This is a genomic window from Nocardia sp. NPDC058176 (assembly GCF_042883805.1).
Lineage (GTDB): Bacteria > Actinomycetota > Actinomycetes > Mycobacteriales > Mycobacteriaceae > Nocardia.
Genome location: NZ_JBHVVA010000007.1, coordinates 230,686 through 288,356, shown reverse-complemented (window position 1 = coordinate 288,356; position 57,671 = coordinate 230,686). Strand labels below are relative to the sequence as shown.

Sequence of the window (57,671 nt, the reverse complement as noted above, 5' to 3'; positions counted from 1 at the left end):
GGCGGAGTCGAAGACAGCATGGTGGAGACCCCCCGATCGACGCGGCCGCCGACGATGGCCGTGATCATCAGGGTATCCGGGCGGCATTGCCATCCACGGCGCGGTCGGCGGACACTGGAGGAATGGTTGACAGAGAGCAGCGCACACCCTTCTACGGGGTGGTGATGATTCTCGCGGCGCTCGGTGCGTCGATGGCGGTCAGTTTCTACGGGCCGACCTGGCTCCGCGTCACGGTCTACATCCTCACGGCCATGGTCATCGTGGTGGGTGGCGTCATGACGTTCCGGGACTACTCGCACTGACCTGGGGAATGCCCGTCGCCCCGGTCCGCCGGGGCGACGAACACAGGCGTGGGGTCAGCTCGAGCTCGTGACCTGGGTCGCTGCCGTCGACAGTTGAGACCTGCATCACCGCTGTGCTTTAGTATCCCAATAGTTAGACGCTGGTGTCTTACTTTTGGTGTGAACGGAGTGGAGCGTTGGCCTCCTCGAAACGGATCTCCCGCGGCCTGGCCGGACTGGCGGCGGGCATCACGGCAGTGACCCTGTGCGCGACCCTCCCGGCCGCCGCGGCACCGGTCGCGGACCCGGTGGTCGTGCAACCGGCCCCGGCGATTCCGCTGCCGCCGGAACTCGACCCGGACTTCTACCGCCCGCCCGCCGAGGCGGTCACCGGAAAGGCGCCGGGCGAGATCATCGCGGCCCGCCAGGTGAACGTGGCCAACCTCGGCCTGATCCCGATCAATGTCGACGCCTGGCAGCTGTCGTACCGGTCGAACAACAGCCGCGACGAGCCGATCGCCGCGGTCGCGACCGTGCTGAAGCCGCGAGGCTCCGCGCCGGACAAGGTGCTGTCGCTGCAGGCCGCCTCGGACTCGCTGGCCGGGTACTGCGCGCCGTCCTATGTCGTGCAGCAGTGGTCGGTGGCCAGCCTGGCGGGCCAGGTCGTCACCCCCGCGGAGCTGATCGTCGCGCAGGGCGCGGTGGCGCAGGGCTGGGGCGTCGTGATTCCCGATCATCAGGGCCCGAACGAGGCCTTCGCGGCGGGTCCGCTCGCGGGCCGGATCACCCTCGACGGGATCCGCGCGGCGCAGCGGTTCGACCCCATGCGGGTGTCGCCGACGGCACGGATCGCGCTGTTCGGTTACTCCGGCGGTGCGATCGCGACCGGTCACGCGGCGGAACTGAAGCAGAGCTACGCCCCCGAGCTGAACATCGTCGGCGCCGCGGAAGGTGGTGTGCCCGCCGATCTCGGTGCCGTCCTCGCCGTCGGCAACGGCCAGCTGTGGTCGGGCATGATCATGGCCGCGGTCCTCGGTCTGACCAGGGAATACCCGGAATTCGCCGACCTGCTGAACCGGGACCTCGATCCGCTCGGCCAAGGACTCTCGGCGGTGAAGGGCCTGCTCTGCGTGGCACCCAACACCGCGCTGTTCCCGTTCCTGAACATCAAGGGCCTGCTGCGGGTCCCCGGTGACCCGCTGCAACATCCCGTCGTCCTCGATGTCGTCGACCGGACGCGCATGGGCAAATCCGTGCCGGACATGCCCATGTTCATCTGGCAGGCCAATCCCGACGAACTCATCCCGGTCGGCCCCGTCAACACCCTGGTCGACACCTACTGCCAGAGCCCCGATGCCCAGGTCCGGTACACGCGAGAGCATCTCGGTGAGCACATCACCACCCAGCTCTCCGGTGTCGCCACGGCGATGCTGTGGATTCGCGACCGCTTCGACGGCGTGCCCGCCGAACCCGGCTGCCGAACCGACGACGCGGCACTGATGCTGCTGAACCCCGAGGGACTCGGCCTGCTCGCCGCGACCCTCGGTGAGACCACCGCGGGCCTGTTCGGCAAGGCACTCGGCGCGAGCTGACCACCGACCGGCGACGCGCTCGATGGCGCCTCATCCATTTCGGATGAGGCGCCATCGCCCGTTCGTGGCCGATGCTGGTATCGACGCCGCGCTCCGGAAAGGTCGGTTCCCCGATGGCTTCGCTCGCCCTGTCGCTGCTCCCGGTCGCGCTCGGCATCATCATGAGCCCGCTGGCGGTGATCGCCGTGGTGGCCGTGCTGTTCTCGCGGCGGGCCCGCGTCAACAGCGTCGCCTACCTGGTGGGGTGGGTCGCCGGGATCGTCGTTTCGCTCGGCGCCGCCTACGCCGTTCTGGTGGCGCTCGACGTGCACGACCGGCTCGACCCGCCGCTGTGGCTGTCGATCCTGCACCTGACGCTCGCCGCGGTGCTGCTCGTCGGCGCCTGGTACGTCTTCACCAGGGAACGCCAGCGCCTGCGGGCGTTGGCGCGCGCCCGCAATCCCAGCGAGATCATCGATGCCGCACCGCAATTGCCGTCGATTCTGCAATCGATCGAACACTTCAATCCGGCCCGATCGGCGCTGCTCGGTTTCGCGCTGTTCGTGCTGAATCCGATCGATGTCTCGTGCGCCATCGTCGCGGCGTTGACCTTGCGATTGAGCGATACCTCGACCACGGCGCACTTCGTGGCCGCCGTGGTGTTCGTCCTGATCTCCGCGAGTTCGGTGGCCGTTCCGGTCGGGATGCTGCTGGTGCTGCGGGAGCGGGCCGAAGCGCCGTTGCGGGCGATGCGGCGGTTCATCGCGGGCAACGCGAAGCTGCTCAATGTCGGTCTGCTGGTCCTCATCGCCGTCATGCAGATCAACAAGGGTCTCCAGGGCCTGTGAGATCGCCGGCGGCTAACCGTTCAGCCGCGCGGTCAGCTCGGGAAGGCCGGGGCCGCTCAGCTCGGACATCGCGATGGTGCGTCCGCTGACGCCGAGCAGGAGCGACAGTGCGGGCCCGGTGATCTCGGCGCCGTCGCCGAGGACGATGTCGGCATCATCGGCCACCAAACGCAGCCCGGCGACGTGTTCCTTGGCACCGCCCATCGACTTTCCGGTGCGAACCTGGAGCCGCAGCGCGCGGTCGATCGCGTCGATCGGGTAGGTGCCGACGGTGCCGAGCGGGCGGCGGATGTCCTCACCGTGCACCACGGATTCGACGAGCCGGGTGTCCACCGGCGCGGGCGGGCCGGAGGTGCGGTCGGCGACCGCGCGGAACCGGGCGAGCATCTGCGATGCCGTGCCGAGTTCGCGGTCGATGCCGTTGCGGTTGTCCCGGTCGAAATCGAAGCGGGCGGAGATCATTCCGCGCACGAAGCCGAGCTTGGTGGTGACGGCGGTGGAGATCTGATGGGCCACCACATCACGCACCGTCCACCCCGGGCACAGCGACGGGGTCTCCCAGCGCGCGTCGTCGACGCCTTCGAGGTATTCGATGAGCGCGTACCGCTCGGCATGCACCAGTGGCCAGACGTCGGACATGGCATTCCTTTTCGTCGATCAGCGGAAGTAGGGATAATCCTGGACCCAGTGGAACCCGCGGTTACGCAAGGTGAAGCTGTTCGGGTCGACGCGATGCAGGGTGATCGTCACCGGGCGGTCGTTCAGCGTCCCGCGCAGGCGCAGCTCGTCGGGTGTGGGGCGCTCGGTCGACAGTGTCGCGAAAGGTGGCGGGCTCTCGGCGGTCGGGTCCGTCATCGTGGCGAGTTCCAGCCCGCCGTCGGAACGGAACAGGGCACGCGCCGGGACGAGTTCACCGTTCATCCGCTGATAGGTCGCCTCCTCCGGATCGTCGAAAACCAGCCGCTGCCAACGAGTCTCGTCGGTGGTCAGCGGCGGTGTCGACTGCCCGTCGAGGGTGAACTCACCCACCTCCCAGATGCCGTACAGCTCGGACTTGGGGCTGGCGGCACCGTACTGCTCCTGCCAGACCACCCAGCGGTCGTATCCGCTACCCAGCGCGACCCACAGGCCGAGCGCCGCCACCACCCAGGTCGCGATGCGGTTGCGCCGATCGTCGGTGAACAGCGCGGGTGGCGTCAGCGGCGCGCACGCGCGTTGCCGCACGAAGACATCGGCCAGCCGAGGCAGATACGGCGCGAGCAGGAACAGGCTGATCAGCAGCAGGTGCCCGGCGAGCAACTTCTCCGGAATGTCGAAGGTCATGTTCAGCAGGAGGATCTGCGCCGTGCTCACCAGACTCACCGCGGCCCCGAGCCCCGCGGTCCGCGACACGAACAGCAGCAGCCCGGCCACGACCTCCACCGCGCCGAGCGTCATCTCGTACGGATAGGAACTGCCGACCTGCAACCACAGCACCGAGGCCGGACTCAGATCGCCGTACGGCTGCAACAGCTGCGCCAGTCCGGGGGCAGGCATCTGGGTGGGGATCAGCTTGGCGAACCCGAACTCCACCATCTGCCCACCGAGGCACAGCCTCAGGAACAGCGTGAACCAGGCCAGCAGCCGGGGGGAGGAGGTGCGACGGTCGAGCACCGTCCACACCGCGGTGGCCACCACCGCGACGATCAGCAGACAGAACACCAGCACCCACACGGCAGCCTGGTCGCCCGCACCGGAATCATGGCGCTGCACTGCGTCGACCCCGAAGATCGCCCGACCCACCGGACCGGTGATGGGGTCGGTGATCGCCATGTTCCACGGTCCCCAGTACTGGCGGACCCACCGGCCGAGGAGCCCGAGCAGCGCGAACGGGATGTAGGTGAGGAGCAGGCAGAACAGGCCGAAGTAGACGACGCAGAACCGGAGTGCGAGCTGGGTCAGCGGAAAGCCGGCCCGACCTGTCCGGATGGCGGCGGTGATCACTGCGGCATGCGCGGGTCGTGGGAGGCATCGGCGTACAGCGCCGGGCAGCCGTACTCGTCGGCGCCGGGCCGGAGTTCGAAGTGCCAGGGTTCGTTGCGGTAGATCTGGCACAGCCCGTACTCGGCGCCGTGTGCCGACAGCCAGGTCGCGGCCTCGGTCGGCCCGATGTCGACCGCCTCGCCCGTCACGTGCGCGGAGGTCTGGGGCGAGGCCACCCACCGGGCCGCTTCTCTCTCCGAACCGTATTTCGCGACCGCTTCGCGCAGCAGCTGTTCCTGGTACTCCGCGGACCGCCGGCCACTGGTGACGACGAGTTCGACCCCGTCGTCCGCGGCGGCGGTGGCGGCCTGGCGCAGGGCATCGAGGAGATCGGGGTCGAGATTGCCGAGCGACGGATTCTCCTCGTCGAAGACCGTCGCACCGGGCGGACCGTGCTGGTCGATGTTGTCGAGCAACCGCAGGACCGCGGACAGGGACGGCAGCGACTGATAGGCGAATACGCCGATCCACACCGCGCCGACGAGGGCGAGAGCGGCGACAACGGTCGATCGGAGACGGCGCGTCGCCGGTACGTGAGGGTTCATGCCTTTCAGTCAAGGCAGCATGGTGTTGCCGGCGCGTATGCCGTTTCGGATACGCCGGCGATATCCCCCGGCTGGGAGAATCGAGCGACCATGCGCGTACTGATCGTCGAGGACGAGCCCTATCTGGCCGACGCCATTCGCGACGGCCTGCGCCTCGACGCGATCGCCGCCGACATCGCCGGGGACGGCGACACCGCCCTGGAACTGCTGAGCGTGAACACCTACGACATCGCCGTCCTCGACCGCGACATCCCCGGTCCCTCCGGCGACGAGATCGCCCAGCGCATCGTCGCCTCCGGTAGCGGCATGCCCATCCTGATGCTCACCGCCGCCGACCGGCTCGACGACAAGGCCACCGGGTTCGGGCTCGGCGCCGACGACTACCTCACCAAACCGTTCGAACTCCGCGAACTCGTGCTCCGGCTCCGCGCACTCGACCGCAGGCGCGCCCACAACCGGCCGCCCGTGCGCGAGATCGCGGGCCTGCGCGTCGACCCGTTCCGTCGCGAGGTCTATCGCGACGGTCGCTATGTCGCGTTGACCCGCAAGCAGTTCGCGGTGCTCGAAGTGCTCGTCGCAGCTGAAGGCGGGGTGGTCAGCGCCGAGGAACTGCTGGAACGCGCCTGGGACGAGAACGCGGACCCGTTCACCAATGCCGTGCGCATCACCGTGTCGGCGCTGCGCAAACGCCTCGGCGAGCCCTGGATCATCGCGACCGTGCCCGGCGTCGGGTACCGCGTCACCACGGGACCCGCGGCGTGAACAGGCCGCCGGGTCTGAGCGTTCGGCTCAAACTCACCCTCAGCTACGCCGGGTTCCTCATGCTCGCGGGGACTTTGCTGCTCGCGGCCGTGCTGGTCTTCTACCTCTACTTCCTGCCCGCCGGTTGGATCGACACCACCGGCAACTTCTGGATCGACCGCTCGGTCCTCTTGCGCGCCTTCGCTCCGTTCATGGCCCTGGTGCTGGCCGCCCTGCTGGTCTTCGGGATCGTGGGCGGCTGGCTGCTCGCAGGCCGCATGCTCGCCCCGCTGACCCGCATCACCGCCGCCACCCGCCTGGCCGCGAACGGCTCACTCTCCCACCGCATCCGGCTACCCGGCCGCGACGACGAGTTCCGCGAACTGGCCGACACCTTCGACGCCATGCTCACCCGCCTGGAATCCCACGTCGCCGAGCAACAACGCTTCGCCGCCAACGCCTCCCACGAACTGCGCACCCCCCTCGCGATCACCCAGACCCTCCTCGAAGTGGCCCGCGACGATCCCGCCCGCGACCCCGACGAACTTATCGACCGCCTGTCCGCCGTCAACACCCGGGCGATCGACCTCACCGAAGCACTACTCCTGCTCAGCCGCGCCGACCGCCGCTCCTTCACCCGCGAACCCGTCGACCTGTCCCTGCTCGCCGAAGAAGCCACCGAAACCCTGCTCGCCCTCGCCGAACACCACGGCGTCACCCTCGAGACCACCGGCGAGGTGGCCCCCACCATCGGCTCCCACGCCCTCCTCCTGCAACTCACGACGAACCTCGTCCACAACGCGATCGTCCACAACCTCCCCGACGACGGCACCGTCTGGGTAACGACCCGCGTTGTTCCCGGAGCTGTGCTCCTCACCGTCGAAAACACCGGCGACCACCTCCCCCCAAACCTGGTCGCCACCCTCACCGAGCCCTTCCAACGCGGCACCGAACGCATCCGCCACCCCGACCACGCAGGCGTCGGCCTCGGCCTCGGCCTGGCCATCGTCGACACCATCACCCGAGCCCACACGGGCACCCTCACCCTCACCCCCCGCCCCACCGGCGGCCTCCGCGTCACGGTGCAACTACCGGGCTAGGGCTCCGGTAGTATGCATTTCGTTGGGTAATAGCCAACTATATGCATACTCTTCGAGAGGTGGTGCTGATGGCAGAGCATCGCAGCACCACGCTGCCCAGTGAGCTCTGGCGAGCCCCACTCCGAACCCTGCGCCCGCAGGACTTGGCCGAGTTCTATGCCCAACCGCGGCCCGAGATCGCGCGGCTCGTCGATCGAGGCGTGCTGCACCGCGTTGCGTACGGCTACTACATCATCGTCGCGCCGGAATACGTCGGCCGGACCTGGCTGCCCGGCCTCGAGGCAGTCGCCGCGGGCATCGCCGCATCGATCTACGGGCCGGACAAGGCCATTGTCATGGGAATCAGCGCGGCCCGCGTGCTGGGCGCCGTGCCCCGTGCGCTGGCGACTGCGGTTGTCGCCGTTCCGCGCCAGCACCGGCCGATCGCACTGACCGACCGCGCGGCCCAGATCCGGTTTGTCCGCCGCGACACCGACGCGCTCGACGCGGAGCGAATCGAAACGCCGCTCGGCCCGGCGCTGGTCACGACGCCGGAGCAGACCGTGCTCGATCTCGCCCGGCGCCCGGAACTGGGCAACGCCGAGGCGGAGGTTCGTCCGGCGATCGAGACGCTCTACCGTCGCGCTGATCGGGCGAGACTTGCACAGCTCGCCAAGGAGCAGCGCCTGGGTGTGGCGCTTCGACGTGTGGAAAGTTGGGTGGGGGGATGAGGGCCGACGAACGTGACAGTGTCGCAATTCAATTCGGAGTTTCTCCGGAGCAGGTCGAGCGCGACCACCTGATCTCCCACCTGCTATCGGCGATCAGCCGCGGATTCGGCGACCGCTTACACTTCATCGGCGGAACTGCCCTTGCCCGTACACATCTGGTGAGCGGCAGGCTCAGCGAGGACATCGACCTGGTCGCGCTGGGCAACCGAACGGTGCTGGCAGCCGAACTCGACACCGCATTGCCGCGATCGGTCGCACGGAGCTACGGTCGGCTGGAGTGGGAGCCGTCGTTGAGCGATGTCCCGGATACCGGGGCCGCCCATCTTCGCTCCGCATCCGGTGTGTCCGTCAAGATCCAGTTGCTGGCGGCCCGCGGCAGACCGGTCTGGCCGACTGAACTCCGCCATATCGAGCAGCGCTACAGCGACGTGCCGTCTGCCGAACTCCTCGTGCCCACACTGCCTGCTTTTGTTGCAGGAAAGACGGCAACATGGCACGACCGGCGCGCACCACGCGATCTGTGGGACCTCTGGGCGCTGAACAACATCGGTGCGATCGACGGGGCCGCGGGAGCGCTGTACCGGCGGTACGGCCCAACCAACCGGCTCCCCACCCCACAATTGTTCGATCGCGCACCGGACTCGGACGACTGGAATGCCCAATTGGCCGGGCAGACTCGACTGGCGATCACCGCCGAGATCGCGCTGTCGGCAGTGCGCGATGCCTGGGCACGCGTCACGGAGTGATATAGCTGCGCGTGGCCGCTCTGCGCTGATACCTCGTTGATCGGGTCGAGGGCGAAATCCTTGACAGGTCTTCGCGGTTCACACCGTGTGCACGGGGCTGCAGATGTTCACTTGCTCATCGAAGTCGAAATCCATTGCCTCATAAAGGTTTGAGTGTTTCCGCTGTTGTGGTTCATCGACAACGGGCGGCACGACGCCGATGCAGAACACAGTCCGGTAGGGGCGCGGGGGCATCGATGCCAAGAAGTCGTCGCCGTCCGCGAGCAGCGGATGGTTGCCCACGAACGGTACGGGCACGTCGAATTCCTCCGTGACAGTCTGGCCCGGCCCCACCCGCAGCGTGTCCGGCCGAGGTGGCGGCGCGTACAGCAGCACCGGACATTCCGGCGCCGTGTACTTGCGGCGGCTGATCTCGACGACGCCGTCACTTCGCGGAACCAGGTTGGCCGATCCGATCGTCGAGTTCGCGCCATTCGCGAAGTAGATGTCGGTGTCGCGATGGTTGGTGACCTGGAAGCGGACGCTCAGCCGGTCAGCGCCGGTGACGAACTCGGTATCCATCTCGATGTCGTCGTCCTGGGTGACGACAATGCTTTCCTCGCACTCGGCCGGGTCGGGATTCGGGACCGTGGTGACTACCGGTCGACCCATCGATTCTGTCGGGCCACCACAACCCATGCAGAGGCCAACGACGAGCAGTATGAGCATCGTGGAACGAGTCGATAGGTGCCGGATCATCGTGCTCGCTGGGAGTCGTAGTGTTCGCGCAGGGGCAATCCGAGTTCGGCGCGCATCGCGTTCTCCGTCAGCGCTGCGGGGCCTGTCTACGAGCGGAACGCATCGCGCCGGTGGCGAACCGAGTGGATTTCGACCGCGTGCTTGTCCTCGTTGATGCGGTAGACGATTCGATAAGTGCCGCGCCTGGCTGAATAGAATCCATCGAACGGCTCATCCAGGGGCTTGCCGACTCGGTGCGGATTGGTGGAGATCGGTCCGGTAATGGTCTCCATGGCGGCGAACGCGACATCAGCGGGCAGGTTCTCGTGGATGTTGCGACGAGCCTGGGCGGACATGATCACGGAGTAGGGCTCGGGTGCTGCGGTCACGCCGCACCGCGACGGCGCTTCTCCAACTCAGCGCGGACCTCATCGACATCGAAGGTGTCGCCGGAGGCGAAGTCTTCCTTGGACTGGCGGAGGTCGGACATGGTGTCGCTGTCGCTGAGGATCTCCAGTGTCTCCTGCATCGACTCGTACTCGGCGACGGAAATCAGCATCACGTCGGCACGGCCGTTGCGAGTGATGGTGAAGTGATCATGCTCGCGCGCCACTCGGTCGGCGAGCTCGGCAATGCGCGCCTTGGCCTCGGTGATGGGGATGATCTCCATGTGGACATGGTACCAGTCGGTCATAATTGCGACCAGTACTCTGACCTGTATGGCGACAAGGATGACCTGTCATCGCCGACCGCCCTCGCCGCGGACCGATTTCAACGACGAAGAGTTTCGCGGAGGAGGGCAGGGCAACCCCTCGTCGAACTAGGACGGAAGCTGTCCTACATCCGTGACACCCTCGAATCATGAGCGAAACCGACTCGACTGTGGGACAACCGGATCAGACCGGCATCACCGACTACAACGATCCGAACGCGCCGTGGAACCAGACTTGGGACCAGGACAGTATCGTCAGCTGGAACGACGATGTGATCAAGGAGTTCCGGGAGAACTCGGGCAAGGTGGGCGGTGCCTACGCGGGCGGGGACCTGATCCTGCTCACCACCACGGGAGCCAAGAGCGGCAAGCGGCACACGACTCCGCTGGGGCCCCTGTACCGGGACGGCATCATGTACGTGAGCTCGTTCATCGAAGACAACTACCCGGCCTGGTGGTACAACATCAAAGCCAACCCGCAGGTCACTGTCGAGCTCCGGGACAAGACCTACGCGGCGACCGGCAAGGTGCTCGAAGGCCCGGACTATGACGAGTTCGCCACCTGGGTGCTGGCCAACAACCCCGTGCTGGCCGACTACCAGTCAAAGGTTGACCGGCCCGTGCCGCTGGTCGTGCTGACCCTCGACGGCGAGGGTTGAGTATGTGTGCCCACGTACGGGCGCAAACCCACCGCAGCTGATCCACGATAGGGCTGTCGTCGGGGTCAGCGGGTTCACGCGGCTACTGTCGCCCTCGTGGAAATGCGGCCCGTCATCGATTCGGCTGAGCGGCTGACCCGTCGTGGTCAGTGGTTTGTTTCGACGCAGTGTGTTCGCGTCGAAACGCCTACCTTCCAGGGATTGGCGGACCAGTGGCTCGAGTTCGGCATTCCCGCAACGCAGGTCGATCGTCTCGTGGACTTTCAGCAGCGCTGGGGTGGACTGGTCGTGCCTCCGTCCGTGGACTACGACGGCGGACCGAAGATGCTGTGGGCGGACCTACCCGCAGGTGAGCCAGAGCGTGATGGGTACTTCGACGCCGGTGTGCAGCGTGTGTCGATGGCCTACTCGTTCATGATCGGTCCCGCAGGGGAATTCGGCATCGACGCGGACCGGTGGACGCCCTTGCACGCGAGCATCGAAGGGTGGATCGAATCGTTGGCGTTGGCACATCACGCCTCGACTCGGGCACATCTGGTCACCACGATTCGCGGTGACCAGATCGACGACCTGCCGCTGCACGAGTTCGAGCCCATGCCCGAGGTTCGCGGCCTGGCCGACACGTGGTGGCGGGGACCGGATTCGGTGATCGCGATCAACACCGGAGAGGCTCGAGGCTTCGACCAGCCGAGGCTGCGTGTCGCCCGTGTCTACCGAGGGCTCGACGAGTAGGGACTTCGACTTGCGGTCGAGCGGTGTGTTCCGCAGCCTCGGTCAAGATCCAGTTGCTGTCGGCGCGGGGAAGACCGTGACATGGCATGGCTGGCGTGCACCACGCGACCCGTGGGACCTCTGGGCCCTGAATCGCATCGGCGCGATCGACGACACCGCGGGTGCGCTCTACCGGTGTTGCGGCCCAACCAACCGCCTGCCCGCCCCGCAGCTGTTCGATCGAGCGCCGACCGAGAACGACTGGAATGCCCAACTGGCCGGTCGGACTCGGTTGACGATCAGTGCCGAACTCGCGCTGTCCGGGGTCGGCGCCGCCTGGGCGCGAATCCCGAACACCGGCTGAGCGGTGGCAGCATCGGCATTCGCTGTCCGCTCGATCGATGACGAAACCGCGGCGGAAACACTCGACATCGAAGCCGGTGTCCACCGATCGGTGGACACCGAATTCGACCGGTCGAGGCTGTTCTGGGGAGGAGCTCGGACAGCAGTATTCGAGTATGCGAAATCGACTGGTGGCCACGGCCGGCTGGAGTGCACGTCGCCCGTGGCGGGCCATAATCGGATGGTTCGTCTTCGTTGCCCTGTGTATCGGGGTGGGGGTGGGGATCGGTGGGAAACATGCTGCTACAGAGGATTTCCGGATCGGAGAAGCCGGGCGGGGCGAGGCGATCGCGGCCTCGGGTGGTCTGCAACCGCGAGCGGTGGAGCGGGTGCTCATCACCGCGGGCGGGGCCCGGCTGGACGGCGTGGCCGATGATGTCGCGCGGGAAGTCACCGATCGGATGCTGCGGCTGCGGGAGGTCGAATCCGTGGCAGTGCCGGTGTATTCACCCGGTGATACGGCGCTGCGGGTCGATGTGACCTTGACGGGGGCGGAGCTCGACGGGAAAAAGCATGTCGGTGCGTTGCGGGCGCAGACCGAGGAGGTGCAGCGGGCTCATCCCGAGCTGCTGATCGAGCAGACCGGTGGGCCTTCGATCAGCAGCGGTGTCGACGAGTTGCGCGGGCGGGACCTGGCCCGCACGGAGTTGATCGCATTGCCGGTCACCTTCATCACCCTGATGTTCGTCTTTCGTTCAGTGGCGATGGCGCTGGTGCCGGTGCTGCTGGCGGTGTCGTCGATCATCGCCGCCATCGGGTTGTCGATGCCCGCCTCGCACCTGTTTCCCGATAACGGTGTTGGCACCAACATCATCTTGCTACTCGGTCTGGCTGTCGGCGTCGACTACACGCTGTTCTATTTGAAGCGTGCCAGGGAGGAGCGCGCCCGCTCCGGTGGAGTGCTGGGTGCGCAGGCTTTGGTGGAGCTGGCCGCGGCGACCTCGGGCCGGGCCGTGGTGGTGTCCGGGCTTGCCGTCGCGGCCTCCACCGCGACCCTGTACTTCGCCGATGACGTGATCTTCTCCTCGATCGCCACCGCCGCGATCCTGGTGACGCTGGTCGCGGTGATCAGCTCGCTCACCGCGCTACCGGCACTGCTCGCGGTGCTCACCCGCCGGGCCGCACGCAAGTCCGCGGTTACCGCACCGAACCACCGTGACCCGGCGAACGGCGGGCGATTCACCAGGTTCCTGCTCGGTAGGATTGCGATGAAACCTGTTGCCGGACTGGCGATAGCGGTGACGGCGATGCTGGCGCTCACCGCGCCGGTGCTCGGTCTGGAACTCACCGATATGGGGCGGGAGACGCATCCGCGCACCATCCCCGCCATGCAGACCTTCGATCGTCTGAACGCCGCCTTCCCAGAACTGAAAGCCATGCACCAGGTGGTCGTCGCGGCGGAACCGGATCGGGCGAACGAGGTCACGGACGCGCTGCATGCCCTGGCGCGACGGGCGGCGGCGGACCCGGCGCTCACGGGCACCTCGGACCTGCGTACCTCGGCCGACGGCCGCGTCAGTCTGCTGGAACTACCTGCGCCGCACCACGTCAGCGACAGGGCGGCCGTGGAGTCGCTCGAGCGGATCCGAGCGGACTACGTGCCGGCCACGATCGGCGCCCTGTCCGATATCGACTTCGCGGTGACCGGTGAAGTCGCCCGCTACGCGGACTACCCGGCACATCAGAAACAGAAACTACCCGTGATCATCGCGGCATTGTTGCTCGCGACCTTCGTTCTGACGGCCGCGGCATTCCGGTCTCTCGTGCTCGGTGCGATCGGTGTGGTGCTGAACCTGCTCTCCGCGGGTGCGTCTCTGGGACTGGTGACCCTGGTCTTTCAGCACACCTGGGCCGAGGACCTGCTCGACTTCGACTCGACCGGCACGATCGGTTCCCGGGTGCCGTTGCTGCTGCTGGTGATCCTGTTCGGCTTGTCGATGGACTATCAGATCTTCGTGCTGAGCCGGATCGAAGAAGCCGTCGGCAAGGGGCTGAACACCAGGCAAGCCGTGCTCGAAGGTGTCGGCGGTTCGGCCGCGGTGGTGACCAGCGCCGCGTTCATCATGGTCACCGTGTTCGCCAGCTTCGTTCCGCTGCACATCATGGAAATGAAGCAGATGGGCTTCGCGCTCGCTGCCGCCGTACTCCTCGACGCGTTTGTCATCAGGATCGTGATCCTGCCCGCGCTACTGCTCATACTGGGGGACCGAACCTGGTGGCCCGTCCGGCCGGTCGGCACCACCGAACGCTTCGTCCCGGTGAAAGTAGGCTGATCGAAATGGACCAGCAGCCGCGTACCGACGATCGATTCCGGGTGCGGATATTGCGACGGTGGTACCACGGCTGCTGGGTCCTGTTCGGTCTGTGCCCGCCGGTGATCGCTGTGCACGACAGGATCGACGCCACGAAGTACGCGACGTGGGCGCTGGTGGCAGTACTCGCCGTGACCTACTTCGTCCTGAGGTGCTTTCCCGGCAATCCCCTGGTGCGGCCCAGCGGTTTCCTCTGGGTGCTCGTGCTGGTACTCGGCGGAACCGCGATCCTGCTCGACGGCGGCGCGGCGTTCTTCATCGTGTCGCTGCCCATGTTCTGGATCTATTCCACCACCCAGCGCCAGGCGATCGGCTTCATCGGTGCGGCCGCGGCGGTCACGTTGATCGGTACTTTCACCGGGACGCCGTTTTCCCCGGGGAACGTGGTTTTCACCTTGATCGGCCTCGCCGGCGGTGTCCTGCTGGGGTTGTGGATGGACCGGGTGCTCGAACAGGGGGAAGAACGTGCCCGGATGCTCGGCGCCGAACTGGAACGCACCCAATCGGAACTGGCCGCGGCGCACCAGCGACAGGGCGCGGCCGAGGAACGCGAACGGCTCGCCCGCGAGATCCACGACACCCTGGCCCAGGGCTTCGCCTCCATCGTCGTGCTGGCCGAGGCGGCGCGCGCGGGCCTGGAAACCGACCCGGTGGCAAGCGCCGGACAACTCTTGTCCATCGAACGCACCGCCCGCGAAAACCTGACGGAAGCACGTGTCCTCGTCGGGCCGGCGCCGACGGGCGGTGTCGTGTCCGGCGGTATCGCACCGGCGCTGCGACGCATTCTCGACAGGTTCGTCGAGGACACCGGGCTGGTCGTGGACGCGGAGCTGCACGATGTCGGCTGTGATCAGCGCACCAGGATCGCACTGGTGCGCTGCGCCCAGGAATCGCTGGCCAATATCCGAAAGCACGCCGGGGCGAGCACGGTGAGCATCGTGCTGGCAGAAGGAGCGTCCGGACCGGAACTCGAAATCACCGATGACGGAACAGGTTTCAGTCCCATCGCGGCCAGGGGCTTCGGCCTGAACGGCATGCGCGCCCGGCTCGCCGAACTCGGCGGTGAGCTCACCGTCACCAGCGCGCCCGGCGAAGGTACCCGCATCTTCGCCGTACTACCCGCCGACGATCGGACGTGATGTGGCAGGACCTCTACGCCTGATCCTCGCTGACGACCACATCGTCATGCGTGCCGGTCTCACGGCACTGCTCGCCGCCGAAGCGAGTATCGACATCGTCGGTGAAGCCGAGGACGGCCGCGCCGCCCTCGAGCTCGCGCAGCGACTGAAACCCGATGTGGCCCTGCTCGATCTGCGCATGCCGGTCATGGACGGCGTAGCCGCCACCCGGGAGATCACCGGCCGCACCACCACGCGCGTCCTCATCCTGACCACCTACGACACCGACTCCGATATCGAACGAGCCATCGAAGCCGGCGCGATGGGCTATCTCCTCAAGGACACCACCCGCGACCACCTCGTCGAGGCCATCCACTCCGCCGCCCGCGGCCGCACGGTCCTGGCTCCTCGGGTCGCGGATCTCCTCGTCGCCCGGTTGCGCCGCCCGGAACCGATCCCCTTGACCGCTCGTGAAACCGATGTCCTGCAAGCCGTAGCCGGTGGCCTCTCCAACCCTGAGATCGGCAGGTTCCTGAACATCGCCGAAGCCACCGTCAAGACCCATCTGCTGCGCATTTTCGCCAAACTCGACGTCAGCGACCGCACCCACGCCGTGGTTGTCGCCCTGGACCGCGGGCTCCTACCCCGGTCGAGGCCGGAGGGTCCGAGCTCGCCGTTGTGATCAGATCGCAGCCGCTTCGTTTGGCCGATATGTGCCCTCGGCAGGACACGCAAAACATTGGCAACCGGAAAACGCCTGGTCATCGTGGGTGACTACGCGTTGTAGGTCTGGACCAAATATACCCGGCACCCGTCTCGTGAGGGAGCCGGTGCGGGTTGTGGCGAGACGGACCGGCCGGATCGACCGGGTTGCTAGCCGACGCCGACTGTGGTGCGGAAGGGCCGTTGTTCGGTGTGGATTGCCCATAGTTGTTCGGGGAGTGCGTCGGGTGCGTACTGGGGGTCGCCGCCGCCGATGATCAGTTGCCCGACTCGGATATTGCGTGGCTCGAGTGCTTCGTGCAGCATCGCGCCGTAGGCGGACTCGCCTGCGAAGGCGATCGAGGTGCCCGCGACGCTGGTGTTGGGTTGAGCGGCGCTGGAGCCGTTGACGAACAAAGATCGTGCCTCTGCCGAGTTCGGTCATTCCGTCGAGTACCTGTTCGACGGCGGTGACGGGGCCGAGGATGGAGAATTCGGTCGCGGCGGAGAGGTCCTCGGCGGTGGTGTCGAGGACGGGTCGCAGGAATTTCTGGCGGGGACGGGGCTGTACTGGAGAACTTCGATCGGGCCGAGTTCGCTGGAGTCTTTGTCGAGCGCGGCGGCCAGGGTGGTCCGGTTTTGCACATCGGCGGGGTACCCGGCGGCTGTGGTGGCGTCGGCGGCGAGTTCGTCGACGAGACGGTCGAGTTTGTTCTGGGAGCGGGAGATCAGCGCGACCGAGAACCATTCGCGTCCGAAGCGGCGTGCTGTGGCCAGGCCGAGCCCGGGGCCCGCGCCGATGATCGCGATCGTTGTCATGGTCACCCTTTCGGGGTGGCGCCTCAGCGCAGGTTGGTCTGGAAGAACGTGGTCAGCTTGTCGAAGGGGATGACCCCGGTGCGGTCGTAGAGGTCGACGTGTCCGGCGCCGGAGACGACGACCAGTTCCTTGCGGTCGCCGGCGAGGCGGAAGGCTTCCTCGCTGAATTCGCGGGAGTGGGCGTTCTCGCCGGTGACGAACAGCATCGGGCGCGGGGAGACGGTCTCGATGTCGTTGAAGGGGTGGAAGTTCAGGAACTTGACGTTGCTGGACAGGGTCGGGTGGGTGGTGGTTTCCGGTGTGGCGCCTTCGGGGGTGACCGCGCTGCGCTGGGTGCGGTAGAAGCCGTAGAACTCGCGCTCGATCGGGGTGGATTCGGTGGTGAGTTCGTGGACGGTGCCGCTGGTGTATTCGGCGGGGCCACCGGTGAATTCGACGTCGCGCTGGGCGACTGCGGTATCGATCATGGCTTTGCGCTGGTCGAGGGTGACCGAGTGGTTGAGCCCGTTGCGGGCTGCCGCGCCCATGTCGTAGCGACTACCGCGCGGGTCAACTCGGCTACTGGTCGCGACGGTGTTTTCGCAGGATTCGCCATGTCGACGGCGCGGAAGGAGAGCGCCTCGCCGCGATGCAGACCAAGGCGATTGCCGCGCTGTTGGTTGGTCTGTCTCCGCGATCATGGGGACGGTGACGGTGGGAGCTGAATACAGGCGGTGCTGGTCGGGACAGGCGATACGGTTGATCGGCGTGTCGTGGCAGTTTGACGGTGTGTCGGTGACCTGACCCTGAGCCACGCGTTCGCGTTATTGCGACAGAAGCGGGCGCACGGTTTGTTTAGAAGCCCCGTTACGCGTGGCCTGCGGCAGGATCGTCCCCGGTGCTGCTAGACATGCATCCGTGCACCCAGCGCTCTCGCCATCGCAGATTCAGGTTCTGCATCATCTCGTGACCGCCGAGATTCCGGCTCCTGATGCTATAGCGGCCACAGTCCGGGGGCTTGACCAGGAGAGCATCACAGCCGACGTGCAAACTCTCAGTTGGATGGGCCTACTGGAAGTCACCGGTGAGAGTCTGGTTATTACGCCGCGAGGCAAGGCAGTGTACTTCGAAGCCGAGTGCGCCACGCTTGGCGAACGCCTGGCTGAGGTGAGCGTATTCGCCGATGAGATGCAGCGACGTACACCCTCACTCAGTCCGGAAATGCACGCGCTCCGTGAACTCGCAGAAGGTGCATGGACCGGAACAGAGGCGGTAGCGTATGTCGAGCGTTGTGCGAAGACGCGCTGAGCTGACGCTACGGTTTCTCGTCGGCGTTCAGATGAAGCTCGTCGTGACTGGTCTTGAGTTGACGACGGGGCCTGCGAGCCTTGTCGGACACCGGCAGAATAGCGGCCTGCTCGAGGTCTGCCACCGTAACCTTGGGTCCGGCGAGGATCCGGTCCAACAGTTCCTGTTGCACGGGAGCGAGGTCGGTGAGTCGGCGCAGCACGGAGAGCAGTTCCATGAGTTCGCGCGACCAGCTGGATGGCCACGAGTCGACATGCAAGTCGTCCAGTGGGCTCGTCTTGCGGCTGTTGGGGTTCGCCTTGCGGTATCCGAACCACTTCTTGACGATCTGCATGCCGCCGACGTCATAATTCCACACCTCTGTGGGGACCGGGCTCACGAATCCGGCACCCAAGTACAGGGCTCGGTTCATCTCGGCGTAGTGGATTTCGCTCGGAACCTCCGTCCCGATGTGCTGGTCGTAGCGGAGCCGACGCGGATCGCCTGGAGGGAAGAGGACATCTCCTGCTCGTCGACCGTCTTTCGGATCGACGTACAGTTCTCCGTACGTCGAGGCCCACAGCAGACGCTCGCCAAGCTTCACGGCCTCGTGCCACAGATCGGGATCGCGAGTGAGCGGCAGCCGTACGCCAGGAGTGCGTAGTTCCTCGGCGAACCGCTCGGTGAACCCACTGTGCCCGGCGACAGCCGCCACATATGCGGCCAGGTCGTGCACCGTGATGCGGTCGAGGCCGAGCTCGGTCGCCAAGTGGGCGAGCAGGCGTGGATGCACATTGGGCGTGCCGTCCGGGTGGAGGATCGGCATGATCTTGCCGCCGCGGCCGTTGAAGTGGTGGGTGTCGGGGAGCAGCGCGGTGGCGACGACGGCCGGCCCGGTCTCGATCTCATGGGAGGACTGCTGGTTGAGGAAGAGCTGTCCCGGCTGAAGCGCTTCCCACAGCGTGGGTCGGGCGAAGTCGATGACGCGACTGTCGGAGATCAGCCATTGCCGGTCGAAGCTACGCATGGCTATGCGGATCAGGTCCGGCATGAGGTCAGTTTCGTCTGCAAGCTGGTGGGCGTGCTCAGGTTGTCCGGGCAGTGGGGGTCGGCAGACGTGTAGTGAACGATCTCGCGTCTCCTTGAACAGCTTCGCCTGCTTGTCTGGGTCGGCCTCGTGAATCAGACGCGCCCAGCGCCGTTGGAGCAACTGCTCGCTGGGGGCGTTGACCCACGAGCGGTTGGCCTTAATTCCCGGACTTCCCCAGGGGAAAAGATCATCGAGAGCGGGATAGTCTTCCCACGCAGTCTCGGTGACTGGGCGGAACGGCCGGATGTCGGCAGAGTGCGTGTCCTGCCAGCCGTCGTCGTCCAGTTGGATCTCTTTGAGCTGGCGGTACTTATCTGCTCGCCTGCCGTGTACGGCTCGGTAGTGGATGCGGGCGGGTCGATCGGGATCGGCGTCTTTGCTGCGGACGAAGATGCAGATGGCCAGCGGCTGGGCAACACCAGGGAAAATCCGGGTGGCCACATCTGGGCGATGCCCTTCCGGAGAGAGGTCTATGATCCAACCCTCGTCGCAGGTGCGCCTCAGGTAGTTACGCATGCCACGCCCGCCGGGTCCAGTGGTGAAGCCGGCGGGGGTGATGAAACAGACGACTCCCTGCTGGTCCTGTTGATCGGCGTCGAAGACCTTCCAGGTTGCCCAGCGCCAGAAGTAGATGTAAAGGTTCTTGAGCACGTGCTCATAGCGGCCGTTTCCGGGCCACTTGAACGCTTCGATCGGGGTGCTGCCCTGCGCCGGGCTTCCCTTCTCTATCCAGCCTCCGCGGCCCATGGCCTTGTCGTCGTAGGGTGGGTTGCCGATTGCGACGGTGACCGGTGTGTTTGCCTTCACCTGGTTCGCTCGTCGACGCGATTCCGAGATCACGCCGTATGTTGAGGCGAGGGTTTCCTCGGCCAGATACGGGTTGTCCAATGTGTCGGTGACGAACAGCTTCATACCGTCGGGCGGTGCGACTGCTTGATGCCGCTTGAGCAAGTCCGAAGCCCTTAGCTCGGCGACGGCGAAGGGGCCCATCTGCAGCTCGAAACCGATGAGGCGCTTTGCCAGACTGCCTATCGCATCCGGAATCGCCCCAGGGCCATCGTTATCCGCCGTCCAAGCGGCGACGTGCTCGATGACCGCGTGTAGGTATGTGCCCGTCCCCATCGCCGGATCGACGATGCGCACGCCGTCGTCCGCGTATCCGGCCTGGCGACCCAAGCGGGTACGGAGCACATCCTCGGTGAGGCGCACCATCTCCTCGACAATTTCCCGAGGGGTGTAATACGAGCCGCTCTTCTGGCGCAGCTTCTCGTCGTATACCTCCAGGAACGATTCGTACAGGTGTAGGTACGCATCCCGTCGGCCCTTGCGGATCACTGCCCATTCGACAGCGTCGATTACCTGGATAAGCAGGTCGAGGCTGACCTCGAAGGTTACCGTGATGTTGTCGGTCAGGAGCTGAAGGGCTTTGCCCATCAAGGCGTGTCCGTCGTCCAGGCGTCGGCCGATCTCGTGTAGCCCCACTCCTTTGACAGAGATGTCCTCTGTACGCGCCAGCAGAAGCGCGAAGGTCACCGTCTGGGCATATCCGTCAGCAAAGGTAGCGTCGTCAGCTGACGGGAAAAGCAGCCTCCGCCAGTCGTTTTTCAGCCCAGTGAACCGCAGTTCCTCGGGACGCGCGCCCTCAGCTGCATACTGTCCCTCCCATTCCAGCTGCTCCAGGACGGCCGCACGTAGCAGGCGGCACAGCGGCGCGGTGCGCCGGACCAGTGTGTTGATGTGGCGGATCGGCTCAGGAACCCAGTGGAGGAAGGTCCTCAGAAGGGCATGGAACGCTGCAGGCTCCCGGACGGACAACGAGCGTCCTACGCTTCCGAGATCGCCGTCGAAGAAGACTGGCGCACCGATCAGCTCGCCGGAGCGAAAGAGGCGCCATTCAGTGCCGTTGGTGTAGAGGACGTTCGGCAAGTCGCGGAGCCGTTCCCACTGCTTCTTGTTACGCCCGGTGAACTTTTCTGGATCGACCGTCTGACCGGGGCGCTTGACCTCGACATAACCTACGATTTCACCGTGCACCTCGACCGCATAGTCAGGGCGCACGCCAACATCACGCAGGGGCGTTTCGGAATGCCACAGGACGCCGTCCATGGCGTCGTGGCTGCCCACAGCTTCCAGGAGATTCTGCAGCGGTGGTCGAATTGACGCCTCGGGGTCGCCAGGTCCGTTCACCATGGCCTTGCATGACGCACCGAAGATCGAGATAGCTTCTGCGAGCCAGTCGAACTCCTGACCCTGCGTCACTGCCACACCCCCGCCCTATCGATCGCGACGCGAGGAGTATGTCACATCCTAGCCCTAGAGGATGACGTGAAAGCACTTGGGACCAAACACGTTTCGGTGCGATGATCGGCGACGGTGCGACTATCCGGCCAGAGATCGTACCCAGCTCGCCACCCTTCATCGGCACGCACGCTCGGCCTGGCCGAAGATGTCGCATGCCGTTGATATCCGTCAATGGGCTGGTATCGGACAGGTCAGCCGTGATCGAGGATTCACAGCCGCTTCAAGACAAGTTTCGAGCTGCCCCGGTGGGCGAACACGCACCGGCATGGGTGTCAGCAATCCGAGAAGACGCTGGTCAGATACGGTACGCCTCCTCCAAGGCCAACCGCTCTGCGGTTGGCCATGTTTTGAGTGCCCTCGGCAGGATTCGAACCTGCGACACCCGCTTTAGGAGAGCGGTGCTCTATCCCCTGAGCTACGAAGGCGGGGGACCAGCTGTTCGTTGGGCTCGGCTGGCCGAGGTGAGTATAGCGTGGGGTGGGGGATGGGGGCACGAACCGGGTTGGGGGCGACACGGAATGTGAAATGGGGGTGGGTGTTCGTGGTGGGGGATCGGTGTTCTAGCGTTCGGTTGGTTTCCGCCCCCGTGGGTGCTCGTGCGAATGATGACGGTTCTGCCTTCTTGTGAGGAGTGCGTGGTCATGGTTGTGCGTCGATGGTGAGAGTGCTGGTGCTGGCGTTGGCGCTGGGTTTCGGCCTGGTGGGATGCGCGGCCGACGGCGGGTTGGTCGAGGATTCGGCGCTGTCGCAGCGGGCCGATCAGGATGCTGTGGCGCGTACCGCCGCGCTCGACGGCGCCGACGCGGGCACCCAGACCGACATGCTCACCTTCTATCGATCGGTCTGCGCCTTGCAGACCCGCTACCGCGCGGACCTCAAAACCGCCGAACACGAGACCGGTGCGCTCACCCCGGACCGCTACCGCGACTCGGCCGTCGCGATCCTGGCCACCCGCGCCGCCGCGGCCGACACCGCGCGCACCACGGCCGACGGCCTGCCGATCCCGAACGTCCTGTCCGACGAATGGCGTTCCGCCCAGGACGAATTGGTGACCCTGTTCGACGGCCTCCACCAGGCCGACCAAGCCCGCTCGGCCGACATGTCCCGCACCGCCCTGACCGACACCGAACGCCTCCGCGCCGTCGCCCGAGAACTCCTCTCGGCCTCCGCCCGCCAGATCGAAACCGAAAACCCCCGCATCCGCACCATCGCCGAATCCCTCCCCGCCTCCCAACAGGTCCGCCGCGAGATCGCCGAACTCCCCGAATGCCGCTCGCCCAGCTGAACCCAAAGCTGCCGACTCTGGCCGATAGCATCACATAGCGTCGGGCGCTATCATGGTGGAGTGACCAGGATGATTACCCAAGCCGAGCTGCGAAATGGCAGCGCAGGCGTCATGGACGCGCTGGAAGCGGGTGACGACTTCATCATCACTCGCAATGGGCGACCGGTCGGCGAGCTGCGCCCGATTCAGCCACAGCGTGATGTTGTGACGTCAGACCTCAAGGCGCGGTTCGCCAGGTTCGCAGGGGCAGCCACCGCTGCTGAGGAACGCGCGGAGATCGACGCGGCTTTCGGGGCCGAGCGTCTCGATGACTGAGGAGCCCGGGTACCGGAATCCGGTCGGGCTGCTCGATACCTGTGTCCTCATCGACCTCGCCCGTATCGATGATGCCTACCTGCCGGTGCGTTCCCGGATCAGCACCGTCACCCTCGCGGAATTGGGCATCGGCATCGCCCTCGCCGTAACCCCGACGGAGTTGGCGTTGCGCTCCGAGAGGATGTCGGAGGTCGAGCATGCTTTCGACGCGCTACCGCTGTGTAGCGCCGCTGCCCGGCGCTTCACATCGATGGCGAAGCTGGTGGTGGCCGCGGGGCGAAACCCGAAGCCGCGCAAGTGCGATCTGATGATCGCGGCCATCGCCTCCGTCAACGATCTCCCGCTCTATACCAGCAATGTTGCTGACTTCACCGGACTCGAACCGGTGCTGACGGTTGTGCCGGTCCCCGTGAGCTGACCGGCGCCAGGTTCGTTCAGAAGCCGTCGAATCCGCCGTCGAAACCGCTGTCGTCGAGGCCGGTGTCGCCGTCCCAGGAGCCGTCGGCGCCTTCCCATTCGTTGCCCTGGTCGAGGGAGTCCTCGCCGGAGCCGTTTTCGAAGGCCTGGGCGGTGTAGCCGACGCCTGCCATGCCGGTGAAGAGGCTGGCGAACAGGAGGGCCGAGCCCGCGCCCCAGGCGCCGGCGATGAGGGCGGGTTTCCACCAGGGTTCGGAGTACCAGCCCGCGGGGACGGGGCGGCCTGCGACGCGGCCGCCGGGGAAGTAGTTGGGGGTGCCGGAGGAGGGGGCGGGGGAGGCGGTGATGCGGCGGCCGTTGTGTTCGACGATGCGCTTCTGGTCGACCTGGCCCGCGATGTCCTGGCCGTCGAGGGCGGGGATCGGTGGTCCGGGGTCCATGTCCATCGCGACGCGGGCCGCGCGGATGTAATAGAGGCCCTCGAGCGCCGACTGCTTGGCCAGGTGCGCCTGCCCGGCGGAGGCGGCCCGGTCGATCTGGCCGCCCGCGGCGTTGTAGCGCTCGGACGCGTCGGCCAGTGCCTGGCGGGCGGCTTCGTTGCGGGGCGAGAGCTGATAGACCTGTCCGCCGAGCCGCTCGATCGTCACCCTCGCCTCGGCCTGTGCCTGCTCGAGATCGCGTGCGTCGCGCCGGTTCTGTTCGGCGCGCAGGTACAGCAGTGCTGCCACCGACACGATCACGATCACGATCAACCACCACAGCATCGCGCACCTCTTCCGCTCGAGGTTTCGAGATGCTGTCCAGTTTACTGATCGGTTGCCCGATCCCGCCGACCCGTGATGATCAGCGCGTTGCCGGATAGCTCGTCGCGCGAGGCGCGGCTCAGCCCAGCGGTTGGATGATGCAGGTCGTCGTGCCGTGCGCGACGAGTTTGCCGCGCTCGTCGAGGACCCGGCCTTCGGCTGTCGCGGTCCGGCGGCCCACGTGCACGGTGGTTCCGGTGGCGGTCAGTCGCTGTCCGTCGGTGGCTACCGTGCGGATGAAGTTCACCTTCAGTTCGAGGGTGGAGTAACCCAGCCCCGGACCGAGCGTGGTGTGCACCGCAGTGCCCATCACCGAGTCAAGCAGCGTCGCGCAGATCCCGCCGTGCACCGTGCCGAGGGGGTTGGCGAAGTCGGGCCTGGTCTCGACCGCGATGGCGACCCGGCCTTCCTCGAGTTCGAGCACGGTCATGCCGAGGAGCCGGCCGATGTTGGGGATCTGGTCGTGGGGCAGCGAGTTCATGGCGCGCAGCAGTTCCAGGCCCGACATCTGGGTGGGGTCGGTGATCGCGTCGCCTGCTCGGGTGGTTGTCATCGTTCGGTCCTCTCGACCACGGCACTTCCGGTCCTTGGTAGACCGTTCGGTCTATGCGTGTTCGAACGCTACACGACGATGGACTGATCGGTCTACGCCGCCGGATTCTCTACTATCTGCGCATGACCGCAGACAAGCGCCCGCCCCTGGACGAGGACCAGGTCGGCCTGGTGGTCGAGGTGTTCCGCATGCTCGCGGATCCGACCCGCGTCCAGGTCCTGTGGGCACTGGCCGACGAAGAATTGTCGGTCAACGAACTGGCGAGCAGGGTCGGCAAACCGGGCCCCTCGGTCTCCCAGCACCTGGCGAAACTGCGCATGGCCCGGCTGGTCCGCACCCGCCGCGACGGCACCACGATCTACTACTCGCTCGACAACGACCACGTTCGGCGCCTGGTCGTCGACGCTGTGCACAACGCCGAACACGCGGGTCCCGGTGTGCCCGCGCACCATAGTGGCCCCGATGCCGAGCCGCCGCACAGCCGACCGCCGAGTCCGCGGTGAGCACAACGACCAGCAGGAATGTTGTCTGAGGAAACAGTCGACGGGGCCATACTTTTCGGTAACATCGCCCTTGGCGTGACTCATGTCACGGCAGGGACTTGAAGGAGCACCGATGCTGAGCACCATGCAGGACGACCAGCTCTCACTGGCCAAACTGCTCAACTATGCCGCCACATTCCAGGGCGATTCGACTGTGTCCACCTGGACCGGTGACGGCGTGCGCACGATCACCTACCGCGAGCTCGGCGCCGACTCCGCGCGGTTGGCCAATGCGCTGCGTGGTCTCGGCATCGAAGAGGGTGACCGCGTCGGCACCTTCATGTGGAACAACAACGAGCACATGGTCGCCTACATCGCGGTGCCCGCGATGGGCGCGGTGCTGCACGCGCTCAACATCCGGCTGTTCCCCGAGCAGCTGGTGTTCGTCGCCAACCACGCCGAGGACAAGGTGGTGCTGGTCGACGGCACCCTGCTCCCGCTGTTCGCGCAGTACCTGCCGAACCTGAAGACCGTGCAGCACGTGATCGTGGTCAACGGTGACCCCGCCGCGCTCACCGCCCCCGAGGGCGTGACCGTGCACGCCTACCGCGAGCTGCTCGACGCCCAGTCCGCCGACTACGACTTCCCGGTCGTCGACGAGCGCTCCGCCGCCGCCATGTGTTACACCTCCGGCACCACCGGCGACCCCAAGGGCGTCGTCTACTCGCACCGCTCGAACTGGCTGCACGCCATGCAGGTGAACTCGCCCAACGGCATGGGCTTCCAGGGCTCGGACTACGTGCTGGCCATCGTGCCGCTGTTCCACGCCAATGCCTGGGGCCTGCCGTACGCGGCGCTGATGTCGGGCGCGAACATCCTGATGCCGGACCGCTTCCTGCAGCCCGGCCCGCTGCTGGAGATGATGGCCGCCGAGAAGCCGACCTTCGCCGCCGCCGTGCCGACCATCTGGGGTGGCGTGCTGGCCACGCTGGCCGTGCAGCCGCAGGACATCTCGCATCTGCGCACCGCCGTCGTCGGTGGTTCCGCGGTGCCGCCGTCGATGATGCGCGCCTTCGAGGAGAAGCACGGCGTGCGCATCCTGCACGCGTGGGGCATGACCGAGACCTCCCCGCTGGGCAGTGTCGCGCACGCGCCCGCCGGTGCCGACGGCGAGGAGGCTTGGGAGTACCGCTACACCCAGGGCCGCTTCCCGGCCAATGTCGAGGCGCGCCTGGTCGGTGACGACGGCAAGGTCGTCCCGAACGACGGCGAATCCCTCGGTGAGCTCGAGGTGCGCGGTGCCTGGATCACTGGCTCGTACTACTCGCCCACCGGCGCCGAGATCGACCCGGACAAGTTCGACGACGGCTGGCTGCGCACCGGCGACGTGGGCAAGATCAGCCCCAACGGCTACCTCACCCTGGTCGACCGCTCCAAGGACGTCATCAAGTCTGGTGGCGAGTGGATCTCCTCGGTGGATCTGGAGAACGCGGTGATGGGTCACGCGGCCGTCGCCGAGGCCGCCGTCATCGGTGTGCCGGACGAGAAGTGGGACGAGCGCCCGCTGGTCGCCATCGTGCTGGCCGAGGGCGCCGCCGCCGAGGCGGGCGAGCTGCGCGAGTTCCTGGCCGACAAGTTCGCCAAGTGGCAGCTGCCGGAGCGCTGGACCTTCATCGCCGAGGTGCCCAAGACCAGCGTCGGCAAGTTCGACAAGAAGCGCCTGCGCGCGCAGTACGCCGAGGGCGAGCTGGAAATCGTCACCCTGGGCTGACGCTTTCAGAAGCAAGGCGGGCGTGGAATCGGATTCCACGCCCGCCTTCTTCGTATTCAGTTGTTTGTTCTGTTGTCGGATTCTGTTGTGCGATTCAGTTGTCGATATTCAGTTGTCGAGGAGAAACGCCAATGGCTCAACAGTTCCGGAGTTCCGGGCTCTGGTTGAGGAGCTGCGCGCGCGGGCTGATGTAGCGCGAGTAGGTCTCGCCGCCGACCGACGACAGCGGGAAGGCCGCGACCCGGTGGCAGTTCTGGAAGGCCAGCTTCACGCCGAAATGCCGTTCCAGCCCACCGCGAATGGCATCGGAGGCCAGGGCGCGCAGCAGCTGACCGCGGGCCACCTCGTCCGGCGGCGGCACCCGGTTGTCGGCGTATTCCTCGTCACCGTCGCGCAGATCCGCGGCCACCCGGCTCACGACCTCCCAGGCGTAGGGCAGTGAGGTGCGGACACATTCGACGAAATCTGCGTCGTCGATATCGCCCTGTTCGGCGCGTTCGAGCAGTGCTGCGGAAACATCGAGGGACATGGCGCTCTCCTCCTGCTTGGGGGTGGTCGGCGGGATGCGATGCCCCTTCGAGTCTAAACGAAATCCGTTGTCAATAACCCTGGATTCATTCCGAAAGTGCTTTTCTCAGTGCGCTTTTCGCATCGGCGGCCAGGTCCGCGACCAGTTCGCTTGCCGATTGCTCGGTGCTGAGCGAATGGGCTTGCCCCGCCCACAGATTCACATCGTCGGAGTTGCCCGCTGCCCTGCCCTCGGCGCGCAGCGGGGCCGTGGCGTAGTGAATTTCGGGGTAGGCGGCGGGGGCCGTGGCGGAGTGCTCGACAAGAAAACTGTTGCGGATTCCGCGCGCACGGCGTCCGGTGAACGCGCGCGTCAGCATCGTCGGTTCGGGCGAGCCGATCGCGCCGCGGTGCACGGGGTTGGTGCCCGCCTCCGGACACCGCAGCAGCGCGGTGCCGATCTGGGCCGCCGCGGCCCCCGCGGCGAGGACACCGGCCACCCCGGCGCCGGTGGCGATGCCGCCCGCCGCGACCAGCGGCCGGTCGGTGACGGCGGTGAGCAATTGGAGCAGGGTCAGCAGGCCGGGCGCATCGATCGGGTCCTCGGCCGGGTCGTCGAGGAAGCTCGCGCGGTGCCCGCCCGCCTCGGCGCCCTGGGCGATCAGCGCGTCGGCGCCCGCGTCGAGCGCGATCAGCGCCTCGGCGGGCGAGGTGACCGTCACCCACACCTCGGTGCCGACCGCGTGCAGCCGGTCCACCTCCACCGCGGTGGGGCAGCCGAAGGTCGTCGAGACCACCGCGACCGGATCGGCCACCAGCAGATCGAGCTTCTCGGCCCAGGCGTCGGTGTCGTGCTTCGGGGTGCCGAGGGGGAAGTGAGCACCCAGCTCGGCGAGGTAGGTCGCGTAGGTCGCGGGTTCGGCCACCGGGCCGGGCGTGAACAGATTCACCCCGAACGGGGCCGTGGTCGCCGCCCTGGTCGCGGTGATCTGCTTGGCCACCGCCTCGGCGCTCAGGTATCCGGCGGCCAGTTGGCCTAATCCGCCCGCCGCCGAGACGGCGACCACCAACTCGGGTGTGGAGGGGCCGCCCGCCATGGGTGCGGCGACGATGGGGACACGCAAGCTCTCGATCACCATGGGCACGAGTCTGGCCCGGATGGGCGTCGGCGCGGGTGTCCGACGGCCCGTGTGACCGGCTCGGCAATGTGATCGTTACGGTGCAATACGCCATCTAGCTGGGCATTCAGGGCAAAAGGTTGCGGAATGGTCACGGCGGGGTAGAGTTCCCGTCACAACGGATGCTGAACCGTTACACAGGTTCGGTGGTGGGAACACTCAGGTGGCTCCCGCGCTGGTCGTCAGGCCGGTTTCGTTTTCCTTGTTGTCGGACGCTAGGACGAGACCTTGTCGCAGCACCGTGTGGGCCCCGAATCCATCTCCGTGCATGCCCTGCTGGGCGACGCGGGGGCTGGGCGCCCCAGCCGGCACCGTGCCGAGCCGTCTCGTTCCGATCGGGTGCGCGCCGCCGCCACCGCCGCGGTCGCCGCCGGTGCGCTGGTCGGCACCGCCGCCCAGGTCGCGCCCGCGCTGGCCTTCGCCGCCCCGCTCCTGCCGAGCCAGGACGACACCAAGGAATCCGTCGTCCCCGCCGCCGCGCGCCAGGCCGCCGAGGTGAACCTGGTGGCCGCCCGCGAGGCCGCCCCCGCTCCCGAGGCCGCCCCGGTGAACGCGGTCGCCGCGCCCATCGCCGCCCCGGTCGCCGCGCCCTTCGGCCTCGGCAACCTGCCGCCGGAGATTGCCGGTCCGCTCGCGCAGGTCGAAGACATCCTCCAGGGCATCCAGCACCAGGTCGCGCCGCCGCAGGCCGCCCGCCCGGTCGCGGGCCCGATCAGCTCCGGCTTCGGCTCCCGCTGGGGCGCCATGCACTACGGCATCGACTTCGCCGATTCGCTCGGCGCGCCGATCCACTCCGTGTCCAACGGCACCGTCATCGAGGCGGGCCCGGCCTCCGGCTTCGGCCTGTGGGTGCGGGTGCTGCAGGACGACGGCACCACCGCCGTCTACGGCCACGTCAACGAAATGCTGGTCAGCGAGGGCCAGCGGGTGAACGCGGGCGATGTCATCGCCACCGTCGGCAACCGCGGCCAGTCCACCGGCCCGCACCTGCACCTCGAGATCTGGGATCAGGGCGGCGCCAAGATGGACCCGATCCCGTACCTGGCTTCCAAGGGTGTGCCGATGGAATGGGGCCCGTCCTCGCACTGAGCGGGCGAGCGGACTCCTCCGCGTGAGCATGGTGACGGTGGTTGATTTATGACCCCCGTCACTTTGCTGTGCGAACCGGCAACACCGGCTATCACCGGGCCGATACTCCTCTGTGCCCGTGGGACCGGTGTCCTGGGAAGTGGGGGCTTGCGGCGCGATCCGAGACTGCCTGTCGTCGGCCCTTATGATGGATCGACCGCCCGGCGCGGGCCACCGCGTGTCCAGGCTAGTTGAGAGGTGAATGAACTCGAATGGAAACCGCCCGCCGTTCTGCCCGCGGTAACCGCCGTCGCCGGTCGAGCAGTCCGACCTTCGGGCAGTTGCTGACGGCAGCCGTCGAATCGGCGGCCGAGTCCAGCGCCATTCGGTTCAACCCCACCGGTGCCCCCGCCGACCAGCGGGAGCTCAGCTATCGCGAGCTCGACGAGCGGTCCTCGCGGCTGGCCCGCGAGCTCATCGCGCACGGCCTCGGCCCCGGTGACGTGGTGGCCATCGGCATCGCGCGCAGCGTCGAGTCGGTGCTCGCCGTCTGGGCGATCGCCAAGACCGGCGCCGCCTACGTCCCCGTCGACCCCAGCTACCCGGCCGACCGCATCGCCCACATCGTGGCCGACTCCGGCGCGGTCCTCGGCCTGACGACCGCCGCGCACCGTCCGGTCCTCGGCACCGGCATCGACTGGCTCGAACTCGACGACCCGGCGACGGCCGCGCGGATCGAGGCAAGGCCCGCGCACCCGATCTCCTACGCCGATCGCCTGCGCACCCTCGACGAGCGCCACCCCGCCTACGTCATCTACACCTCCGGTTCCACCGGCAAGCCCAAGGGCGTCGTCGTCACCCACACCGGTCTGGCCGGGCTGGTCTCCGCCGAGCGCGAGCACTACGGCGTCACCGCGCAGGCGCGCGTGCTGCACGTGTGTTCCCCGAACTTCGACGTCTCGGTGCTGGAACTGCTGCTGACGTTCTCGGCCGGTGCGACCCTGGTGATCGCGCCGCCGCAGGTCTTCGGTGGTTTCGAACTCGCCGATCTGTTGGCGCGCGAACGCGTCTCGCACATGCTCATCACGCCGGGTGCGCTGGAGTCGGTCGATCCGGCCGGGCTCGACGAGTTGCGTACCGTCGTCGTCGCCGGTGACAAGTTCGGGCCGGAACTGGTGGGGCGCTGGGCCGTCGGCGAGCGCGAGTTCTACAACGGCTACGGGCCGACCGAGGCGACCATCCTGGCCACCAGCACCGCGCCGATGGATCCGGCCGCGCCGGTGACGATCGGCTCCGCGATCGCCGGAGTCGGTGCGTTCGTACTGGATTCGCGACTGCGCCCGGTGCCGAGCGGAGTGATCGGGGAGCTGTATCTGACCGGTCCCGCACTGGCGCAGGGCTATCTGAACCGGCCCGGTCTCACCGCGGAACGCTTCGTGGCCAGTCCCTTCGGCGCCGACAACGGTGACCCGAACGCCCGGCTGTACCGGACCGGAGACCTGGTGCGGCGCAACGAGTCCGGTGACGGCGTCATCGAGTACGTGGGCCGCTCGGACTTCCAGGTCAAGATCCGCGGTTTCCGTATCGAACTGGGCGAGATCGACAATGCCCTCACCGCGCACCCCGAGATCGACTTCGCGGCCACCCTCGGCAAGACCCTGCCCTCGGGCGCGACGGCGCTGGTGTCGTATGTGCTGCCCAGCGCGGGCGCGACGGTGGACGTGGCCGCCCTCGACGGCTTCCTCGCGGAATCGTTGCCTGCCTACATGATTCCGGCCGCGATCATGACGCTCGCCGAGATCCCGCTCACCCCGGTGGGCAAGCTCGATCGAAAAGCGTTGCCGGAGCCGGTGTTCGCGGCCAGGGAGTTCCGGGCGCTGTCGACGCCGGTGGAGGAGATCGTCGCCGAGGTCTTCGCGGCACTGTTGACCGTCGGTGACGGCGAGGCCGTGCGGGTCGGCGCCGACGACGACTTCTTCGAACTGGGCGGCAACTCGCTGCTCGCGGCCCAGGCGGCCGCCAGGATCGGCGCCGCGCTCGACACCAGGGTGCCGGTGCAGACGCTGTTCGAGGCGAGCACGGTGGCCGCGCTGGCGCAGCGGGTCGAGCGGCACACCGGCACGGGCGCGGGCCAGGCGCTGGTGGCGCAGCCGCGCCCCGAGCAGATTCCGCTGTCGTTCGCGCAGCAGCGGATGTGGTTCCTCAACCGGTTCGATGTCACCAGCGCGGTGAACAACATGCCGGTCGCGGTGCGCCTGTCGGGCGAACTCGACTCGGCGGCGCTGCGGTCGGCGGTGCACGATCTGGTGGGCAGGCACGAGGTGCTGCGCACGATCTACCCCGAGATCGACGGTCAGGGTTACCAGGTGATCCTGCCGGTGACCGATCCGCGCGCGCTGCCGGAACTGCCGGTGCGCGAGGTTTCGCCCGAGCAGGTGCCCGCGGTGGTGACCGCCGCGGTGACGACCGGTTTCGACATCGCCGTCGCCCCGCCGATCCGGCTGGAACTGCTGCGCGTCGGGGCCGAGGAGCACGTGCTGGTGTGCGTGGTCCACCACATCGCGGGCGACGGTGTCTCGATGGGTCCGCTCACGCGTGACCTGATGAGCGCCTACCTGCAGCGCGTCGCCGGTGGCGAGCCGCAGTGGGCGCCGCTGGCCGTGCAGTACGCCGACTTCACGCTGTGGCAGCGCGCGGTGCTCGGCGCCGAAGACGATCCGGATTCGGTGCTGGCCAAGCAGATCGGGTACTGGCGCGAGCAGCTGGCCGGGCTGCCCGATCAGCTCGACCTGCCCACCGACCGGCCGCGTCCCGTGCACGCCACCTCGCGCGGCGCCGGCTACGACTTCCGCATCCCGGCCGAGATCCACGCCGGGCTCGATCGCCTCGCCCGCGGCAGCCAATCGACGCTGTTCATGGTCGTGCACACCGCGCTGTCGGTGCTGCTGTCGCGCCTGTCCGGCACCACCGACATCGCCGTCGGCACACCGGTCGCCGGTCGTGGCGACGCGGCACTGGACGACCTGATCGGCATGTTCGTCAACACGCTCGTGCTGCGCACCGAGATCGATCCGGCGCGCGGTTTCGCCGATCAGCTCGCCGTGACCAGCGCGACCGATGTCGCCGCCTTCGGCCATGCCGACGTGCCGTTCGAGCGGCTGGTCGAGATCCTCGATCCGGCCCGCTCCACCGCGCGGCATCCGCTGTTCCAGGTGATGCTCAGCTTCCAGAACATGGCGCGCACCGCGCTGGAACTGCCCGGCCTTTCCGTCGGCGGGGTCGATCTCGACATCCCGTTCGCCAAGTTCGACCTGCAGTTCGAGATGGTCGAGGACACCGACCGCAGCGGCGACCCGCACGGCATCGCGGTCGGCATCACCTACGCCACCGATCTCTTCGACGAGGCCACCGTCGCCGGTTTCGCCGACCGGCTGCTGCGGGTGCTCGACGCCGTGGTCGCCGATCCGGCGCGTCCGCTCGGCACCATCGAGGTGCTGGAGCCGGTCGAGCGGCAGCGAATCCTTCAGCAGTGGAACGACACTCGCCACGAGCTGGCGCCCGCGCTGCTGCTCGAGGGATACCGGCGCGCGGTCGTCGCGCATCCCGACGCGGTCGCGCTGGCCTACGAGGGCGTGGAACTCACCTACCGCGAGTTCGACGAGCGCGTGAACCGGCTGGCCCGGCTGCTGGTGCGGCAGGGGGTCGGCGCGGAGTCGCTGGTCGGGCTGGCCGTGCGCCGGTCGCTCGATCTCGTGGTCGGCATGTACGCGATCGTCACCGCCGGTGGCGCCTATGTGCCGCTGGATCCGGATCATCCGGCCGAGCGGATCGCCTACATTCTCGAGACCGCGCAGCCGGTCTGCGTGCTCACCACCACCGCCGACGCGGTCGAGGTGCCCGGCACCGTCCCGGTGATCAACCTGGACACCGTTGCGCTGGAAGACTTCTCGGGCGCGCCGCTGGCCGCCGACGAGTTGCTCCGCCCGGTGCTGCCACAGCACCCGGCCTACCTCATCTTCACCTCGGGCTCGACCGGTCGCCCCAAGGGCGTCGCGGTGTCGCACGCGGCGATCGAGAACCAGATCACCTGGATGCTCGCGGAGTACCCGCTCGGCCCCGGTGACGTGTACCTGCAGAAGACGGCGACCACCTTCGACGTCTCGCTGTGGGGCTATTTCATGCCGTTGCGCGGCGGGGCCAAGCTCGTCGTCGCCACTCACGACGGTCATCGCGATCCGGCCTACATCGCCGAAACCATTGTGGCGCAGGGTGTCACGACGACCGACTTCGTGCCGTCGATGCTCACCGTGTTCGCCGCGCACACCAGGCCGGGCACCATCCCGACGCTGCGCGAGGTGTTCGCCGTCGGCGAGGCGCTGCCGCCGGAGACGGTCGAGGCGTTCCGCGCGGTCTCCGACGCGCAGGTGCACAACCTGTACGGCCCGACCGAAGCCGCCGTGTCGGTCACCTACTGGCCGGCGGGGGAGACCGATCGTGGTTCGGTGCCGATCGGTGTGCCGCAGTGGAACACCCAGGTGTACGTGCTGGATTCGCGGTTGTCCCCGGTGCCCGCCGGTGTCACCGGGGAGCTGTACCTCGCCGGTGATCAGCTGGCGCGCGGCTATGTCGCGCGGCCGGATCTGACCTCGGATCGGTTCGTGGCCAACCCCTTCGCGCCCGGCGCGCGGATGTACCGCACCGGTGACCTCGTGGTGTGGCGCACGCCCACCGCGGACACCCACACGCTGGAGTACCTGGGCCGCACCGACTTCCAGGTGAAGTTCCGTGGCCAGCGCATCGAGCTCGGCGAGATCGAGACCGCGCTGCTGGCCCAGCCCGCGGTGAGCCAGGCGGTCGCGATCGTGGCGGATTCGTCCGCCGGTGAGCAGCTGGTGGCCTATGTGGTGCCCAAGCCGGGCGCCGAGATCGAGCAGGCGCCGCTGCTGGCCGCCATCGGAACGACGTTGCCCGCGTACATGGTTCCGTCCGCGCTGGTTTCGCTGGCGGAGTTCCCGCTCAACCCGAGCGGCAAGCTCGACCGCAAGGCGCTGCCCGCGCCGACCTTCACCGCCGGCGAGTTCCGCGCGCCCGCCACCCCCACCGAGGAGATCGTGGCCGGGGTGTTCGCCGAGCTGCTCGGCCTGGCCCGGGTCGGCGCCGACGACGACTACTTCGCTCTCGGCGGCAACTCGCTGATGGCGACCCGCGCGATCGCCCGGATCAACGAGGCGCTCGACGCCGAACTCACCATCCGCGACCTGTTCGAGGCGCCCACCGTGCTGGCCCTGGCCGCGCGGATCGGCGCGTTCGGCGGTGGCGCCGCCCGGGCCGCGCTGGTCGCCGGTCCCCGGCCAGAGCGGATTCCGCTCTCGCTGGCCCAGCAGCGGATGTGGGTGCTCAACCAGCTCGACCCCACCTCCAGCTCCTACAACATCCCGTTCGCGATCCGGCTGACCGGCGAGCTCGACGTGGCCGCGCTGCAGGCCGCGGTCACCGACGTTCTCGGTCGACACGAATCGCTGCGCACCCGGTTCCCGATGTTCGACGGTTCCGCCGCCGCGGGCGTCACCGGGCACGCCGTCGGCATCGGCCCGGCGACGGGTTCGGCCCCGGCTTCCCTGGCAGACGGGGTGGGCGCCGGTGCCGCGGGGCTGGATGGCAGGCCCGTGCAGGAGATCGTCTCGGTGGCCGAGGCGCTGCCCGGCGGTCTGGTGGTCGAGACGACCGGTGAGGTTCTCGCCGCCGCTGTCGCGCTGACCGAAGCGGGCTTCGACGTGGCTCGCGAGGTGCCGCTGCGTGCCCGGCTGCTCACCGATGGCACGTCCGCCGACTGGCTGCTGGTGTTCGTGGTGCACCACATCGCCTCCGACGGCGCGTCGCTCGCGCCACTGGCCCGCGATCTGATGACCGCCTACGTCTCGCGCGCCGGGGGGCAGAACCCGACGTGGACGCCGCTGCCCGTGCAGTACGCGGACTACGCGCTGTGGCAGCGCGAGGTCCTCGGCGCCGACGACGAGCCCGGCTCGCTCGCCGCGCAGCAGCTGGACTACTGGCGCGAACAGCTCGCCGGGGTGCCCCCGCTGCTGGAACTGCCGCAGGATCGGCCGCGTCCGGCGGTGCCGACCCTGCGCGGTGCCACCACCGAGCTGCGGTTGCCCGCCGAAGTGCACGCCTCGCTGAATCACATCGCGCGCGAGCACAAGTCGTCGCTGTTCATGGTCGTGCACGCGGCGCTGGCCGTGCTGCTGGCCCGCCTGTCGGGCACCACCGACATCGCCATCGGTACCGCGGTGGCCGGGCGTGGGGAACGGGCGCTCGACGAGCTGGTCGGCATGTTCGTTAACACCCTCGCCCTGCGCACGACGCTGGACCCCGCCGGGTCCTTCGACGAGGCCGTCGACCTGGCCCGCGAGACCGATCTCGGCGCGTTCGCCCACGCCGACCTGCCGTTCGAGCGGGTCGTCGAGGTCGTCGCGCCGGGCAAGGGCAGCGCGCACAATCCGCTGTTCCAGGTGGCGCTGACCTTCAGCAACAACGAGGCGGCCACGCTCGAACTGCCCGGGCTCACCGTGGCCGCGCTCGAGACCGCGGTGGCGGCCAAGTTCGACCTGCAGGTCGACGTGGAGCCGCGTTTCACCGATGCGGGCGAGCCGGACGAACTGATCACCCTGTTCAACTACGCCACCGACCTGTTCGACGAGGCGACGGTGCGCACCCTCGGCGCGCGCTTCGCCCGCATCCTGGCCGCGGTGGCCGCCGACCCGCAGGTGCGCGTCGGTGACATCGATATCCTCGACGAGACCGAACGAGCCCGGTTGCTGGCGGGTGCCGAGCAGGCGCCTGCCCCGACCGCGCCGACCGGCGGCACCACGCTGGCGCAGGCCTTCGCGGCGGCGGCCGAGGACGATCCGGACGGTCCCGCCCTGGTTTGGGGCGAGGAGTCGCTGACCTACGAGCAGCTCGACGCCCGCTCCTCGCGGTTGGCGCGGCTGCTGATCGGGCGCGGCTTCGGGCCGGGTGCCGGTGTGGCCGTTGATCTTCCGCGTGGCGTCGACTGGGCCGTCGCGGTCTGGGCGGTGCTCAAGGCCGGTGCGGCCGTCGTCCCGGCCTCGGCGCTCGCGCTGCGGGTGGAGCCGACGGCGAAGATCGGGCTCACCGTCGGGGCCGCCCCGAGCGGCGACATCGACTGGATCTCGCTGGCCGATCCGGCGATCCGGACCGAGCTGTCGGTGCAGTCCGCGCGCCCGGTGACCTATGCCGACCGGACCAGGGCGCTGCGCGGCGGTGACCCGGCCTTCGTCGGTGCCGACGGCGTGCGCAGCTACGACGAACTCGCCACCGCCGGGGCGCAGGTGCGCGCTGACGCCGACCTGACCTTCGAGGCGCGGACCTTCGGCAGCGGTGCGACCGACGGTTTCGCCGCGCTGGTCGAACCGGTGGCGGCCGGGGTGGCGGGCGCGTCGATGGTGCTGGTGCCCGAGGGCACCGAGGGACTCTCGGCGGTGCTCGCCGAGGAATGGGTGAGCCACCTGTTCGGCGATCGGGCCGGGATCGAGGCGCTCGACACCGCCGAACTCGGCGATCTGCAGGCACTGATCGCCGACGACGCCGCACCGGCCAACCCCGGCTCGGCCGAAGTGGTGCTGGTACTGGGAGACCTGCGCGCGCCGGTAGCGTGAGCCCGGATGACCACCTGGCCGCGGCCGGTGGCGGGATCGCGCACCGAGCGCGAAGGCAGGCGAGACACCGAGTTTCGGTGATGGGTGAGGTGGAACAGCGATGACACGACCGACGCGGACCCGACCGGTACGCACCCGTCGCCCCCGGGTGACGGCGCTCGCGCAGCTGCTGGCGACCGCCGTCGAGACCAATCCCGACGGTGTCGCGGTCGTGCTCGCCGATGCCACCCGCACCCTCGGCAGCCTCACCTACGCCGAACTCGACGAGCGGTCCAACCGGATCGCGCGCCTGCTCATCGCGCGCGGGATCGGGGCCGGTGATCTGGTGGCCATCGGGATTCCGCGCTCGATCGAATCGGTGCTGGCGGTGTGGGCGGTCACCAAGACCGGCGCGGGGTTCGTGCCGGTCGACCCGAACTATCCGGCCGATCGCGTCGCGCACATGGTCAGCGACTCGGGCGCGGTCTTCGGGCTCACCGTCTCGGCGGTCGCGGATCGGCTGCCCGCGCAGGTGGAGTGGCTGGCGCTCGACGGTGCGTCCTCGGCGCTGGTGCTCGACGAGGTCTCCGGCGAGCCGGTCACCAATGCCGACCGGTTGCGGCAGGTCCGCGCCGAGGATCTCGCCTACATCATCTACACCTCCGGCTCGACCGGTCTGCCCAAGGGCGTCGCGGTGAGTCAGGCCGGGCTGGCCGGGTTCTGCGCGGAACAGCGCAGGCACTACCGGGTCGAATCCGACTCGCGCACCCTGCATTTCGCGTCGCCGTCGTTCGACGCGTCGCTGCTCGAGCTGCTGTTGGCGATCGGTGCCGGGGCGACCATGGTGATCGTGGACCCGAGCGTCTACGGCGGTGACGACCTGGCCGCCCTGTTGCGCCGGGAGCGGGTCAGCCATGTGTTCATCACGCCCGCGGCCCTGGCCTCGGTCGACCCGACCGGACTCGACGACTTCCGGGTGGTCGCGGTCGGTGGCGAGACCGTGCCGCCGGACCTGTTGCGGCGCTGGGCGATTCCGCTCGCCGATGGCACGCTGCGGCAGTTCCACAATGTGTACGGGCCCACCGAGACGACGATCGTCACCAATATCAGTGTGCCGCTGGTCCCCGGTGACACCCTGACCATCGGCGGTCCGCTGCACGGCGTCGCCGAATACGTGCTCGACGACCGGCTCGGCCCGGTTCCCCCCGGTGTGGTCGGCGAGCTGTACATCACCGGCGCCCAGCTGACCCGCGGCTATCACGCACGCCCCGGCCTGACCGCCTCCCGATTCGTCGCGAACCCCTTCGAACCGGCCGGTTCTCGCCTCTACCGCACCGGTGACCTGGTCCGCTGGACCGCTGAGGGCGCACTGGAATACGTGGGCCGCAACGACTTCCAGGTGAAGATCCGCGGCTTCCGGATCGAGCTCGGTGAGATCGACGCGGTGCTCTCGGGGCACGAGAGCCTCGACTTCGCCGCCACAATCGGACACGAACTCGACAGCGGCGCAACCATTCTGGTGTCCTACGTGCATGCGGCGCCGGGCGCGAGTGTCGACGCCACCGCGCTCACCGCCTTCGCCGAGCGCTCCCTGCCCGCGCACATGGTGCCCACCGTGGTCATGGAGCTCGACACCATCCCGCTGACCCCGGTCGGCAAACTGGACCGGCGGGCGCTCCCGGAACCGGTGCTCGAGCAGGCCGAATTCCGGGCGCCGACCACCGCGGTCGAGCAGATCGTGGCCGGGACCTTCGCGCAGGTGCTCGACCTGGACGCCGACACCCAGCTCGGCCTCGACGACGACTTCTTCGCCCTCGGCGGCAACTCGCTGCTGGCCACCCAGATCGCCGCCCGCCTCGGCGCCGCCTTCGACACCGACTTCCCGGTGCGGCTGCTGTTCGAGGTGCCGACGGTGGGGGCGCTGGCGAAGCGGCTGTCCGAGTCCGCGGGTGCGGGCGCGCGTCCGGCGCTGGTCGCGGGGGAGCGGCCGGAGCGGGTTCCGCTGTCGCTGGCTCAGCAGCGGATGTGGTTCCTCAACCAGTTCGATCCCGGCTCGGTTGCCTACAACATCCCGATGGCGGTGCGGCTGGGCGGCGGCATCGATGTCGAAGCACTGCGCGCGGCCGTCGGTGATCTTGTCGCCCGGCACGAGACCCTGCGCACGATTTACCCCGAGACCGCCGAGGGCCCGATCCAGCAGGTCTTGGCCGTCTCCGAGGCGACCCCGCGCCTGGAAGTCCGGCCGATCGCCGCCGAGCAGCTCACCGCCGCCATGCACGAGCTGGGTTCCACCGGGTTCGACGTGCGCAGCCAGGTGCCGGTGCGGATCGCGCTGTTCGAACTCGGGCCCGAGGAATCGGTGCTGGCCGTCGTCGTGCACCACATCGCCGGTGACGGCTCCTCGCTGACCCCGCTGACCAGGGATCTGATGCTCGCCTACGCGGCTCGCTCGGCGGGTTCGGCGCCGGACTGGACGCCGCTTGCGGTGCAGTACGCCGACTACGCGCTGTGGCAGCGTGAGCTGCTCGGCAGCGAGGACGACCCGGAGTCGCTGGCCTCGGCGCAGCTCGCCTACTGGCGTGCGGCGCTGGCCGGGCTGCCCGATCAGCTCGACCTGCCCGCCGACCGGCCACGGCCCGCGGTGCAGTCCTTCGCCGGTGGCCGCGTGCCGATCGAGATCGACGCCGAGACCCATCGTGCACTGCTTGCCCTGGCCCGTGCGCAGGGCGCGACCCTGTTCATGGTCGTGCACACCGCTCTCGCGGTGACCCTGGCCCGGCTGGCGGGCACCGACGATCTGGCCATCGGCACCCCGATCGCCGGTCGCGGTGAGGCCGCGCTCGACGACCTGATCGGCATGTTCGTCAACACGCTGGTCTTCCGCACGACGCTGGCACCCGGCGAATCGTTCACCGAGCTGCTGGACCGCCAGCGCGATATCGATCTGCAAGTGTTCGCGCACGCGGATCTGCCGTTCGAGCGCCTGGTCGAGGCGATCAATCCGGCCCGTTCGACCGCGCGGCACCCGCTGTTCCAGGTGGGCCTGTCGTTCCAGAACCTCAGTCGCACCGGGCTCGAGCTGGGTGAGACGGCGGTCGAAGGTGTCGATGTGGACCTGGCGGTGTCGCAGTTCGATCTGCACGCCATCGTCGCCGACGCCTATGACGCCGACGGTGTCGCACAGGGCATCAACGGCGTGTTCACCTATGCCACCGACCTGTTCGATGCGTCGACCGCCGCCACCTACGCCGACCGCTTCGCCCGCGTGCTCGCCGCGGTGGCCGCCGCGCCGCAGCGTCCGGTCGACGAGATCGAACTGCTCGCCGAGGCCGAGCGGGAGCGAATCCTGCACGGCTGGAACGCAACCGGGCATCCGGTTCGGGCTGCCACGCTGGCCTCACTGTTCGCCGACACCGTTGTCGCCCATCCGGACGGGGTGGCGCTGGTCGATGCCGACGGCACCCAGGTCACGTATCGAGAGTTCGCCGAACAGGTGAATCGTCTTGCGCGGCACCTGATCACGCTGGGTGTCGGGGTGGAGGACCGGGTCGCGCTGGCAATGCGGCGCTCGACGGAGCTGGTCGTCGCGATGTACGCGGTGGCACAGGCGGGCGCGGCCTACGTACCGGTCGATCCCGATCAGCCCGCCGATCGAGTGGGGCACGTGCTCGACACGGCGGCACCGGTGTGCGTATTGACCACCGCGCGAGATGGTTTCACCTTGTCGACCGGGGTCGGCGCTGACGCCGGACAACCCGCGACCATTGCTACGGACGCTCGCCCGCTGGGCGCGACCGACGCTGATGGTCCTTCCGTCGATCCCCGCCCACTGGTCGGGATCGACGGCGGTGATCCTCCGGCCGATAGTCGCTCGGTGGTCGGGAGCGACGGCGGTGACTCTTCGGCCGATAGTCGCTCGGTGGTCGGGATCGACGGCGGTGACTCTTCGGCCGATAGTCGCCCGGTGGTCGGGATCGATGCTGGTGGTTCTTCCGCCGATCCTCGCCCGGTGGTCGGGATCGACGCCGGTGACCCTTCCGCCGACCCTCGCACCGTGGTCGGGATCGATGCCCGCGGTCTCTCCGCTGATCCTCGCACCGTGGTGGCGATCGACAGTCTCGACCTGTCCGCGGTCTCGCCGGCGCCGATCGCGGCGAACGAGCGGATCGGGGTGCTGCGGCCGGAGAACACGGCCTACGTCATCTTCACCTCCGGGTCCACCGGCGTGCCCAAGGGTGTCGCGGTGTCGCATGCCGCCATCGTCAACCAATTGCAGTGGAAGACCACGGCATTCGGCCTCGGTCGGGATGACTCGGTGCTGTTGAAGACCGCTGCCACCTTCGACCTGTCGGTGTGGGAGTTCTGGTCGGCCGCGGTGAGCGGTGGCCGACTGGTGCTCGCCGCACCCGATGGTCACCGCGACCCGGCCTACCTGCTCGGCTTGCTCGCCGACCGTGCGGTGACCACCGTGCACCTGGTCCCGTCCATGCTCGACGCACTGCTCACCGAATCCGGCGGCACCCTCCCATCGACCCTGCACCGGGTGCTCGCGATCGGCGAAGCACTGCCCGCCGCGACCGCACAACGCTTCCTTGCGGCCAACACCGCCGCACTCCACAACTTGTACGGCCCCACCGAGGCCGCCGTCTCCATCACCGACCACCGCGTCACCACGGCCGACCGGGTGAGCGTGCCGATCGGCGCCCCCGAATGGAACAGCCGGGTCTACGTCCTCGACGCCCGCCTGCGCCCGGTCCCGGTGGGCGTCGCCGGAGAGCTGTACCTCGCCGGCGCCCAACTGGCCCGCGGCTACTTCGCCCGCCCCGACCTGACCGCCGACCGTTTCGTCGCCGACCCGTTCGTCGGCGGTGGCGCCCGCATGTACCGCACCGGCGACCTGGTGGCGTGGACCGCCGACGGCGAACTCGACTACCGGGGTCGCACCGATTTCCAGGTGAAGATCCGTGGATTCCGGATCGAGCTCGGGGAGATCGAGGCCGCGCTGCTGGCCGCGCCGCGGATCGCGCAGGCCGCGGTGGTGGCCCAGCACGATCCGCGACTGGGGGACCGGTTGGTCGCCTACGTGGTGCCTGCGCCCGGTGCTGATCTCGACGCGGCCGCCGCGAAGGCCGCCGTGGCGCAGGTGCTGCCGTCGTACATGGTGCCCGCCGCGTTCGTGGTGCTCGACCACCTGCCGTTGAACGCCAACGGCAAGCTCGATCGGGCCGCGCTGCCCGAGCCGGTGCTGGAACCGCGCCGCTACCGGGAGCCCGTGAGCGAGCACGAGGTCGCGGTGGCCGAGACGTTCACCGAGGTGCTCGGTGTCGAGCGGCCCGGCCTCGATGACGACTTCTTCGCCCTCGGCGGCAACTCGCTGCTGGCCACCCGCGTGGTGCACCACCTGCGCGAGCGCACAGGCACCGAGCTCACCGTGGCCGCGTTCTTCGCCGACCCGAGCGTGGCCGGGCTCGCCACCCGGCTCGGTGCCGGGGCGGGCGACGCCGCCGACCTCGCGGCCGCGCTCTCCGTGGTACTGCCGATCAAGCGGCAGGGCACCCGCGCGCCGCTGATCTGCCTGCATCCGGTATCGGGTCTGGCCTGGGCTTATGCCGCGCTGGTGCCGTCGCTGCCCGAGGACGTGCCGGTCGTCGGCATCCAGTCGCCGGTGCTGAGCGACCCCGACTTCCGGCCCGCCTCGGTCACCGAACTGATCGATCGCTATCTCGCCGAGATCCGCGCCGTGCAGCCGCACGGGCCCTATCACCTGCTCGGCTGGTCGCTGGGCGGGGTGCTCGGCCAGGCCGTCGCCACCCGGCTGCAGGCCGAGGGCGAGACGGTGGCCTCGCTGACCATGCTCGACAGCCTGCCCGGCGCCGAACTCGCCGACTTCCGGTCCGAACTGCGCCACTCCCTGGTCGAGCTGGGTATTCCCGACGACCAGCTGCCCGCCGCCGACCGGCTCACCGAACTCGGCGACGACGCGGTGGCCGCGCTGCACGCGATGCTGGCGGGCGGGCTGCCGATCTCACGCGAGCAGTTCATCGGCATGTATCGCGGCGCGCTGCACACCGTCGCGCTGGTCAACGAGCTCGTACCCGACCGCTACACCGGTGACCTCACCTACTTCACCGCGCTGCGCACCCAGGACCGCGGCGGAGCCTCGCGCTGGCGGGCGCACGTCAGCGGAATGATTGCTGACTACCCGGTCGAGGCCACTCATCAGGACATGCTCGGTGTGGTGTCGGTTGCCACAGTGGGGCCGGTGATCGCGCAGGTCGTCGCCGCGGCGGCCGGGTAGCGCGATACCTGCCCGTAACGGGAACCAAGCGGTTTACGATTCTGTGGCTAGAGAGTTGGTGTGTCGTGGCGCATACCTCGGCGAGGGTCGGCAATAGCTAGGTAGGTGTGGCTATGCTATGTCGACCCGGCCCGCCGGACGCGAGAGGTGTATTGGTCTGTGGAAAACCCCCGCCGCTCTGGCCGTGCCGGACGTCGTCGCACTTCCGGCACACCGTTGTTCGGCCAGCTCCTCACGGCCGCGGTCGAATCCGCGGCCGAGTCGGTAGCTGTTCGCGACAATCCGACCGGGGCGCCGGGCGGCGAACGACAACTCACTTATCGAGCACTCGATCAGCGATCCTCGCGACTCGCGCGGGAACTCATCGACCGTGGCGTCGGCGCGGGTGATGTCGTCGCGATCGCGATCGCGCGCTCGATCGAATCCGTGCTCGCGGTGTGGGCGGTCGCCAAGACCGGCGCCGCCTATGTGCCCGTCGACCCGGCCTATCCGAGCGAGCGGATCGCCCACATCGTCGCCGATTCCGGCGCGGTACTGGGCCTGACCACCGCCGCCCACCGGGCCACGCTCGGCACCGGGCTGTACTGGATCGAACTCGACGATCCCGTCGTCGCCGAGCGCATCGACGCCAGGCCCGCGCACGCGGTGAGCTATGCCGACCGGGTCTCGCCGATCGACGATCGCCACCCCGCCTACGTCATCTACACCTCGGGTTCCACCGGTCGGCCCAAGGGCGTCGTGGTGACCCATGCCGGGCTCGCGAGCCTGGTCGCCGCCGAGCGCGAACACTATGGCGTCACCCCGGATTCGCGGGTGCTGCATGTTTGCTCACCCAACTTCGACGTGTCGGTGCTCGAACTGCTGTTGGCCTTCAGCACCGGCGCGACCCTCGTCATCTCGCCGGCGCGGGTGTTCGGCGGGTTCGAACTGTCGGATCTGCTGCGCCGCGAACGGGTCACGCACGTACTCATCACGCCGGGCGCGCTCGAATCGGTCGATCCGGCCGGACTGCCCGACCTGCGCACCGTCGTCGTGGCCGGTGACCGCTTCGGCCCGGAACTGGTCGGGCGCTGGGCCGCCGACGGTCGCGCCTTCCACAACGGCTACGGGCCGACCGAGGCCACCATCCTCGCCACCAGCACCGGACCGCTGCGCCCGCACGCGCCGATCACCATCGGCAGCGCGGTGCCCGGCATGGGGCTGTATGTACTCGACGCGCGGCTGCGGCCGGTGCCCGCGGGCGTGGTCGGCGAGCTGTATCTGTCCGGACCCGCGCTGGCACAGGGCTATCTGGGCAGGCCGGGACTCACCGCGGAACGCTTCGTGGCCTCGCCGTTCGGGCCGGGCAGGCTGTATCGCACCGGTGACCTGGTGCGCAGGCTCGAGGCCGACGGCACGCTGGAATACCTGGGGCGCACCGACTTCCAGGTGAAGGTGCGTGGCTTCCGGATCGAACTCGGCGAGATCGACAACGCGCTCACCGCCCACCCCGATCTCGACTACGCGGTGACCCTGGGCAAGACCATGCCATCGGGGGCGACCGCGCTGGTGTCGTATGTGCTGCCGCGGGTCGGGCGCTCGGTCGACACCGGGGCGCTGGCGGAGTTCCTCGCCGAATCGCTGCCCGCGTACATGGTTCCGGCCGTCATCATGGTGCTCGACGCGCTCCCGCTGACCTCGGTGGGCAAGCTCGACCGGACCGCGCTGCCGACGCCGGTGTTCACCGTGCGCGGCTTCCGCGCGCCTGCGACGCCCGCCGAACAGGTCGTCGCCGACGTGTTCGCCGCGCTGTTGCTGCGCGACGGCACCGGCCGGGTCGGCGCCGACGACGACTTCTTCGAACTCGGCGGCGACTCGCTGCTGGCCGCCCAGGCCGTGGCCCGGATCGGCGCCGCGCTGGACGTGCGGGTGCCGGTGCAGGCAGTGTTCGAGGCGCCCACCGTGGCGGCGCTGGCGAATCGGGCCGAGCAGCAACGGGTCTCGGCTCGCGCGCTGCCGCTGACCGCGCGACCGCGCCCCGAGCTGGTGCCGCTGTCGTATGCCCAGCAGCGGATGTGGTTCCTCAACCGGTTCGATCCGGCCTCGGCGGTCGACAACATTCCGGTGGCCGTCCGGCTGTCGGGTCGGCTCGATCTGCCCGCGTTGCGTGCGGCGGTCGCCGATCTGGTCACCCGGCACGAGGTGCTGCGCACCGTCTATCCCATCGTCGACGGCGGCGCGGCCGATGGCTGGTCGCGCGCGGGCACCACGGTGCTCGACGGCGAAGGTCATCAGGTGGTGCTCGCGCCCGGTGATCCGGCTGCCGCACCGGAATTCGACGTCGTCGAGATCGACGAGAGCGAGCTGTCGCAGGCCATCGCCGCGGCCGTGCTCACCGGTTTCGATGTCACGGTCGCACCGCCCGTGCGGGTGCGGGTCCTCGCGCTGACCGGCTCGGCGGTCGATGGTCCCGCGACCGAGCACGTGGTGGTGTGCGTGGTCCACCACATCGCCGCCGACGGGTTCTCCTTCGCGCCGCTGACCAGGGACCTGCTCACCGCCTACGCCGAACGCCGCGGCGGCGGCGCACCCCAGTGGCCCCCGCTGCCGGTGCAGTACGTGGATTACACGCTGTGGCAGCGCGAACTGCTCGGCGCCGAGGACGACCCGCAGTCGCTGCTCGCCGCGCAGGTCGCGTTCTGGCGCGAGACCCTCTCCGGCCTGCCCGAACAGCTGGAACTGCCCGCCGACCGGCCGCGCCCCGCCGTGGCCAGCCGGGCGGGTGGCATGCTCGACGTGCAGATCCCCGCCTCGGTGCACGCCGGCCTGGCCGCGCTGGCCCGCGAGCACAACGCCACCCTGTTCATGGTCGTGCACACCGCGCTGGCGCTGCTGCTGGCCAGGCTCTCCGGCACCCGCGACATCGCCATCGGCACCCCGGTCGCGGGCCGTGGTGAGCAGGCCCTCGACGAGCTGATCGGCATGTTCGTCAACACCCTCGTGCTGCGCACCGACGTCGACTCCGGCGTCTCGTTCGCCGAGCTGCTCGCCGAGGTCAGGTCCCGCGATCTCGCGGCCTTCGGCCATGCCGACGTGCCGTTCGAGCGGCTCGTCGAACTGCTCGAGCCGGTGCGTTCCACCGCTCGCCACCCGCTGTTCCAGGTGATGCTGACCTTCCAGAACCTGGCCCGCACCGAACTGGCGCTGCCCGGTCTCGCGGTCTCGGCCGCCGATTTCACGGTGCCGCTGGCCAAGTTCGACCTGCAGGTGGAGCTGGCCGAGCGGATCGGCCCCGACGGTGCGCCGCAGGGCATGGCGGTCTCGTTCGTCTACGCCACCGACCTGTTCGACCGCGCCACCGTCGTCGACTTCGCCGATCGCTGGGCGCGGGTGCTGTCCGCGGTGGTCGCCGATCCGATGGTGCCGGTGGGCGACATCGACGTGCTCGCCCCCGGTGAGCGCGAACTCGTGCTGCGCGAAGGGAATTCGCCCGGTATCGCGGTGCCCGAGGTCACGGTGGCCGATCTGATCTCCGCGCAGGCACAGCAGCGTCCCGGCGCGATCGCGGTGCGCGCGGGGGAGCGGTCGCTGAGCTTCGGCGATCTGCTCGGTCGCGCCTCGGCGCTGGCACGGGCGCTGATCGCGCACGGCGCCGGTCCGGAAACGCTGGTGGCCGTCGCGGTTCCGCGCACCGAGGAGCTGCCGGTCGCGCTGCTCGCGGTGCTGCTCTCGGGTGCGGGCTACCTGCCGATCGACTCCGGATACCCCGCCCAGCGCCTGGAATACGTGCTCGGCGACGCGAAACCCACTGTGCTGCTGACCACCTCGGCCGAGCTCGAGCTGATTCCGGCCGCCGGCCTGCCGGTTGTGCTGCTCGACGAACAGCACGCCCATCCCACCTCGCCGCTGCGCGCCGCCGAACGACGCGCGCCGCTGCGCCCCGACCACCTCGCCTATGTCATCTACACCTCCGGCTCCACCGGCCTGCCCAAGGGCGTCGGCGTCAGCCACCGCAATGTGCTCGAGCTGTTCGCCAACACCCAGCTGCTGTTCGAGTTCGACGACGCGGACGTGTGGACGGTGTTCCACTCCTTCGCCTTCGACTTCTCGGTGTGGGAACTGTGGTGCGCGCTCGCCGGTGGCGCCTCGGTGGTCGTGGTCGACCACGTCACCTCGCGCTCGCCGATCGAGTTCCGCGAACTGCTCACCCGCGAACAGGTGACGGTGCTGAGCCAGACCCCGACCGCCTTCGCCCAGCTCGACGAGGCCGACCGCGCCGCCCAGGCCGCCGGGGCTGCCCCGCTGCCGCTGCGCTACGTCGTCTTCGGCGGTGAGGCGCTCGACCCGCGCAAGCTCAACCGCTGGTACGACCGGTACGGAACCGGTGCCGCCGCACCGCAACTGGTGAACATGTACGGCATCACCGAGACCACCGTGCACGTCTCGCACCTGCCCATCGCCGCGCGTCCGGCGGGCCAGGACGCGGGCGAGCACACCGCGCCGTCGAGCACGGCCGCGGGCGCGACCGAACTGCCCGGCAGTCTGATCGGGCGCGCGCTGCCCGGGCTGTCGGTGGTCGTCCTCGACGATCGGCTGCGGCCGGTGCCTTTCGGCGTCGCCGGTGAGCTCTACATCGCGGGCAACCAGGTCACGCGCGGCTATCTCGGCAAGCCGGGACTCACCGCGACCCGCTTCGTCGCCGACCCGTACGGCCCGCCCGGCGCGCGCCGCTACCGCTCCGGCGACCTCGGCCGCTGGATCGGTTTCCGTGGCGCCCCGGCCCTCGAATACGGCGGCCGCGGCGATCAGCAGGTGCAGCTGCGCGGGTTCCGCATCGAACCCGGCGAGATCGAGACCGCCCTGCTCGGCGTGTCCGGTGTCGGCCAGGCCGCGGTGGTCGTGCGGGCCGACGAGCACGCGGGCGACCGGCTGATCGGCTATGTCGTCCCGGTCGCCGGTGCCGACCTCGACCCGGTCGCCGTGCGGGCCACCGTCGCCGAATTCCTCACCGGCTACATGGTTCCCGATGCCGTGGTGGTGATCGCGGGCCTGCCGCTGACCGCCAACGGCAAGCTCGACCGGGCCGCGCTGCCCGCCCCGGAATACACCGCCGCCACCGTGTTCCGCGCGCCGACCACGCCGATCGAGCTCAGCATCGCCGAGGTGTTCGCGACGCTGCTCGGGGTGCCCGAGGTCGGCCTGGACGACGACTTCTTCGACCGCGGCGGCAACTCGCTGCTGGCCACCAGGGCCATCGCCCGCATCGACCAGGCGCTCGGCGCCGATCTGGTGGTGCGCGACCTGTTCGAGGCGCCCACCGTCGGCGCGCTGGCCGCCCGGGTGCGCCCCGGTGCGGTCGTCGCCCCGCGCCCGCCGCTGACCCCGGCCCAGGACCGCGGCGTCATCCCGCTCTCACCCGCCCAGCAGCGGATGTGGCTGCTCAACCGGATCGACCCGGATTCCCCGGCCTACAACATCCCGCTGGCCCTGCGCCTGCGCGGTGCCCTCGACACCTCGGCGCTGCGCTACGCGGTCGCCGACGTGCTGGAACGGCACGAGGCGCTGCGCACCCGATTCCCCGCCGACGGTCCCGACGCGGTGCCGTACCAGGAGATCCTGCCGGTCAGCGCGGTGCTGCCGAACGGCCTGACGGTCGAGGTCTGCGACGATCCGCGCGAGCGGGTGATGCGGCTGCTCGCGGGCGGCTTCGATGTCGCCGAGCGGGTTCCGTTGCGCGCCGGGCTGTTCACCGTCCCCGATGACGATCCGCTGGCCGAGGAAGAGCACGTGCTCGCCGTGGTGGTGCAGCACATCATCGCCGACGGCGCCTCGCTCGCCCCGCTGGCCCGCGACCTGGTGATCGCCTACCGCGCCAGGGTGGAGGGCCGTTCGCCCAGCTGGGCGCCGCTGCCGGTGCAGTACGCCGACTACGCGCTCTGGCAGCGCGCGGTGCTGGGCGAGGAGTCCGACGAGACCTCCACCGCCGCACGGCAACTCGACTTCTGGCGGCAGACCCTGTCCGGGCAGACCGGCACCGTGGAACTGCCGCACGATCATCCGCGCCCGCCGCACGCCTCGCTGCGCGGCGCCGACGTGAGTACCGCCCTGCCCGCCGACGTGCACGCGCGGCTGGCCGAGATCGCCCGCGAGCACAACGCCTCGCTGTTCATGGTCGTGCACGCGGCGCTGGCCGTGCTGCTGGCCCGGATCTCGGGCAGTGCCGACATTGCGATCGGTACTCCGATCGCCGGGCGTGGTGAGCCCGAACTCGACGATCTGGTCGGCATGTTCGTCAACACGCTCACCCTGCGCACCGAGGTGGCGCCCGAGCGCGGCTTCGACGAGCTGGTCACCGCGGCCCGCGAAGTGGACCTGGCCGCCTTCGCCAACGCCGATCTGCCGTTCGAGCGGATCGTCGACGAGGTGGCGCCCACCGGCACCGTCTCGCACAATCCGCTGTTCCAGGTGGTGCTGTCGTTCCACAACACCGAGACACCGGTGCTGCGGCTGCCCGGCCTCACCATCGAGGCGATGGACCTGGCGGCCCGGCCCGCCAAGTTCGACCTGCAGGTCAATGTCGAGCCGCGGCACACCGTCACCGGTGAGCCCGACGAACTCGGCATCGTCTTCACCTACGCCACCGACCTTTTCGACGAATCCACCGTGGCGGCCTTCGCCCGCGGCTTCACCGAGATCATCACCGCGGTGGCCGCCGACCCCACGCTCACCGTCGGCGACATCGACCTGCGCGATGCCAGGGAACGCGAACGCGAACTGACCGCGGCGGCCTTCGCCCCCGCGCCCTCGGCCAACGGCGCCGCGCTCGCCCAGGAACTGGCCGCCGCCGTGGAGGAGGACCCGGAGGCGCCCGCGCTCGACCTGGGCGACGCCGAGCTCACCTATCACGAATTCGACGCCCGCTCCTCGCAGCTGGCGCGCTCGCTGATCGCCCGCGGTGCCGGGCCGGGCACCGGGGTCGCGGTGCGGCTCGATCGCGGGGTGAACGCGGCGGTGGCGACCTGGGCGGTGCTCAAGGCCGGTGCCGCGGTGGTGCCGCTGGTGACGATCGACGCGCAGCTGCCCGACCGGCTCGAGGTGAAGCTGGGCCTGACCCTCGACATCCTCGACGCGCCCGACGGCCTCGACTGGTACGACCTGGCCGACCCCGCGCTGCGCGCCGAGCTGGCGGCCGAGTCACCGCGCCCGATCGGCTACGCCCACCGCACCCGCGCCCTGCGCGGCGACGACGTGGCCTTCATCGGCGGCGGCCGCACGCTCAGCTACGACGAGCTGGCCGGTGCCGCCGAGCGGGTCGCCCAGCGCACCGGGCTCAACTTCGAATCGCGGACGCGGGCGGCCGGGCGGCCGGATTCGGTGTCGGGCGTGCTGGAGATCGTCGCGACCGGGATCGCCGGTGCGACGCTGGTGATGGGGCCCGACGACGGCGGTGAGGACGAGGTGAGCCATGTGTTCACCGAGTCCGCGGTGGCCGTGGCCGAGCCGGGGGACGGGACCGGTGCGACGATCGTCGCGCTGAGTGAGATGATCGGCAACGCCGGGCAGTCGCCTCAGCGGCGCGCGGTGGTAGGGATGGATGGCTAGGTGGAACGAACGCTGGCTGACCCGCGCTGGGTGCGGGTCGGAGGCAGTGCGCGTCGAGATCGGTACGAGGTGTGCATGACCGGGCAACGGCGAGTCGACTCCGTCGAGTGGAGGGCGCTGTCGTGACCCGGGCGAGCAGGACCTCCGGCGCCCGGGCCAGGCAGCGCGGGAAGTCGCTGCCGCAGTTGCTGTCGGTGGCGGTGGAGTCGAACCCGGGCGGCCTGGCGCTGTCCTGGTCCGACGGTGTGTCGGTGCCGGTGCGCTGGACCTACGCCGAACTCGACGAACGCGCCAACCGGCTGGCCCGGCTGCTGATCGCACGCGGCATCGGTCCCGAGGACATCGTCGCCGTCGGCATCCCGCGTTCGCCCGAATCGGTGCTCGCCATGTGGGCGATCACCAAGGCGGGCGCGGCCTTCATGCCGATCGACCCGAACTACCCGCCCGCACGGGTGACCCACATGCTCGCCGACGCGGGCGCGGTCCTCGGCCTCGCGGTCGGCTCGGCCGCCAACCGGCTGCCCGCCACTGTCGACTGGCTGTGCCTCGACGACGAGCCGGTGCGCCGCGCCGCCGACGAACAGTCCGGCGACCCGGTCACCTTCGCTGACCGGGTCCGCCCGCTGCGGCTGACGCACCCCGCCTACGTCGTCTACACCTCCGGCTCCACCGGCCTGCCCAAGGGCGTCGTGGTGACCCATGCCGGACTGGCCGGGTACAGCGCCGAGCAGCGCGCGCACTACGGCATCGAATCGTCCTCGCGCACCCTGCATTTCGCCTCGCCGTCCTTCGACGCCGCCGTGCTCGAACTGCTGATGGCGGTCGGCGCGGCCGCCACCATGGTGGTCGTGCCCGCCGGGATCCTCGGTGGCGCCGAACTGACCGAGGTGCTGCGTCGCGAAGCGGTGACGCACATGTTCATCACCGCGGCGGCCCTGGCTTCGATCGATCCGACCGACCTGCACGAGCTGGTCGTCGTCACCGCGGGCGGCGAGGCGTGCCCGCCAGAGGCGGTCCGGCGCTGGGCCACCGAACTGCCCTCGGGCACCCGGCGGTTCCACGACTGTTACGGGCCGACCGAGACCACCATCGTCACCAACATCAGCGCCCCGCTCATGGCGGGCGACGTCGTGAACATCGGTCCGCCGCTGCGCGGGGTCACCCAGTACGTGCTCGACGAACGGCTCGTCCGGGTGCCCGACGGGATGATCGGCGAGCTCTACATCGCGGGCAACGAACTGGCCCGCGGCTATCACCGGCAGCCCGCGCTCACCGCGGCACGGTTCGTCACCGATCCGTTCGACCCCGCCGGTGGCCGCATGTACCGCACCGGTGACCTGGTGCGCAGGCGTGTCGACGGTGCCGTGGAGTACGTGGGCCGCAACGACTTCCAGGTCAAGGTCCGTGGCTTCCGGATCGAGCTCGGCGAGATCGACACCGTGCTGGCCGCGCACGACAGCGTCGACTTCGCCGTCACGGTCGGGCACGAACTCGACAACGGCACCACGATCCTGGCCGGCTACGTGCACGCCGCGCCGGGCGCGCGGATCGACCTCGACCAGGTGCTCGCCCATGCCAAGGCCGGGCTGCCCGCGCACATGGTGCCCACCGCGCTGACCGTGCTCGACACCATCCCGCTCACCCCCGTGGGCAAGCTCGACCGAGCCGCGCTGCCCGCACCCACCCTGCGCGCCAACGAGTTCCGCGCGCCCTCGGGTGCGATGGAGGAACTGGTCGCGCACATCTACACCGAGCTGCTCGCCCCGGCCGATCCGATCGGCGCCGACGACGACTTCTTCGCCCTCGGCGGCAACTCGCTGCTGGCCACCCAGGCCGCCGCGCGCCTCGGCGCCGAGCTGTCCGCGCGGGTGCCCGCCGGTCACCTCTTCGAGAGCCCCACCGTCGCCGGGCTGGCCGAACTGCTCGAGCCGCTCAAGGGCGCGGGCGGGCAGGCCGCGCCGACGCGCCGCGAGCGACCCGAGGTGATCCCGCTCTCGCCCGCGCAGCGGCGGATGTGGTTCCTCAACCAGTTCGATCCGAACTCCACCGCCGAGACGATCCCGTTCGCGCTGCGGTTGACCGGCCCGTTCGATCCGCGCGCCCTGCATCACGCGCTCGCCGACCTGGTGGCGCGGCACGAATCGCTGCGCACCTGGTATCCGGTGCTCGACGGTGTCGGGCACCAGGTGGTGCTGCCGATCGCCGAGGCCGTGCCCGATGTGCTCCTCGATTCCCTCACCGAGGACGAATTGCCGCTGTGGCTGGCCGAATTCGCCGGTACCGGCTTCGATGTGGCCGCGGACGTGCCGCTGCGGGTGGCGCTGGCCGAACTGGGTTCGCGTGAGCACGTGCTCGCGGTGGCGCTGCACCACATCACCGCCGACGGTGCCTCCATCGCCCCGCTGCTGCGTGATCTGCTCGGCGCCTACCTCGCCCGCCGCAACCGGTCGCGGCCGAGCTGGCAGCCGCTGCCGGTGCAGTACGCCGACTACACGCTGTGGCATCAGGAACTGCTCGGCGCCGAGGACGATCCCGATTCGGTGGCCGCGCAGCAGATCTCGTTCTGGCGCACCGAACTGTCCGGGCTGCCCGATCGGCTCGACCTGCCCACCGATCGCCCGCGTCCGCCGGTGTTCACCGGGCGCGGTGCCGAATTCGGCTTCCAGGTCCCCGCGTCGGTGCACACCGCGCTCGCCGCGCTGGCCCAGCGCAGCGGCACCTCGGAGTTCATGGTCGTGCACGCCGCGTTCGCCGTGCTGCTGAGCCGGGTCGCGCACACCGACGACATCGCCATCGGCACCCCCGTGGCCGGTCGCGGCGCGCGCGAACTCGACGATCTGATCGGCATGTTCGTCAACACGCTGGTGCTGCGCTCGCACATCGATCCGGCGATGAGCTTCGCCGAGCTGCTGCGGGCGACCAAACGCGCCGACATCGCCGCCTTCGCCAACGCCGACCTGCCGTTCGAGCGGCTGGTCGAACTGCTCGACCCGGTTCGCTCCCAGGCCCATCACCCGCTGTTCCAGGTGGCCCTGTTCTTCCAGAACCTGGATCTGCCGAACCTGCGCCTGCCCGGTCTCGATGCCGCGCCGGTCGAATTCGGTGGCACGGTAGCCCGTTTCGACCTGCAGCTCACCATCGTGCCCGGCGCCGATCCGACCGAGCCGATGGCCGCGTCGTTCACCTACGCCACCGATCTGTTCGACGCCGAGTCGATCGGCGCGCTGGCCGCCCGCTTCGTGCGCCTGCTCGATGTGGCCTCCGCCGAGGCCGACACCGCGGTCGCCGACATCGATCTGCTCACCCCGGCCGAACGCGAACAGACCCTGGTGGCCTGGAACGGCACCGGTCATCCGGTGCCGCCGGAGCTGATGCTGGACGCGTATCGCCGTGCGGTCCAGGCGCATCCGGACGCCACCGCTCTCGTCTACGAGGGCACGGAGCTGACCTACCGGGAGTTCGACGAGCGGGTCAATGCCGTCGCCCGGCTGCTGATCCAAGCCGGAGTCGGGCCGGAAGGGCTTGTCGGCCTTGCCATTCGGCGCTCACCCGAGCTGGTCATCGGCATGTACGCGGTGCTCACCGCCGGTGGTGCCTATGTGCCATTCGACCCCGATCATCCGGCCGAGCGCATCGCCTACATCCTCGACACCGCCCGGCCCGCCTGCGTGCTGAGCACCCGCGCCGACGCGATCGAGGTGCCAGCGGGCACGGATCTGCTGCTGCTCGACGAACTCGATCTGCGCGGTGTGCCGACGGACCCGGTGCGCCCCGCGGAGCTGCGCGCGCCGCTGCGTGCCGAGCACCCGGCCTATGTCATCTTCACCTCCGGATCCACCGGTAAGCCCAAGGGTGTCGCGATCTCGCACACGGCGATCCACAACCAGCTGGTGTGGATGCTGGCGAAATACCCACTGGCACTGGGTGATGTGTACCTGCAGAAGACCGCGACCACCTTCGACGTGTCGCTGTGGGGCTACTTCATGCCGCTGCGGGTCGGTGCGAAGCTGGTGCTTGCCAGCCCGGACGGGCATCGTGATCCGGCGTATCTGATCGAGCTGATCGCCGAACATCGCGTCACCGTCACCGATTTCGTGCCGTCGATGCTCACCGTGTTCGCCGCCAACGCCGCGCCGGGCAGTCTGCCGTCGCTGCGCGAGGTGTTCGTCATCGGTGAGGCGCTGCCGCCGGAGACCGTCGACGCCATGGCCGCCGTGAGCTCGGCGCGCCTGCACAACCTCTACGGGCCCACCGAAGCCGCCGTGTCGGTCACCTACTGGCCCGCCCGCGCGGGTGCGCGGACCGTGCCGATCGGCTTGCCGCAGTGGAACACCCGGGTCTACGTGCTGGATTCGCGGCTGCGGCCGGTGCCGCCCGGGATCGCGGGTGAGCTCTATCTCGCGGGTGATCAGCTCGCGCGCGGCTATGTCGCGCGACCGGGGCTCACCGCGGATCGGTTCGTCGCGAACCCGTTCGGCGGTGGGGAGCGGATGTATCGCACCGGCGATCTGGTGGTGTGGCGACGTCCCACCGCGAGCGCGCCGCATCGGCTGGATTACCTGGGGCGCATCGACTTCCAGGTGAAGTTCCGTGGGCAGCGCATCGAGCTCGGTGAGATCGAGACCGCGCTGCTCGGGCACGAATCCGTGAGCCAGGCGGTGGCGCTGGTCGTCGCGACCGAACTCGGTGATCAGCTGGTCGCCTATGTCGTGCCCGGGCCCGGCTTCGCGGCCGATCCGGACCGGTTGCAGGCCGCCGTGTCGAAAACCCTTCCGGTCTACATGGTTCCGGCCTCGATCACGGTGCTCGACGAGCTGCCGCTCAATGCCAGCGGCAAGCTCGACCGCAAGGCGCTACCCGCGCCGCGGTTCACCGCCCGCGCCTTCCGGGCGCCGGGCACCGCGCAGGAGCGGCTGGTCGCCGAGCTGTTCGGTGAAGTGCTCGGCCGCAACGACATCGGCGCCGATGATGATTTCTTCGCGCTCGGTGGCAACTCGCTGATCGCCACCCGGCTCGTCGCCCGGCTCGGTGCGGCGACCGGTGAGCGGGTCGCGGTGCGGACGCTGTTCGAGACGCCGACCGTCGCCGGACTGGCCGCCGTGCTCGATCCCGAGGGCGCCACCGCGTCCACCAGCGGGCTCGGCACGCTGGAGCGGCCCGATGAGCTGCCGCTCTCGCCCGCGCAGCGGCGCATGTGGTTCCTCAACCGGTTCGATCAGGGCGGTGGCGAGGGTGCTGCCGCCTACAACCTGCCGTTCGCGCTGCGGCTGACCGGCAGTCTCGATGTGGTGGCGCTCGGTGCCGCGCTGCGGGATGTGCTGGCTCGGCACGAGGTGCTGCGCACGATCTACCCCGATACCGGGGACGGGCCGACCCAGCGGGTCCTGCCCGCCGATGAGGTCGACCTCGATGTGTCCGTGCACCGCGTGGACCCGGCCGAGCTGGTCGAGCAGGTTGGGACGCTCGCCGCGACGGCGTTCGACGTCACCGCCGAGGTGCCGCTGCGGGTCCGGCTGCTCGACATCACCGGTGTCGGCCCGGACGCGCCCACTGAGTACGTGCTCGCCGTCGTGGTGCACCACATCGCCGCCGACGCGTCGTCCATGCCGCCGCTGGTGCGCGATGTGACCACCGCCTACCTGGCCCGGGCCGCGGGCCGGGCGCCTGGCTGGGCCGCGCTGCCGGTGCAGTACGCCGACTACGCACTGTGGCAGCTGGATCGGCTCGGCGCCGAGGACGAAGCCGAATCGACCGCCGCCCAGCAGATCTCGTTCTGGCGCGACGAACTGTCCGGGCTGCCCGACCTGCTCGAACTGCCCACCGACCGGCCACGACCCGCCGTCGCCTCGCTGCTCGGCGGGCGGGTGCCGGTGCGCGTCGACGCGGCCACCCACGCCGGGCTGGCCCGGATCGCCAAGGACAGCGGCGCGACCGTGTTCATGGTGCTGCACACCGCTTTCGCCGTGTTGCTCGCGCGGCTGGCCGGTACCGCCGACGTGGCGGTGGGTACTCCCGTCGCCGGTCGTGGCGAACGTGAGCTCGACGATCTGATCGGCATGTTCGTCAACACCGTCGTCCTGCGCACCCGTTACGACGGCGGCACCGCTTTCACCGACCTGCTCGCGGCCCAACGCGCCGCCGACCTGGCCGCCTTCGCCGCCGCCGACGTGCCGTTCGAGCGGCTCGTCGAGGTGCTGGATCCGCCGCGGTCCACCGCGCGGCATCCGCTGTTCCAGGTGGGTCTGTCGTTCCAGAACGTCGACCGTGCCGCACTCGAGCTGCCCGGACTGCGGATCGCGCCGGTGTCGGCGGATCTGGCTGTGTCGCAATTCGATCTGCACCTGATCGTCGGTGACGGGTACGCCGCCGATGGCACCCCCAC

General features: G+C 69.0%; 39 protein-coding genes and 1 tRNA gene (2 of these 40 only partly in view). 24 read left to right on the top strand and 16 right to left on the bottom strand.

Annotated elements, in window-relative coordinates; genetic code table 11:
- A protein-coding gene (locus tag ACFVVM_RS29320; RefSeq protein ID WP_387624886.1) for a hypothetical protein crosses the window boundary here: on the bottom strand, window positions 1–68 show its 5' portion. The gene continues 895 nt to the left of window position 1, outside the view; the window shows 68 of its 963 coding nt (coding positions 1–68); it begins with the start codon at window positions 66–68; its stop codon lies beyond the left edge, outside the window.
- Between the two features lie 54 nt (window positions 69–122).
- Here ACFVVM_RS29320 and ACFVVM_RS29315 point away from each other — a divergent pair, with 54 nt between their 5' ends.
- The 3 genes from ACFVVM_RS29315 to ACFVVM_RS29305 all read left to right on the top strand — a co-directional run bounded on the left by ACFVVM_RS29315 (window position 123) and on the right by ACFVVM_RS29305 (window position 2,700).
- Entirely contained in the window at window positions 123–302 is a 180-nt protein-coding gene (locus ACFVVM_RS29315; protein ID WP_302875599.1) for a hypothetical protein, read from the top strand.
- 176 nt (window positions 303–478) lie between these two features.
- The gene (locus tag ACFVVM_RS29310) at window positions 479–1,873 is read left to right on the top strand and encodes a lipase family protein (RefSeq protein WP_387624882.1); all 1,395 of its coding nucleotides are present in this window, start codon (window positions 479–481) and stop codon (window positions 1,871–1,873) included.
- Between the two features lie 113 nt (window positions 1,874–1,986).
- The gene (locus tag ACFVVM_RS29305; RefSeq protein ID WP_387624879.1) at window positions 1,987–2,700 is read left to right on the top strand and encodes a GAP family protein; all 714 of its coding nucleotides are present in this window, start codon (window positions 1,987–1,989) and stop codon (window positions 2,698–2,700) included.
- 12 nt (window positions 2,701–2,712) lie between these two features.
- On the opposite strand, the gene ACFVVM_RS29300 is transcribed toward ACFVVM_RS29305, so the two are convergent.
- Genes ACFVVM_RS29300 through ACFVVM_RS29290 form a run of 3 tightly spaced genes read right to left on the bottom strand, consistent with a single transcriptional unit; the run spans window position 2,713 to window position 5,267 of the window.
- Window positions 2,713–3,339 (bottom strand): maleylpyruvate isomerase family mycothiol-dependent enzyme, encoded by a 627-nt coding sequence (locus ACFVVM_RS29300; protein ID WP_387624876.1) that lies wholly within the window; start codon window positions 3,337–3,339, stop codon window positions 2,713–2,715.
- 18 nt (window positions 3,340–3,357) lie between these two features.
- Entirely contained in the window at window positions 3,358–4,680 is a 1,323-nt protein-coding gene (locus ACFVVM_RS29295; RefSeq protein WP_387625059.1) for a DoxX family protein, read from the bottom strand.
- Complete coding sequence (locus ACFVVM_RS29290) at window positions 4,680–5,267, bottom strand: M15 family metallopeptidase (protein WP_387624873.1); 588 nt, start codon at window positions 5,265–5,267, stop codon at window positions 4,680–4,682. The genes ACFVVM_RS29295 and ACFVVM_RS29290 overlap by 1 nt, the downstream gene beginning before the upstream one ends.
- 90 nt (window positions 5,268–5,357) lie before the next feature.
- On the opposite strand from ACFVVM_RS29290, the gene ACFVVM_RS29285 reads away from it, so the two are divergent.
- From ACFVVM_RS29285 to ACFVVM_RS29270, 4 genes are all read left to right on the top strand, one after another.
- On the top strand, window positions 5,358–6,029 hold the full coding sequence (locus ACFVVM_RS29285; protein WP_387624870.1) for a response regulator transcription factor: 672 nt from the start codon (window positions 5,358–5,360) through the stop codon (window positions 6,027–6,029).
- The gene (locus ACFVVM_RS29280; RefSeq protein ID WP_387624868.1) at window positions 6,026–7,108 is read left to right on the top strand and encodes a sensor histidine kinase; all 1,083 of its coding nucleotides are present in this window, start codon (window positions 6,026–6,028) and stop codon (window positions 7,106–7,108) included. Before ACFVVM_RS29285 ends, ACFVVM_RS29280 begins: the two co-directional genes overlap by 4 nt.
- Before the next feature lie 68 nt (window positions 7,109–7,176).
- Window positions 7,177–7,818 (top strand): type IV toxin-antitoxin system AbiEi family antitoxin, encoded by a 642-nt coding sequence (locus tag ACFVVM_RS29275; RefSeq protein ID WP_387624865.1) that lies wholly within the window; start codon window positions 7,177–7,179, stop codon window positions 7,816–7,818.
- Window positions 7,815–8,564, top strand: coding sequence for a nucleotidyl transferase AbiEii/AbiGii toxin family protein (locus ACFVVM_RS29270; RefSeq protein WP_387624862.1), 750 nt, complete (start codon window positions 7,815–7,817; stop codon window positions 8,562–8,564). Before ACFVVM_RS29275 ends, ACFVVM_RS29270 begins: the two co-directional genes overlap by 4 nt.
- Window positions 8,565–8,642: 78 nt before the next feature.
- Here ACFVVM_RS29270 and ACFVVM_RS29265 read toward each other — a convergent pair whose 3' ends face one another.
- The 3 genes from ACFVVM_RS29265 to ACFVVM_RS29255 all read right to left on the bottom strand — a co-directional run bounded on the left by ACFVVM_RS29265 (window position 8,643) and on the right by ACFVVM_RS29255 (window position 9,951).
- The gene (locus tag ACFVVM_RS29265) at window positions 8,643–9,272 is read right to left on the bottom strand and encodes a hypothetical protein (RefSeq protein WP_387624859.1); all 630 of its coding nucleotides are present in this window, start codon (window positions 9,270–9,272) and stop codon (window positions 8,643–8,645) included.
- A gap of 116 nt (window positions 9,273–9,388) precedes the next feature.
- Window positions 9,389–9,670, bottom strand: a complete 282-nt coding sequence (locus ACFVVM_RS29260; protein ID WP_387624856.1) for a type II toxin-antitoxin system RelE/ParE family toxin — start codon at window positions 9,668–9,670, stop codon at window positions 9,389–9,391.
- Window positions 9,667–9,951, bottom strand: a complete 285-nt coding sequence (locus ACFVVM_RS29255; RefSeq protein ID WP_387624854.1) for a type II toxin-antitoxin system Phd/YefM family antitoxin — start codon at window positions 9,949–9,951, stop codon at window positions 9,667–9,669. Before ACFVVM_RS29255 ends, ACFVVM_RS29260 begins: the two co-directional genes overlap by 4 nt.
- 191 nt (window positions 9,952–10,142) lie before the next feature.
- Here ACFVVM_RS29255 and ACFVVM_RS29250 point away from each other — a divergent pair, with 191 nt between their 5' ends.
- From ACFVVM_RS29250 to ACFVVM_RS29225, 6 genes are all read left to right on the top strand, one after another.
- A complete protein-coding gene (locus ACFVVM_RS29250) occupies window positions 10,143–10,652 on the top strand; it encodes a nitroreductase/quinone reductase family protein (RefSeq protein WP_387624852.1) in 510 nt (169 codons plus the stop codon).
- A 102-nt stretch (window positions 10,653–10,754) separates the two neighbouring features.
- On the top strand, window positions 10,755–11,384 hold the full coding sequence (locus ACFVVM_RS29245) for a hypothetical protein (RefSeq protein ID WP_387624850.1): 630 nt from the start codon (window positions 10,755–10,757) through the stop codon (window positions 11,382–11,384).
- A gap of 76 nt (window positions 11,385–11,460) precedes the next feature.
- On the top strand, window positions 11,461–11,727 hold the full coding sequence (locus tag ACFVVM_RS29240) for a hypothetical protein (RefSeq protein WP_387624847.1): 267 nt from the start codon (window positions 11,461–11,463) through the stop codon (window positions 11,725–11,727).
- 367 nt (window positions 11,728–12,094) lie between these two features.
- Window positions 12,095–14,038, top strand: coding sequence for an MMPL family transporter (locus tag ACFVVM_RS29235; RefSeq protein WP_387624845.1), 1,944 nt, complete (start codon window positions 12,095–12,097; stop codon window positions 14,036–14,038).
- 5 nt (window positions 14,039–14,043) lie between these two features.
- Window positions 14,044–15,216, top strand: coding sequence for a sensor histidine kinase (locus tag ACFVVM_RS29230; protein ID WP_387624842.1), 1,173 nt, complete (start codon window positions 14,044–14,046; stop codon window positions 15,214–15,216).
- 1 nt (window position 15,217) lies between these two features.
- Window positions 15,218–15,877 (top strand): response regulator, encoded by a 660-nt coding sequence (locus ACFVVM_RS29225; protein WP_387624839.1) that lies wholly within the window; start codon window positions 15,218–15,220, stop codon window positions 15,875–15,877.
- A 191-nt stretch (window positions 15,878–16,068) separates the two neighbouring features.
- On the opposite strand, the gene ACFVVM_RS29220 is transcribed toward ACFVVM_RS29225, so the two are convergent.
- Genes ACFVVM_RS29220 through ACFVVM_RS29210 form a run of 3 tightly spaced genes read right to left on the bottom strand, consistent with a single transcriptional unit; the run spans window position 16,069 to window position 17,243 of the window.
- Complete coding sequence (locus ACFVVM_RS29220; protein WP_387624837.1) at window positions 16,069–16,314, bottom strand: hypothetical protein; 246 nt, start codon at window positions 16,312–16,314, stop codon at window positions 16,069–16,071.
- 24 nt (window positions 16,315–16,338) lie between these two features.
- A complete protein-coding gene (locus tag ACFVVM_RS29215; RefSeq protein ID WP_387624834.1) occupies window positions 16,339–16,716 on the bottom strand; it encodes an SDR family NAD(P)-dependent oxidoreductase in 378 nt (125 codons plus the stop codon).
- 23 nt (window positions 16,717–16,739) lie between these two features.
- Window positions 16,740–17,243 carry an alpha/beta hydrolase gene (locus tag ACFVVM_RS29210; protein WP_387624831.1) on the bottom strand — a complete coding sequence of 168 codons (504 nt, stop codon included), beginning with the start codon at window positions 17,241–17,243 and terminating at the stop codon, window positions 16,740–16,742.
- Window positions 17,244–17,613: 370 nt separating this feature from the next.
- On the opposite strand from ACFVVM_RS29210, the gene ACFVVM_RS29205 reads away from it, so the two are divergent.
- Window positions 17,614–18,003, top strand: a complete 390-nt coding sequence (locus tag ACFVVM_RS29205; RefSeq protein WP_387624829.1) for a hypothetical protein — start codon at window positions 17,614–17,616, stop codon at window positions 18,001–18,003.
- A gap of 7 nt (window positions 18,004–18,010) precedes the next feature.
- On the opposite strand, the gene ACFVVM_RS29200 is transcribed toward ACFVVM_RS29205, so the two are convergent.
- Window positions 18,011–21,337, bottom strand: a complete 3,327-nt coding sequence (locus tag ACFVVM_RS29200) for a type ISP restriction/modification enzyme (RefSeq protein ID WP_387624826.1) — start codon at window positions 21,335–21,337, stop codon at window positions 18,011–18,013.
- 388 nt (window positions 21,338–21,725) lie between these two features.
- Window positions 21,726–21,798: transfer RNA gene (locus ACFVVM_RS29195), tRNA-Arg, on the bottom strand.
- A 230-nt stretch (window positions 21,799–22,028) separates the two neighbouring features.
- On the opposite strand from ACFVVM_RS29195, the gene ACFVVM_RS29190 reads away from it, so the two are divergent.
- Genes ACFVVM_RS29190 through ACFVVM_RS29180 form a run of 3 tightly spaced genes read left to right on the top strand, consistent with a single transcriptional unit; the run spans window position 22,029 to window position 23,391 of the window.
- Entirely contained in the window at window positions 22,029–22,658 is a 630-nt protein-coding gene (locus tag ACFVVM_RS29190) for a hypothetical protein (protein ID WP_387624825.1), read from the top strand.
- A 60-nt stretch (window positions 22,659–22,718) separates the two neighbouring features.
- Window positions 22,719–22,973: a type II toxin-antitoxin system Phd/YefM family antitoxin gene (locus ACFVVM_RS29185; protein WP_387624822.1), complete on the top strand. Its 255-nt coding sequence runs from the start codon at window positions 22,719–22,721 to the stop codon at window positions 22,971–22,973.
- Window positions 22,966–23,391, top strand: a complete 426-nt coding sequence (locus ACFVVM_RS29180; protein WP_387624819.1) for a type II toxin-antitoxin system VapC family toxin — start codon at window positions 22,966–22,968, stop codon at window positions 23,389–23,391. Before ACFVVM_RS29185 ends, ACFVVM_RS29180 begins: the two co-directional genes overlap by 8 nt.
- 16 nt (window positions 23,392–23,407) lie before the next feature.
- Here ACFVVM_RS29180 and ACFVVM_RS29175 read toward each other — a convergent pair whose 3' ends face one another.
- Entirely contained in the window at window positions 23,408–24,154 is a 747-nt protein-coding gene (locus ACFVVM_RS29175; RefSeq protein ID WP_387624817.1) for a DUF1542 domain-containing protein, read from the bottom strand.
- Between the two features lie 118 nt (window positions 24,155–24,272).
- Complete coding sequence (locus ACFVVM_RS29170) at window positions 24,273–24,746, bottom strand: PaaI family thioesterase (RefSeq protein WP_387624814.1); 474 nt, start codon at window positions 24,744–24,746, stop codon at window positions 24,273–24,275.
- A gap of 122 nt (window positions 24,747–24,868) precedes the next feature.
- On the opposite strand from ACFVVM_RS29170, the gene ACFVVM_RS29165 reads away from it, so the two are divergent.
- Entirely contained in the window at window positions 24,869–25,249 is a 381-nt protein-coding gene (locus ACFVVM_RS29165; protein WP_387624811.1) for an ArsR/SmtB family transcription factor, read from the top strand.
- A gap of 112 nt (window positions 25,250–25,361) precedes the next feature.
- Window positions 25,362–26,999, top strand: coding sequence for a long-chain fatty acid--CoA ligase (locus ACFVVM_RS29160; RefSeq protein ID WP_387624808.1), 1,638 nt, complete (start codon window positions 25,362–25,364; stop codon window positions 26,997–26,999).
- Window positions 27,000–27,135: 136 nt separating this feature from the next.
- Here ACFVVM_RS29160 and ACFVVM_RS29155 read toward each other — a convergent pair whose 3' ends face one another.
- Both ACFVVM_RS29155 and ACFVVM_RS29150 read right to left on the bottom strand, forming a co-directional pair.
- Entirely contained in the window at window positions 27,136–27,528 is a 393-nt protein-coding gene (locus ACFVVM_RS29155) for an SCO5389 family protein (RefSeq protein WP_387624805.1), read from the bottom strand.
- An 85-nt stretch (window positions 27,529–27,613) separates the two neighbouring features.
- Window positions 27,614–28,645, bottom strand: a complete 1,032-nt coding sequence (locus ACFVVM_RS29150) for a nitronate monooxygenase (RefSeq protein ID WP_387624802.1) — start codon at window positions 28,643–28,645, stop codon at window positions 27,614–27,616.
- A gap of 267 nt (window positions 28,646–28,912) precedes the next feature.
- On the opposite strand from ACFVVM_RS29150, the gene ACFVVM_RS29145 reads away from it, so the two are divergent.
- The 5 genes from ACFVVM_RS29145 to ACFVVM_RS29125 form a co-directional block, all read left to right on the top strand.
- Entirely contained in the window at window positions 28,913–29,773 is an 861-nt protein-coding gene (locus tag ACFVVM_RS29145; protein WP_387624799.1) for a M23 family metallopeptidase, read from the top strand.
- 251 nt (window positions 29,774–30,024) lie between these two features.
- Window positions 30,025–37,431 (top strand): amino acid adenylation domain-containing protein, encoded by a 7,407-nt coding sequence (locus tag ACFVVM_RS29140; RefSeq protein ID WP_387624796.1) that lies wholly within the window; start codon window positions 30,025–30,027, stop codon window positions 37,429–37,431.
- A gap of 100 nt (window positions 37,432–37,531) precedes the next feature.
- Window positions 37,532–43,708 carry an amino acid adenylation domain-containing protein gene (locus ACFVVM_RS29135; RefSeq protein ID WP_387624793.1) on the top strand — a complete coding sequence of 2,059 codons (6,177 nt, stop codon included), beginning with the start codon at window positions 37,532–37,534 and terminating at the stop codon, window positions 43,706–43,708.
- A 159-nt stretch (window positions 43,709–43,867) separates the two neighbouring features.
- A complete protein-coding gene (locus ACFVVM_RS29130; protein ID WP_387624790.1) occupies window positions 43,868–51,289 on the top strand; it encodes an amino acid adenylation domain-containing protein in 7,422 nt (2,473 codons plus the stop codon).
- A gap of 122 nt (window positions 51,290–51,411) precedes the next feature.
- On the top strand, window positions 51,412–57,671 hold the beginning of the coding sequence (locus ACFVVM_RS29125; RefSeq protein ID WP_387624787.1) for an amino acid adenylation domain-containing protein. It continues 11,476 nt past the right edge of the window; the window shows 6,260 of its 17,736 coding nt (coding positions 1–6,260); the start codon lies at window positions 51,412–51,414; the stop codon falls past the right edge of the window.

What these genes read in the sequence shown, in the direction of transcription:
- ACFVVM_RS29160 (WP_387624808.1), top strand. Translation starts at nt 25,362, where the DNA reads ATGCTGAGCACCATGCAGGACGACCAGCTCTCACTGGCCAAACTGCTC.
- ACFVVM_RS29265 (WP_387624859.1), bottom strand. Translation starts at nt 9,272, where the DNA reads ATGCTCATACTGCTCGTCGTTGGCCTCTGCATGGGTTGTGGTGGCCCG.
- ACFVVM_RS29155 (WP_387624805.1), bottom strand. Translation starts at nt 27,528, where the DNA reads ATGTCCCTCGATGTTTCCGCAGCACTGCTCGAACGCGCCGAACAGGGC.
- ACFVVM_RS29210 (WP_387624831.1), bottom strand. Translation starts at nt 17,243, where the DNA reads ATGGGCGCGGCAGCCCGCAACGGGCTCAACCACTCGGTCACCCTCGAC.
- ACFVVM_RS29300 (WP_387624876.1), bottom strand. Translation starts at nt 3,339, where the DNA reads ATGTCCGACGTCTGGCCACTGGTGCATGCCGAGCGGTACGCGCTCATC.
- ACFVVM_RS29285 (WP_387624870.1), top strand. Translation starts at nt 5,358, where the DNA reads ATGCGCGTACTGATCGTCGAGGACGAGCCCTATCTGGCCGACGCCATT.
- ACFVVM_RS29245 (WP_387624850.1), top strand. Translation starts at nt 10,755, where the DNA reads ATGCGGCCCGTCATCGATTCGGCTGAGCGGCTGACCCGTCGTGGTCAG.
- ACFVVM_RS29290 (WP_387624873.1), bottom strand. Translation starts at nt 5,267, where the DNA reads ATGAACCCTCACGTACCGGCGACGCGCCGTCTCCGATCGACCGTTGTC.
- ACFVVM_RS29170 (WP_387624814.1), bottom strand. Translation starts at nt 24,746, where the DNA reads ATGACAACCACCCGAGCAGGCGACGCGATCACCGACCCCACCCAGATG.
- ACFVVM_RS29270 (WP_387624862.1), top strand. Translation starts at nt 7,815, where the DNA reads ATGAGGGCCGACGAACGTGACAGTGTCGCAATTCAATTCGGAGTTTCT.
- ACFVVM_RS29230 (WP_387624842.1), top strand. Translation starts at nt 14,044, where the DNA reads ATGGACCAGCAGCCGCGTACCGACGATCGATTCCGGGTGCGGATATTG.
- ACFVVM_RS29255 (WP_387624854.1), bottom strand. Translation starts at nt 9,951, where the DNA reads ATGGAGATCATCCCCATCACCGAGGCCAAGGCGCGCATTGCCGAGCTC.
- ACFVVM_RS29250 (WP_387624852.1), top strand. Translation starts at nt 10,143, where the DNA reads ATGAGCGAAACCGACTCGACTGTGGGACAACCGGATCAGACCGGCATC.
- ACFVVM_RS29180 (WP_387624819.1), top strand. Translation starts at nt 22,966, where the DNA reads ATGACTGAGGAGCCCGGGTACCGGAATCCGGTCGGGCTGCTCGATACC.
- ACFVVM_RS29140 (WP_387624796.1), top strand. Translation starts at nt 30,025, where the DNA reads ATGGAAACCGCCCGCCGTTCTGCCCGCGGTAACCGCCGTCGCCGGTCG.
- ACFVVM_RS29190 (WP_387624825.1), top strand. Translation starts at nt 22,029, where the DNA reads ATGGTGAGAGTGCTGGTGCTGGCGTTGGCGCTGGGTTTCGGCCTGGTG.
- ACFVVM_RS29175 (WP_387624817.1), bottom strand. Translation starts at nt 24,154, where the DNA reads ATGCTGTGGTGGTTGATCGTGATCGTGATCGTGTCGGTGGCAGCACTG.
- ACFVVM_RS29150 (WP_387624802.1), bottom strand. Translation starts at nt 28,645, where the DNA reads ATGGTGATCGAGAGCTTGCGTGTCCCCATCGTCGCCGCACCCATGGCG.
- ACFVVM_RS29215 (WP_387624834.1), bottom strand. Translation starts at nt 16,716, where the DNA reads ATGACAACGATCGCGATCATCGGCGCGGGCCCCGGGCTCGGCCTGGCC.
- ACFVVM_RS29275 (WP_387624865.1), top strand. Translation starts at nt 7,177, where the DNA reads ATGGCAGAGCATCGCAGCACCACGCTGCCCAGTGAGCTCTGGCGAGCC.
- ACFVVM_RS29165 (WP_387624811.1), top strand. Translation starts at nt 24,869, where the DNA reads ATGACCGCAGACAAGCGCCCGCCCCTGGACGAGGACCAGGTCGGCCTG.
- ACFVVM_RS29305 (WP_387624879.1), top strand. Translation starts at nt 1,987, where the DNA reads ATGGCTTCGCTCGCCCTGTCGCTGCTCCCGGTCGCGCTCGGCATCATC.
- ACFVVM_RS29315 (WP_302875599.1), top strand. Translation starts at nt 123, where the DNA reads ATGGTTGACAGAGAGCAGCGCACACCCTTCTACGGGGTGGTGATGATT.
- ACFVVM_RS29135 (WP_387624793.1), top strand. Translation starts at nt 37,532, where the DNA reads ATGACACGACCGACGCGGACCCGACCGGTACGCACCCGTCGCCCCCGG.